The organism is Arenimonas aestuarii, assembly GCF_054781715.1.
Genome location: NZ_BAAGTW010000006.1, coordinates 394,725 through 451,461 on the forward strand (window position 1 = coordinate 394,725; position 56,737 = coordinate 451,461).

The 56,737-nt window shown below is 69.9% G+C and carries 44 protein-coding genes (2 of these 44 only partly in view); 22 read left to right on the top strand and 22 right to left on the bottom strand.

The features are described 5' to 3' along the window. The 3 genes in view from ACYVJH_RS11360 to ACYVJH_RS11370 are tightly spaced (at most 2 nt apart) and all read right to left on the bottom strand, a layout consistent with a single transcriptional unit that may run on beyond the window. On the bottom strand, positions 1 to 1,119 hold the 5' portion of the coding sequence (locus ACYVJH_RS11360; protein WP_460454755.1) for a TRAP transporter large permease. Its footprint begins 258 nt before the window's first position; the window shows 1,119 of its 1,377 coding nt (coding positions 1–1,119); its start codon is at positions 1,117 to 1,119; its stop codon lies beyond the left edge, outside the window. Between the two features lie 2 nt (positions 1,120 to 1,121). After that, complete coding sequence (locus ACYVJH_RS11365) at positions 1,122 to 1,637, bottom strand: TRAP transporter small permease subunit (protein ID WP_460454756.1); 516 nt, start codon at positions 1,635 to 1,637, stop codon at positions 1,122 to 1,124. Beyond that, positions 1,628 to 1,975, bottom strand: a complete 348-nt coding sequence (locus ACYVJH_RS11370) for a DUF2782 domain-containing protein (RefSeq protein WP_460454757.1) — start codon at positions 1,973 to 1,975, stop codon at positions 1,628 to 1,630. The genes ACYVJH_RS11365 and ACYVJH_RS11370 overlap by 10 nt, the downstream gene beginning before the upstream one ends. A gap of 108 nt (positions 1,976 to 2,083) precedes the next feature. Between ACYVJH_RS11370 and polA the strand changes: the two genes are divergently transcribed. Beyond that, entirely contained in the window at positions 2,084 to 4,834 is a 2,751-nt protein-coding gene (gene polA / locus ACYVJH_RS11375) for a DNA polymerase I (RefSeq protein ID WP_460454758.1), read from the top strand. A 245-nt stretch (positions 4,835 to 5,079) separates the two neighbouring features. Here the strand turns inward: polA and hemF are convergent, their stop codons facing one another. Beyond that, positions 5,080 to 6,024 carry an oxygen-dependent coproporphyrinogen oxidase gene (gene hemF, locus ACYVJH_RS11380; protein ID WP_460454759.1) on the bottom strand — a complete coding sequence of 315 codons (945 nt, stop codon included), beginning with the start codon at positions 6,022 to 6,024 and terminating at the stop codon, positions 5,080 to 5,082. Between the two features lie 68 nt (positions 6,025 to 6,092). Here hemF and ACYVJH_RS11385 point away from each other — a divergent pair, with 68 nt between their 5' ends. After that, positions 6,093 to 6,992: a chorismate transformation enzyme, FkbO/Hyg5 family gene (locus ACYVJH_RS11385; protein ID WP_460454760.1), complete on the top strand. Its 900-nt coding sequence runs from the start codon at positions 6,093 to 6,095 to the stop codon at positions 6,990 to 6,992. A 7-nt stretch (positions 6,993 to 6,999) separates the two neighbouring features. Here ACYVJH_RS11385 and ACYVJH_RS11390 read toward each other — a convergent pair whose 3' ends face one another. Continuing rightward, positions 7,000 to 9,345: a S9 family peptidase gene (locus ACYVJH_RS11390; protein WP_460454761.1), complete on the bottom strand. Its 2,346-nt coding sequence runs from the start codon at positions 9,343 to 9,345 to the stop codon at positions 7,000 to 7,002. Positions 9,346 to 9,465: 120 nt separating this feature from the next. Between ACYVJH_RS11390 and ACYVJH_RS11395 the strand changes: the two genes are divergently transcribed. Further along, entirely contained in the window at positions 9,466 to 9,720 is a 255-nt protein-coding gene (locus tag ACYVJH_RS11395) for a YcgL domain-containing protein (RefSeq protein WP_460454762.1), read from the top strand. Next, complete coding sequence (locus ACYVJH_RS11400; RefSeq protein ID WP_460454763.1) at positions 9,713 to 13,009, top strand: ankyrin repeat domain-containing protein; 3,297 nt, start codon at positions 9,713 to 9,715, stop codon at positions 13,007 to 13,009. The genes ACYVJH_RS11395 and ACYVJH_RS11400 overlap by 8 nt, the downstream gene beginning before the upstream one ends. Before the next feature lie 6 nt (positions 13,010 to 13,015). Here the strand turns inward: ACYVJH_RS11400 and ACYVJH_RS11405 are convergent, their stop codons facing one another. From ACYVJH_RS11405 to trxA, 3 genes are all read right to left on the bottom strand, one after another. Then, positions 13,016 to 14,833: a monovalent cation:proton antiporter-2 (CPA2) family protein gene (locus tag ACYVJH_RS11405; protein ID WP_460454764.1), complete on the bottom strand. Its 1,818-nt coding sequence runs from the start codon at positions 14,831 to 14,833 to the stop codon at positions 13,016 to 13,018. A gap of 141 nt (positions 14,834 to 14,974) precedes the next feature. Then, entirely contained in the window at positions 14,975 to 16,723 is a 1,749-nt protein-coding gene (rho, locus tag ACYVJH_RS11410) for a transcription termination factor Rho (RefSeq protein ID WP_460454765.1), read from the bottom strand. Between the two features lie 155 nt (positions 16,724 to 16,878). Further along, entirely contained in the window at positions 16,879 to 17,205 is a 327-nt protein-coding gene (trxA, locus tag ACYVJH_RS11415) for a thioredoxin TrxA (protein ID WP_034224613.1), read from the bottom strand. Positions 17,206 to 17,377: 172 nt separating this feature from the next. Here trxA and rhlB point away from each other — a divergent pair, with 172 nt between their 5' ends. The 6 genes from rhlB to rpoH all read left to right on the top strand — a co-directional run bounded on the left by rhlB (position 17,378) and on the right by rpoH (position 23,379). Then, on the top strand, positions 17,378 to 19,120 hold the full coding sequence (gene rhlB, locus ACYVJH_RS11420) for an ATP-dependent RNA helicase RhlB (RefSeq protein ID WP_460454766.1): 1,743 nt from the start codon (positions 17,378 to 17,380) through the stop codon (positions 19,118 to 19,120). Positions 19,121 to 19,135: 15 nt separating this feature from the next. Then, positions 19,136 to 19,822 carry a cell division ATP-binding protein FtsE gene (ftsE, locus tag ACYVJH_RS11425; RefSeq protein WP_460454767.1) on the top strand — a complete coding sequence of 229 codons (687 nt, stop codon included), beginning with the start codon at positions 19,136 to 19,138 and terminating at the stop codon, positions 19,820 to 19,822. A 59-nt stretch (positions 19,823 to 19,881) separates the two neighbouring features. Next, positions 19,882 to 20,802: a permease-like cell division protein FtsX gene (gene ftsX / locus ACYVJH_RS11430; RefSeq protein WP_460454872.1), complete on the top strand. Its 921-nt coding sequence runs from the start codon at positions 19,882 to 19,884 to the stop codon at positions 20,800 to 20,802. 1 nt (position 20,803) lies between these two features. Next, positions 20,804 to 21,646, top strand: coding sequence for a response regulator (locus ACYVJH_RS11435; RefSeq protein ID WP_460454768.1), 843 nt, complete (start codon positions 20,804 to 20,806; stop codon positions 21,644 to 21,646). A gap of 1 nt (position 21,647) precedes the next feature. Further along, on the top strand, positions 21,648 to 22,379 hold the full coding sequence (gene ung, locus ACYVJH_RS11440) for a uracil-DNA glycosylase (RefSeq protein ID WP_460454769.1): 732 nt from the start codon (positions 21,648 to 21,650) through the stop codon (positions 22,377 to 22,379). A gap of 124 nt (positions 22,380 to 22,503) precedes the next feature. Beyond that, complete coding sequence (rpoH, locus tag ACYVJH_RS11445; protein WP_460454770.1) at positions 22,504 to 23,379, top strand: RNA polymerase sigma factor RpoH; 876 nt, start codon at positions 22,504 to 22,506, stop codon at positions 23,377 to 23,379. A gap of 60 nt (positions 23,380 to 23,439) precedes the next feature. Here rpoH and ACYVJH_RS11450 read toward each other — a convergent pair whose 3' ends face one another. Beyond that, the gene (locus ACYVJH_RS11450) at positions 23,440 to 24,060 is read right to left on the bottom strand and encodes a response regulator transcription factor (protein ID WP_460454771.1); all 621 of its coding nucleotides are present in this window, start codon (positions 24,058 to 24,060) and stop codon (positions 23,440 to 23,442) included. Between the two features lie 84 nt (positions 24,061 to 24,144). Here ACYVJH_RS11450 and ACYVJH_RS11455 point away from each other — a divergent pair, with 84 nt between their 5' ends. Further along, positions 24,145 to 25,797 (top strand): histidine kinase, encoded by a 1,653-nt coding sequence (locus ACYVJH_RS11455; RefSeq protein WP_460454772.1) that lies wholly within the window; start codon positions 24,145 to 24,147, stop codon positions 25,795 to 25,797. 10 nt (positions 25,798 to 25,807) lie between these two features. On the opposite strand, the gene ACYVJH_RS11460 is transcribed toward ACYVJH_RS11455, so the two are convergent. Further along, positions 25,808 to 27,994, bottom strand: coding sequence for a primosomal protein N' (locus ACYVJH_RS11460; RefSeq protein ID WP_460454773.1), 2,187 nt, complete (start codon positions 27,992 to 27,994; stop codon positions 25,808 to 25,810). A 450-nt stretch (positions 27,995 to 28,444) separates the two neighbouring features. Here ACYVJH_RS11460 and ACYVJH_RS11465 point away from each other — a divergent pair, with 450 nt between their 5' ends. Continuing rightward, positions 28,445 to 29,926, top strand: coding sequence for a DUF3106 domain-containing protein (locus ACYVJH_RS11465; RefSeq protein ID WP_460454774.1), 1,482 nt, complete (start codon positions 28,445 to 28,447; stop codon positions 29,924 to 29,926). A gap of 18 nt (positions 29,927 to 29,944) precedes the next feature. Here ACYVJH_RS11465 and ACYVJH_RS11470 read toward each other — a convergent pair whose 3' ends face one another. Further along, a complete protein-coding gene (locus tag ACYVJH_RS11470; protein WP_460454775.1) occupies positions 29,945 to 31,204 on the bottom strand; it encodes a DUF3667 domain-containing protein in 1,260 nt (419 codons plus the stop codon). Between the two features lie 68 nt (positions 31,205 to 31,272). Between ACYVJH_RS11470 and ACYVJH_RS11475 the strand changes: the two genes are divergently transcribed. Both ACYVJH_RS11475 and sppA read left to right on the top strand, forming a co-directional pair. Then, the gene (locus tag ACYVJH_RS11475; RefSeq protein ID WP_460454776.1) at positions 31,273 to 32,631 is read left to right on the top strand and encodes an MATE family efflux transporter; all 1,359 of its coding nucleotides are present in this window, start codon (positions 31,273 to 31,275) and stop codon (positions 32,629 to 32,631) included. A gap of 61 nt (positions 32,632 to 32,692) precedes the next feature. Then, on the top strand, positions 32,693 to 34,558 hold the full coding sequence (gene sppA, locus ACYVJH_RS11480) for a signal peptide peptidase SppA (protein WP_460454777.1): 1,866 nt from the start codon (positions 32,693 to 32,695) through the stop codon (positions 34,556 to 34,558). A 58-nt stretch (positions 34,559 to 34,616) separates the two neighbouring features. On the opposite strand, the gene ACYVJH_RS11485 is transcribed toward sppA, so the two are convergent. After that, positions 34,617 to 34,916, bottom strand: a complete 300-nt coding sequence (locus ACYVJH_RS11485; protein WP_460454778.1) for a hypothetical protein — start codon at positions 34,914 to 34,916, stop codon at positions 34,617 to 34,619. Between ACYVJH_RS11485 and ACYVJH_RS11490 the strand changes: the two genes are divergently transcribed. Further along, positions 34,915 to 35,691 (top strand): SDR family oxidoreductase, encoded by a 777-nt coding sequence (locus ACYVJH_RS11490; protein ID WP_460454779.1) that lies wholly within the window; start codon positions 34,915 to 34,917, stop codon positions 35,689 to 35,691. The genes ACYVJH_RS11485 and ACYVJH_RS11490 overlap by 2 nt on opposite strands. Here the strand turns inward: ACYVJH_RS11490 and ACYVJH_RS11495 are convergent. Beyond that, on the bottom strand, positions 35,688 to 36,254 hold the full coding sequence (locus tag ACYVJH_RS11495) for a DUF4124 domain-containing protein (RefSeq protein WP_460454780.1): 567 nt from the start codon (positions 36,252 to 36,254) through the stop codon (positions 35,688 to 35,690). The two genes, ACYVJH_RS11490 and ACYVJH_RS11495, sit on opposite strands and share 4 nt — an antisense overlap. 48 nt (positions 36,255 to 36,302) lie before the next feature. On the opposite strand from ACYVJH_RS11495, the gene ACYVJH_RS11500 reads away from it, so the two are divergent. Then, positions 36,303 to 37,892, top strand: a complete 1,590-nt coding sequence (locus ACYVJH_RS11500) for an amidohydrolase family protein (RefSeq protein ID WP_460454781.1) — start codon at positions 36,303 to 36,305, stop codon at positions 37,890 to 37,892. A gap of 62 nt (positions 37,893 to 37,954) precedes the next feature. Here ACYVJH_RS11500 and ACYVJH_RS11505 read toward each other — a convergent pair whose 3' ends face one another. From ACYVJH_RS11505 to ACYVJH_RS11530, 6 genes are all read right to left on the bottom strand, one after another. Then, the gene (locus ACYVJH_RS11505) at positions 37,955 to 39,712 is read right to left on the bottom strand and encodes a trypsin-like serine peptidase (RefSeq protein WP_460454782.1); all 1,758 of its coding nucleotides are present in this window, start codon (positions 39,710 to 39,712) and stop codon (positions 37,955 to 37,957) included. 82 nt (positions 39,713 to 39,794) lie between these two features. Beyond that, the gene (locus ACYVJH_RS11510) at positions 39,795 to 42,314 is read right to left on the bottom strand and encodes a DNA topoisomerase I (protein ID WP_460454783.1); all 2,520 of its coding nucleotides are present in this window, start codon (positions 42,312 to 42,314) and stop codon (positions 39,795 to 39,797) included. A gap of 148 nt (positions 42,315 to 42,462) precedes the next feature. Then, positions 42,463 to 43,635 carry an RDD family protein gene (locus ACYVJH_RS11515; RefSeq protein ID WP_460454784.1) on the bottom strand — a complete coding sequence of 391 codons (1,173 nt, stop codon included), beginning with the start codon at positions 43,633 to 43,635 and terminating at the stop codon, positions 42,463 to 42,465. A gap of 93 nt (positions 43,636 to 43,728) precedes the next feature. Then, positions 43,729 to 44,202, bottom strand: coding sequence for a DUF494 family protein (locus ACYVJH_RS11520; protein ID WP_460454785.1), 474 nt, complete (start codon positions 44,200 to 44,202; stop codon positions 43,729 to 43,731). Positions 44,203 to 44,238: 36 nt separating this feature from the next. Continuing rightward, the gene (gene dprA, locus ACYVJH_RS11525; RefSeq protein ID WP_460454786.1) at positions 44,239 to 45,372 is read right to left on the bottom strand and encodes a DNA-processing protein DprA; all 1,134 of its coding nucleotides are present in this window, start codon (positions 45,370 to 45,372) and stop codon (positions 44,239 to 44,241) included. Between the two features lie 67 nt (positions 45,373 to 45,439). Next, on the bottom strand, positions 45,440 to 46,513 hold the full coding sequence (locus ACYVJH_RS11530) for a LysM peptidoglycan-binding domain-containing protein (RefSeq protein ID WP_460454787.1): 1,074 nt from the start codon (positions 46,511 to 46,513) through the stop codon (positions 45,440 to 45,442). Between the two features lie 170 nt (positions 46,514 to 46,683). Here ACYVJH_RS11530 and def point away from each other — a divergent pair, with 170 nt between their 5' ends. The 6 genes from def to ACYVJH_RS11560 are packed head-to-tail and all read left to right on the top strand — an operon-like array spanning position 46,684 to position 54,003. Further along, positions 46,684 to 47,193 (top strand): peptide deformylase, encoded by a 510-nt coding sequence (gene def / locus ACYVJH_RS11535; RefSeq protein WP_460454788.1) that lies wholly within the window; start codon positions 46,684 to 46,686, stop codon positions 47,191 to 47,193. A gap of 8 nt (positions 47,194 to 47,201) precedes the next feature. Then, complete coding sequence (fmt, locus tag ACYVJH_RS11540; RefSeq protein ID WP_460454873.1) at positions 47,202 to 48,122, top strand: methionyl-tRNA formyltransferase; 921 nt, start codon at positions 47,202 to 47,204, stop codon at positions 48,120 to 48,122. Further along, on the top strand, positions 48,119 to 49,429 hold the full coding sequence (gene rsmB, locus ACYVJH_RS11545; RefSeq protein WP_460454789.1) for a 16S rRNA (cytosine(967)-C(5))-methyltransferase RsmB: 1,311 nt from the start codon (positions 48,119 to 48,121) through the stop codon (positions 49,427 to 49,429). The genes fmt and rsmB overlap by 4 nt, the downstream gene beginning before the upstream one ends. Positions 49,430 to 49,471: 42 nt before the next feature. Then, entirely contained in the window at positions 49,472 to 51,163 is a 1,692-nt protein-coding gene (locus tag ACYVJH_RS11550; RefSeq protein ID WP_460454790.1) for an ArnT family glycosyltransferase, read from the top strand. 6 nt (positions 51,164 to 51,169) lie between these two features. Further along, a complete protein-coding gene (trkA, locus tag ACYVJH_RS11555) occupies positions 51,170 to 52,549 on the top strand; it encodes a Trk system potassium transporter TrkA (protein WP_460454791.1) in 1,380 nt (459 codons plus the stop codon). After that, the gene (locus ACYVJH_RS11560; RefSeq protein ID WP_460454792.1) at positions 52,546 to 54,003 is read left to right on the top strand and encodes a potassium transporter TrkG; all 1,458 of its coding nucleotides are present in this window, start codon (positions 52,546 to 52,548) and stop codon (positions 54,001 to 54,003) included. Before trkA ends, ACYVJH_RS11560 begins: the two co-directional genes overlap by 4 nt. Here ACYVJH_RS11560 and ACYVJH_RS11565 read toward each other — a convergent pair. The 3 genes in view from ACYVJH_RS11565 to ACYVJH_RS11575 are tightly spaced (at most 9 nt apart) and all read right to left on the bottom strand, a layout consistent with a single transcriptional unit that may run on beyond the window. Beyond that, complete coding sequence (locus ACYVJH_RS11565; protein ID WP_460454793.1) at positions 53,978 to 55,495, bottom strand: PH domain-containing protein; 1,518 nt, start codon at positions 55,493 to 55,495, stop codon at positions 53,978 to 53,980. The genes ACYVJH_RS11560 and ACYVJH_RS11565 overlap by 26 nt on opposite strands. Next, positions 55,479 to 55,997: a PH domain-containing protein gene (locus ACYVJH_RS11570; RefSeq protein WP_460454794.1), complete on the bottom strand. Its 519-nt coding sequence runs from the start codon at positions 55,995 to 55,997 to the stop codon at positions 55,479 to 55,481. Before ACYVJH_RS11570 ends, ACYVJH_RS11565 begins: the two co-directional genes overlap by 17 nt. A gap of 9 nt (positions 55,998 to 56,006) precedes the next feature. Next, positions 56,007 to 56,737 carry the 3' portion of an LpxL/LpxP family acyltransferase gene (locus ACYVJH_RS11575; protein ID WP_460454795.1) on the bottom strand. The gene runs 178 nt beyond the window's last position, so 731 of the gene's 909 nt are visible here — the last part of the coding sequence; its start codon lies beyond the right edge, outside the window; the stop codon is at positions 56,007 to 56,009.

Here is a 56,737-nt window from a genome sequence, read left to right on the forward strand (position 1 = left end):
GACGATGGGCACCACCACGAACACGATCTCGATGAAGTCGAGCACGAAGCCCAGCACGAACATCAGCAGCATCACCGCCACGATCGCGCCCCAGGTGCCACCGGGCAGGCCGGTCAGCGTGGCATGCACCAGCTCGTCGCCGCCATACCCGCGGAACACCAGCGAGAACAGCGCCGCACCCACCAGGATGGCGAACACCATCGCCGTCACCTTCACCGTTTCGCGGGCGACGTCGGCCAGGCGCGCGAAGCCCAGGCGGCCATAAAGCGCGGCGAACACCGTCGCGCCGACCGCGCCAACGGCCGCCGCTTCGGTGGGCGTCGCGAAGCCGCCCAGGATGGCGCCCAGCACCAGGCCGATCAGGGCCAGTGGCGGCACGATGGCCTTTACCAGCTGCCACCACGAGCGCGGCGCCAGACCGGTAAGCGCCGGTGCGCGTTCGGGCTGGCGCCAGGCCACCCACAGCGCGTAGGCCAGGTACAGGCCGACCAGCCCCAGGCCCGGCAGCAGCGCGCCCGCGAACAGGTCGCCCACCGACACCGTTTCCGGCGCGAACACGCCCTGCTGCAGCTGCGCCTGCTGGTAGGCATTGCCCAGCTGGTCGCCCAGCAGCACCAGCACGATCGAGGGCGGGATGATCTGGCCCAGCGTGCCCGACGCACAGATGGCGCCGCTGGCCAGGCGCGGGCAGTAGCCGTGCCGCAGCATCGTCGGCAGCGATATCAGGCCCATGGCCACGACGGTGGCACCGACGATGCCGGTGGAGGCCGCCAGCACAGCGCCGACCAGCAGCACCGCCACCACCAGGCCGCCGCGCTTGCGTCCGAACAGCGACGCAACCGCCTCGAGCAGCAATTCGGCGATGCGCGATCGCTCCAGCATCACGCCCATGAAAACGAACAGCGGCACTGCGACCAGGGTTTCGTTGGTCATCACGCCGAAGACGCGGTTCGGAAATGCCTGCAGGAAGCTCGGGTCGAACAGTCCCAGCACGATGCCGGCCCCCGCCGACAGCAGCGCCACGCCGCCCAGCACGAAGGCCACCGGGTAGCCGCTGGCCAGGCCCGCGAACAGGCCCAGCAACAGCAGGAGCAGCATCCACGCCTGGGCTTCGAACACGGTCAGGCGTCCTGGCGCGAGGTGGCGCGGCCCAGCGCGCGGGTGGTTTCAGCCAGTCCCTGCACCAGCAGCAGCCCCGCCGACACCGGCACCAGCGCCTTGAGCAGGTACCAGCCCGGCAGGCCGCCGGGATCGCGCGAACCTTCGCGCGCCGCCCAGCTGGCGGCGACGTAGTCCCAGCTCATCGCGACGATGAAGACGCACAGCGGCAACAGCAGCAGCACGCCGGCGCCGACCTCGACCCAGGCACGCGTGCGCGGCGACCAGCGCTGCGAGAACACATCCACGCGCACGTGCGAGCCATGCCGCAGTGCGTAGGCCAGGCCCAGCAGGAAGATCGCCGCGTGCAGCCAGAGCACGGCCTCCTGCGCCGCCACCGAGCCGATGCCCAGCCCATAACGCGCGACGACCAGGCCGAACACCAGCGCGACCAGCGCAAGCGCCATCAGCGCCGCCAGCCGGCCGGCGATTTCGCTCAGCGCATCGGCCCAGCCCTGGGCCGTGGCGGTCAATCCCACTCGTAGATCGTCCAGTACACCGGCGATACCGTCTTGACCCCGTCGTCGCGGTTGAGCTTGCCGTTGCCGTCGGTGTCGATCAGGTAATAGGGCACGCCGCGTTCGGGCGTCACCTTCACCATGTACAGCACGCCGTTCTGGCGGTATTCCTCGACCTTGTCGCCGTTTTCCTCGGTGCGGATGCTCACGGCCGGCAGCTGGTCGCCTTCGGCGGTGGCATGCACCTTCTCGGGAATCGGCGCCTCTTCGCGCGCGGCGGGCTCGCTCGCCGCGGATTCCGCGGGCTGTCCGCCATCCTGGGCGGCCAGGGCGAGAAGCAGGGGGATCAGGGCGTTCATGGCGGGCTCCTGCACGCGGGAGGAGCAGCATGGCAAATGCGCCGCGGGCGCTCAAGCGGGGGCGCCGGGACGCGTAGAATCAGCCGCCTGCCGAACCGGAACACCCCTATGTCCCGCCTCGTCCTCATCGACGGCTCGTCCTATCTCTACCGCGCCTTCCACGCCCTTCCGCCGCTGACCGCGCCCGACGGATCGCCCACCGGCGCCCTGTTCGGCATCGTCAACATGCTGCGCGCCACGCTGAAGGAGAACCCGGACTTCGCCGCCTTCGTCGTGGACGCATCCGGCCCGACCTTCCGCGATGAAATGTACGACCAGTACAAGGCAAACCGGGCGCCGATGCCGGACGAACTGCGTGCCCAGGTCGAACCGATGATGCAGATCGTGCAGGCGCTGGGTTTTCCGATCCTGCGCGTGTCCGGCGTCGAGGCCGACGACGTCATCGGCACCCTGGCCCTGCAGGCGCACGCCGAGGGCATCCCGGTCACCATTTCCACCGGCGACAAGGATTTCGCCCAGCTGGTGCGCCCGGGCATCACGCTCACCAACACCATGACCGGCAGCATCACCGACGATGCCCGGGTGATGGAAAAGTTCGGCGTGCGCCCCGACCAGATCATCGACCTGCTGGCCCTGATGGGCGACAGCGTCGACAACGTGCCCGGCATCGACAAGTGCGGGCCCAAGACCGCCGCCAAGTGGCTGGCCCAGTACGACAGCCTGGACGGCGTGATGGCCAACGCCGCCGACATCAAGGGCAAGATCGGCGACAACCTGCGCGCCGCGCTCGACCGCCTGCCGCTGAACCGCGACCTGGTGACGATCAAGACCGACGTGCCGCTCGACCAGGGCCCGCGCGAGCTCACGCTGCGCGGCCGCGACGTGGACGCCCTGCGCGAGCTCTACACCCGCTACGGCTTCACCGCCGCCCTGCGTGAACTCGAGGGTGGCAAGCCCGACCCGGCCACGCGCCCGGCCCAGGCCAGCCTGGCGGCCGCTGCGCAGGCCAGTGCCGAAGCCGAGTCCGCACCGGACCCGGCGCTGGCCGCCAAGGGCGAGTACGCGTGCATCACCGATGCGGCCGCGCTCGCGACCTGGGTCGAGCAGCTGCGCGCTGCGCCGCTGGTGTCCTTCGACACGGAGACCGACTCGCTCGACCCCATGCGCGCCAACCTGGTCGGCCTGAGTTTCGCGGTCGAGCCCGGCAAGGCCTGTTACATCCCGGTCGGCCACGATTACCCGGGCGCCCCGCTGCAGTTGCCGCGCGAGCAGGTGCTCGACGCACTGCGCCCCGTGCTCGAAGACCCGGACAAGCCCAAGCTGGGCCAGCACGGCAAGTACGACCTGCACGTGCTGCGCCGCCACGGGCTGGTCGTGCGCGGTTATGCCCAGGACACGATGCTCGAGAGCTTCGTCTGCAACGCCGGCGGCCTTCGCCACGACATGGACACGCTGGCGCGCAAGTACCTGGGCTACGAAACCATCAAGTACGAACAGGTGGCCGGGAAGGGCGCCAAGCAGATCCTGTTCTCCGCGGTCGCGCTCGACGACGCCACCCAGTACGCCGCCGAGGACGCCGACGTCACCCTGCGCCTGCACGGCGTGCTGTCCGGGAAACTGGCCGCCGAGCCGAGCCTGCAGGCCGTCTACCGCGACATCGAGATGCCGCTGGTGCCGGTGCTCACGCGCATGGAGGCCACCGGCGTGCTGGTGGATGCCGCGGAGCTTCGTCGTCAGAGCGCGGACTTGTCCCAGCGCATGCTCGCCGCGCAGCAGCGGGCGCATGAAATCGCCGGCCGCGCATTCAACCTCGATTCGCCCAAGCAGCTCGGTGCCCTGCTGTTCGACGAGCTCAAGCTGCCGGTGGTGGTGAAGACCCCCGGTGGCGCGCCGTCCACCAACGAAGAAGCGCTGGAAGCCATCGCCGACCAGCACGAACTCCCGAAGCTGGTGCTCGAGTACCGCGGCCTGGCCAAGCTGCGCAACACCTATACCGACAAGCTGCCGGAAATGATCAACCCGGACACTGGCCGCGTGCACACCAGCTACCACCAGGCCGGCGCCGCCACCGGTCGCCTGAGCTCGAACGACCCGAACCTGCAGAACATCCCGATCCGCACCCCCGACGGCCGCCGCATCCGCACCGCGTTCATCGCGCCCGGGGGCCGCAAGATCGTCGCCTGCGACTACTCGCAGATCGAACTGCGCATCATGGCCCACCTGTCCGGCGATGACGGCCTGCTGCGCGCTTTCGAAAGTGGCCAGGACGTGCACAAGGCCACCGCCGCGGAAGTTTTCGGCGTTTCCGTCGACGCGGTGAGCGGCGACCAGCGCCGCGCCGCCAAGGCGATCAACTTCGGCCTGATGTACGGCATGAGCGCCTGGGGCCTGGCGCGCCAGCTCGGCATTGGTCGCGGCGAGGCGCAGGACTACATCGCGCTCTACTTCAGCCGCTACCCGGGCGTGCGCGACTACATGGAACGTGTTCGCCAGCAGGCGCGCGAGCAGGGTTACGTCGAAACGGTGTTCGGTCGCCGCCTGCAGCTCAATGAAATCCACTCACGCAACCAAGCCCAGCGCGCCGGCGCCGAGCGCGCCGCGATCAATGCGCCGATGCAGGGCACGGCGGCGGACATCATCAAGCGCGCCATGGTCACGGTGGACCAATGGCTGGACGGCCACCGCGACCAGGCGGCGATGCTGATGCAGGTACACGATGAACTGGTGTTCGAGGTGGAGGCCGGTTTCGTGGACACCCTGGTGGCCGAGGTGCGCCAGCGCATGGCTGCCGCGGCGGACCTGAAGGTGGCGCTGGTGGTGGACGTGGGGGTGGGCGAAAACTGGGACGAAGCGCACTGATCAGCTGCCTCTAATACGCTTGGATATCAATCACTTGCAGTCAGGTGAACGCGTCCTGAATCGAATGCCGATTTAACGCTCCTGTTCACGAACTTCTCATGCGCCGGGGGGTCTACTAGGCGCGTCGGATGCAAGGTCCGGCGCAGGATCACTCCCTCCCCTGAGTGGATCCAATCGGAGCAGGGTTCTCCCCAACCTGCGCTCCAAACCCCGACCCCGCGGGCTTCCCCTGGCCCGCGGGGTTTTTATTTGCCGGCCGGCGGCTCGCCAAGCCAGTCGCGCGGCCGCAGGTAGTCGGCCAGGCGGGCTTCGGGGCTGCCCGGCTCCGGGGAGTAGGCGTACTCGAAGCGGACCCGGGGCGGCAGGCTCATCAGGATCGACTCGGTTCGGCCGCCGCTTTGCAGCCCGAACAGCGTGCCCCGGTCCCAGACCAGGTTGAATTCCACGTAGCGCCCGCGCCGGTAAAGCTGGAACTCCCGCTCACGCTCCCCGTAGGGCGTGTCCTTGCGGCGCGCCACGATGGGCAGGTAGGCATCCAGGAAACCCGCGCCCACCGCCCTGGTGTAGCCGAAACAGGCCTCGAAGCCGTCCGCGTGCAGGTCGTCGTAGAACAGCCCACCCACGCCACGCGTTTCATTGCGGTGCTTGAGGAAAAAATACCGGTCGCACCAGTCCTTGTGCTCCGCGTAGCGCTGCTCCCCGAAGGGCGCACACAGTTCGCTGGCCACCCGGTGCCAATGCCGCACGTCCTCGTCCACCGGATAGAACGGGGTCAGGTCGAAACCCCCGCCGAACCACCAGATCGGGTCCCGGCCTTCCGGTCGGGCCTCGAAGAAGCGCACGTTCGCGTGCGAGGTCGGTACGTGCGGGTTGCGCGGGTGGATAACCAGCGACACCCCCGCGGCCCGCCAGGGTGCGCCCGCCAGCTCGGGCCGGTGCGCGCTGGCCGAGCCCGGCAGCGAGGGCCCGGACACGTCGGAGAAGTTCACCCCGGCCTGCTCGAACACCGCGCCTTCCTTCAAGACCCGGGTACGACCACCCCCGGCCATCGAGGGGCCCTTGCTGGGATCGGCGCGCTCGCGCGTCCATTCGTCCTGCTCGAAGCGGCCGCCGTCCACCGATTCCAGGCCCGCGCAGATGCGGTCCTGCAGGTCGCGGAGGAAGGCGTGCACGGCGTTGAAATCGGTCATGGCGGCGTCGGTTCCGGGGACGCGACCATGATAGCCGCCCGCGTCGGCCGCTATAATCGCCGCCAGCAATGAACTCCCCCACGCCCCCGCGCCTGCGCGTCACGGCTGATACCGGCCCCGACGCCCTGGTCGCCTTCATCTTCGGAACCGCCGCCGCCGTGCCCAGCGCGGTCGACTGCGGCCTGCTCGCCGGCCCCCCGGTCGAAGCCTGGTGCGGCAACGGCCACTACGCCGTGCGCGTGATCGAACAGCCCGAGGCCGGCGGCGACATCGAAACCGCCACGGCCCAGGCCTATGCCCGCCTGCTGGCCGAGGTGCGGCCGTCCACGCATCCCTACCTGATCCGCATCTGGAACTACTTCGCCGCCATCAACGAAGGCGAGGGCGACCAGGAACGCTACCGGCGCTTCTGCGTCGGTCGTGCCGGGGCCGTGGACGGCATGTTCAACCAGCCACCGCCGGCGGCCACGGCCATCGGCAGCGACGGCGTGCCGGGCCGGCTGCAGGTGGTGGCGCTGTGCTCGAAGTCGCCGGGCATCGCGCTGGAGAACCCGCGGCAGACGCCGGCCTGGCGGTACCCGCGTGAACACGGGCCGGTGTCGCCCGGCTTTTCGCGCGGCGCAGTGCTCGACGCCGACACCGTCAAGCCGCGCCTGCTGGCCTCGGGCACGGCCAGCATCGTCGGCCACGTGTCGCGGCACGTGGGCGATTTCGCCGCCCAGCTGCGCGAAAGCCTCGACAACCTGGCCACGTTGCTCGACCAGGGCCACCAGGCCACCGGTCGCGAATTCCCGCCGGCGCACTGCGAGGCCCTGCGCGTCTATCTGCGCCACCCGGGCGACCTGGCTGCGGCCCAGGCCATCCTGGCCACGGCGGGCCTGCCGGGCGAGCGCATCAGCTACCTGCGCGGCGACGTCTGCCGCCGCGAACTAGACGTCGAACTCGAAGGCGTGTTCGTCGCGGCCTGAGGCCGCCTTACTTCAGGTTTTCGTCGAACAGCTCGTAGATGCGGCGGTACTGGTCGTACCAGCTCTCCGGGTGCTGGTAGCCGTGGCGTTCCAGCGGGTAGCTGGCCATTTCCCAGTCATGCTTCTTGAGTTCGATCAGGCGCTGCGCCAGTCGCACCGAGTCCTGGTAGAAAACGTTGTCGTCGATCATGCCGTGGCTGATCAGCAGGTGGCCACGCAGGTTTTCCGCGTATTCGATCGGCGAACTGCGCTTGTAGGCCTCCGGGTCGAGCGTCGGCGTATTGAGGATGTTGGACGTGTATTCGTGGTTGTAGCTGGTCCAGTCGGTCACCGGCCGCAGCGCGGCGCCGGCCTTGAAGACGTCGGGGGCGCGGAACAGGCCCATGAAGGCCATGAAGCCGCCGTAGCTGCCGCCGTAGAGGCCGACGTTTTCCGCATCACCCTGGTGTTCGGCGACCATGTACTTCACGCCGTCCAGGTAATCCTCGAGCTCCGGGTGGCCCATTCGGCGGTAGATCGCCGTGCGCCAGTCGCGGCCGTAACCTTCCGAGGCGCGGTAGTCCATGTCCAGCACGATGAAGCCGTTTTCCACCAGCAGCTGGTGGAACATCTGCTCGCGGAAATACACCGGCCAGCGTGCATGCACGTTCTGCAGGTAACCGGCACCGTGCACGAACATCACCACCGGGTACTTGCGGCCTTCTTCCAGTGCCTCGGGGCGGTAGAGCTTGGCCCAGATGCTGCCGGCGCCGTGGCTCGAGGGCACCTGCACGATTTTTGGCGCCAGCCACTCGCGCGCCGCGAACTCGGGGCTGCGGGTGTCGGTGAGCTTGCGCGCCTCGCCGCCGGCCACCGGCTGCACCGCCAGCTGCGGCGGCACGTGCGAGCGCGACCAGCGAACCAGCAGCTGCGTTCCGTCCGGCGACAGCGTGAAATCCTCGACGCCGTCGAGCGCGGTCACTTCGCGCACTTCGCCGCCGTTGCTGGGCACCGCGCAGACCTCGTAGTCGCCCGGCCATTCGCGGTTGCAGACGAAATAGGCGGTGGCGCCGTCGGGCGACCACTGCGGCGCCGACGTCTCCCAGCGGCCGCTGGTCAGGCGGTTGGCGCGCTGGCCCGGCACCACGGTGTAGAGGTGGGAAAAGCCGGACTCCTCGCTCAGGTACCACAGGGTGCGGCCGCCCGGCAGCCAGCCAAAATCGTTGAAGCCCCAGTTGATCCAGGCCGGATCGGTAAGCCGGTGCGCCGGCTGCAGCTTGCCGGCGGCCAGGTCGACGGTGGCGATCCAGCGGTCCTTGTTGTCCACCGCGCGCGCCATCAGCGCAACGTTGCCGCCGTTGTCACTCCAGAGCAGGCCGTCGATGCGCACCGGGCGGTCGCCCTCGAGCGGGTCCTCGCCAGCGGCCTTGCGCAGTTCCGCCAGCGGGTCGCGGCTGATGCCGGGCAGGTTCGAGAGCGGCAGCTGGCGGTGGCTGCCATCGGCCAGGTCCACCAGCACCAGCTGCTGGCCCTGCGGCGGATTGCGGCCCACGCGCACGCGCACGTCCTCGTCTTCGACGTAACCTGACTCGGTCACATACTTGGGCATTTCCCCGCCACGACCCTTTTCGTAACCCTTGGCTTCGGTGACCACCAGCAGCCAGCGGCCATCGGGTGACATCGCGCTGCCGGCGATTTCGATCCTGTCGCCCAGGTACACCGGCGCCGCCGCCCGGCTGGCGTCGGCCTGGCGAAGGACCTCGGCGTTTTCACGCTGGGCCTCGCGGAAGGCCTTTTCGCGCGCCAGCTGGGCGCTCAGGCGCAGCTGGTGGTCGCGCATGGCGTCCTTTTCCGGCTCGGCCGCGGGGTCCTTTTCCGCGCGCGGCAGCGCCGCCGGCTGCACCAGGCGGGTGTCGGAAACCCAGCGGAACCAGTCATTGCCCACGCGCCAGACCACGCTGCGGCCGTCGGCACCGAAGCGCGGGTCGGCCTCGGCGTCCGTGCTGCGGGTCAGCTGCACCAGCGGACCACCCAGCACGCGCAGGAAGACGTCGCCGTTGCGGATGAAAACCGCCTGCCGGTGGGTCGGGTCGAACACCGGTCGTGCGGCGTCGAGCTCTGCCAGGGCGCTGCCTTCGACTTTCGCCGGCTCGCCGCCAGCCACCGGCACCGTCCAGGTGTCGCGCACCGGGCTGCCCTCGCGCTTGAGCGTGTAGAGCGCACGCTGGCCGTCCAGTGACCACCAGGCCGACTCTACCGGCGGCCCGATCCAGTCGGGATGGGACATCGCCTGGTCGAGCGTTAGCGGCGCCTGGGCCAGCGCCGGCAGGGCGCAGGCGGAAACCAGGGCGAGGGCGGCAAGACGAAGTCGCATGGGGGCTCCGGGAGTCGAAACTGGCCGGCAAGCCTAACAAAGCCGGCGCAGCCGGCGCGTGTGCGGCTTTTCCCACCCGGCGTTTGCGGCGACAATCGCCCAACCCAGCGCGGCGATGCCATGCAAGCCTACGTTTACAAATCCCTGCGCAAGCCCGACACCTATCTCTACCTGCGCAAACAGGACGACTTTTCCGCCCTGCCCCCGGCGGTGCGCGAGCCCCTGGGCGAGCTGGTGTTCGTGCTTGAGTTCGCGCTGACGGCAAACCGCCGCCTGGCCCGCGCCGACCCGGCGGTGGTGCTCGCCAACCTGCAGGCCCATGGCTTCCACCTGCAGTTCCCGCCCACCGTGCTGGACCCGATGGTCGATGGCTGACGCGCGCCGAGCCTGGCAGGGCTGGGCCTGGCTGGCGCTGGGCGCCGGCCTGTCCGCGGCCCTGCTGCTGGGCCAGGCCTGGACCGCAGCGCCCGCGCTGATGGCGCAAGCTGCGTTCGCGCTGGGCCTGGCGCGCCTGCGCGGCCTGCGCGCCGACCTGCCGGCGCCGGTGCAGCGACGCGACGCCGGCGCCCTGGCTTCGCTCTGGGCCCTGGGCCTGGCCGGGCTGTGGCTGGCGGTGGCCTGGCCGCTGCAGGCCCTGCTGGAGACCGGAACCCTGGCCGCCGCGCTGGGCCTGGGCACCTTGGCCGGCCTGGCGCTATTGGGCCTGTGGCGGGCCTGGCCGGCGTTCGGCCTGGCCGGACGCGGTGGCGCGGCCCTGCCGGTGCTGGCGGCCCAGGTCGGTAACGGCGGACCCGCCGATGCCGGGCGCGGCTTCGTGGTGGCCCTGGCGGTGTTCGTGGTGCTGGCGGCGATCCTGGGATTGGCCTGGCCAGGTCTGCTGCCAGCCGCCGCCAGGCCGGCCACTATCGCGGGGTTCGTGGTGCTTTCGCTGCTGGCGCACGGGCTGGTGCAGTCCTTCGGCAAGCCCCCCGAAGAGGCCGGCAATCGCCTTCCGGCCAACCTGCCTATCGTCGGCGACGACGACGATGCGCCCCCAGCGCCGACCGAAGACGCCCAGGATCCGGACGCGCGCCTGCTCGCCGCTACCCGCGCCGGCCGCATCGAGGCCGCCCTGGCCGCCCTGGCCGACGGCGCCGACCCGGAAACCCTGCCCGACCCCGAAGACCGCGACCAGCGCAGCCTGCCGATGCTGGCCGCCCTGCTGGGCGACCTGCGCCTGCTGCGCGACCTGATCGCCCGCGGCGTTGACCTCAATGCCGAACACGCCGGCCTGACCCCGCTGCTGGCGGCCACCCGCGACAGCTGGCACGGGCGGCCCGAAGCAGTGATGACCCTGCTGGCCAATGGCGCCGATCCGCGCCATGCCGACGCCGACGGCAATACCGCTCTGCACCACGCCGCGCGCAGCACCGACCCGGCGGTGGCGGCGTTGCTGCTCGACGCCGGCGCCATGCTCGAGGCGCTCAATGCCGATGGCTTCAGTGCGCTGGGCGTGGCCTGCGCCAGCGGCAACTGGCGGCTGGCCAAGTTCCTGATCGAACGCGGCGCCAGGCCCGAACCCCAGGATGGCCAGCCGGCCCTGCTGGCGGCCGCGGGCGGCGATGACGATCCCGCCGGCGTGCAGCTGTTGCTGCGCCACAAGGCGAGGGTGGATTCGCGCGGCCAGGGCCAGCGCAGCGCGCTGCACGTGGCCTGCGCGGCAGGCAATGCCGACGTGGCCGGGAGCCTGCTCGATGCCGGCGCCGACCGCAACGCCCGCGACGCCGACGGCATGACGCCCCTGCTTGAGGCCGCCCGCCATGGCCAGGCCGCGGTGCTGGCAAGGCTGGCGCAGGCGCGCCCGGATGTGTCGGCGGTGGATGGCCGCGGCCGCAACGCCCTGGTGCTGGCCGCTGAGTCCGAAGCCGGCCCGGAATTCCTGCGCCACCTCATCGCCATGGGCGTGGACCCCGAGCAGCGCGACCAGGACGGTCGCCGGGCGCTTGAGCACGCCCTGGGTGCTGGCCGCTGGCCGCTGGTGGCGGTGCTCGACCCGACCTACCCGCTGCCGGCCAGCGTCGCCGAAGGCCTGGCCGAAGGCAGCTTCGAAAGAAGCCCGCGCGAACTGCTGCGCGAAGCCCTGGTCGCCGGGCGGCTGGAGTCCGCCGAAGCCATGTTGCGTCTTGGCGCCGGTCCCGATGCGACTGGCCTGGCCTCGCTGCTGCTCGAGTTCGCCGGTGATGGCGACCTGGCGATGTTCGACTGGCTGCTGCGCCACGGCGCCAGCGCCGATACCCGCGTCGACGACCAGGACAGCGCGTTCATGCACCTGCTCGATCGGGGTGGCCAGGCCTGCGCGGCGCTGCAGCGCCTTCTCGACCGCGGCCAGCCCGTGGGCGGGCGCGGCGGCCTTGCACGCTGGCTGCAGGCCTGCCTGGCCGGCGAATTCGTCAGCCGCGGCCACGAGAACGTCGCCCTGGCCCTGCTCGAACGCGGCGCCGATGCCTTCGGAGGCGCGCCGGCCGACCCGCCGCTGGGCCTGGCGATCCGCCTGGGCTGGCTGCGCCTGGCGCAGGTCCTGCTGGTTGTCGGCGCCGACCCGAACGATCGTGATGGCCACGGCCACACGCCACTTCACGCTGCCGCCGCGCTCGGCCGCGAAGCGGCCCTGCAGCTGCTGGTCCGCCACGGCGCCTCGCCGGCGCTGTGTGCACCCGACGGGCAAACCCCGCTGGGCCTGGCCCTGGCGGCGGAGCGGCGCGAACTTTCGCACTGGCTGGAATGGCGGCAGTGGCAGTTGCCAGGGCGCACGCTGCAGCCGGCCGACCTGCCCGCGGCCGCGATGGCCGGGGACGCCGAGGCCGTGGGCCGCCTGCTGGAGCTGGACCTGCCGGTGGACGCCATCGACGCCCAGGGTTGCACGGCGCTGCTGCGCGCGGCCGGAGGCGGCCACGAGGCGGTAGTCGAGCAACTGCTCAACCACGGTGCCGACACCCGCATCGCTGCGCGCACCGGCGCCACGCCGCTGTCGGCGGCGATCAGCATGCGCCACGTCGGCGTGGTCGACCGCCTGTTGCGCGCCGGTGCCGAGCCCGACCTGCCGCTGCCGGGCGAAGTGACCCCACTGATGCTGGCCGCCGCACTGGGCCAACCAGAGCTGATCTCGCGGTTGCTGGCGCACGGCGCCGACCCCGAGGCCCGCGACGCCCAGGGCCTGTCGCCGTTGCACTGCGCGGCCCTGCACGCGTTTTCCTCGCGCGACCGCCAGCGTGTGCTGGCCTTGGTGGACGTGCTGCTGCTGGCCGACGTCGAGCCCGATGCGCCCAGTGCCGCCGGCCAGACACCGCTGCTGCTCCTGCTTGGCGCCCGCGCCGAACCGGGCACCGCCTGCGACGAAGAAGTGCTGCTGGCCGGGCTCGAGCGCCTGCTGGCCGAAGGCGTCGCGCTGGACGCCGCCGACCAGCGCGGCCTCACGCCCCTGCACCTGGCCGCGATGCATGGCCTGGCGCGCGTGGTGCAGCGCCTGCTGCGCGAAGGTGCCGACCGCCAGGCTCGCGACATCCTCGGCCGCACGCCGCACGACCTGGCGGTGCTGCGGGGTTTCGTCGACGTCGCCGCCGAATTCGAACCCGGCCGCGCCGGCGGCCCGCCATCGCTGGCGCGCTTCCTGCGCGAGCGCGACTAGGCCGCGCTAACGCCCGGCATCGCCGTCGTCTTCGGCGGCTTCGTCCGGGCTGAGGTCGGCCTCGAACAGCGTTTCCAGGTCCACCAGGGCTTCCTGCGAGGACGCCACCAGCGCCGCCTCGTCGTCGTAGACCAGGTGCTGGCGGCGAAGCAGCTGCTCGTCGTGCTGGCGGAAACGTTCGGTATTGCGCTCGGCTTCTTCCTCCGGCACGCCCAGGGCCTGCATCACCTTGCGGCCGATCACCAGGCTGGAGTGGAAGGTTTCGCGGGTGACATCGGCGTCCAGGTCCATCAGCCGGAAGGCATGCTGGCGGTTGCGCGCGCGCGCGAACACCTTCAGGTGCGGGTACATGCGCTTGACCAGGCGGGCGGTGCGCACGTTCGCGTCGGGGTCGTCGGTGGTCAGCACGAACACCTCGGCGCGATCGGCGTGCGCCGCGCGCAGCAGGTCGGGGCGGGCCGGGTCGCCGTAGTAGATCTTGGTGCCGAAGCGGCGCGATACGTCGACCTGGTCGGCGCTGTTTTCGAGGGCGGTGAAGGCGATCTTCTGGGCGCGCATCATGCGCCCGACGATCTGCCCGACCCGCCCGAACCCGGCGATGATCACGCGCGGGTGCTCGTGGTCGATGTCATCGGGCTCGCGCTTCTTTTCTTCCGACGGGTGCTCGCGCAGCCAGCGCGAGACCACCAGCAGGATCAGCGGCGTCGCCGCCATCGACAGGCCGATGACCACGAACAGCTGGTCACGCAGCTGCGCGTCCATCAGCCCGGCCTTGAGGGCTTCGGAAAACACCACGAAGCCGAACTCGCCGCCCATGGCCAGCACCGCGCCCAATTGCACGGCCTGGCGCCAGTCCAGGCCACCGGTGAACCGCCCCACCGCCAGCAGCACGGCCATCTTGAGCGCCAGCAGGCCCAGCACGCCCGCCGCGATCATCGCCGGCTGGTCGGCGATGACGTCCAGGTCGATGCTCATGCCGATGGCGATGAAGAACAGGCCCAGGAACAGGCCCTTGAAGGGTTCGATATGCGATTCGAGTTCGTGCCGGAACTCGGACTCGGCCAGCAGCACGCCGGCCAGGAAGGCACCCAGGCCCATCGACAGCCCGGCCTGGTCCATGATCCAGGCGTTGCCCACCACCACCAGCAGCGCGCTGGCGGTGAACACCTCCACCGAACGCGCCCTGGCCACCACCCGCAGCAGGTGCCGAAGCAGGAAACGCCCGCCGATCACCACCGCCAGGATCGCGCCGACCGCGATCACCACGCTGTCGAGCGGCGGCGCCGAACGCTCGAGTGCCTTGGCCGCGCCCAGCAGCGGGATCGCCGCCAGCAGCGGGATGGCGATGAGGTCCTGGAACAGCAGGATCGCGAACGCCACCCGGCCGTGTTCGGTGGTGAGCTCCTTGCGTTCGGCCAGCAGCTGCAGGCCCACGGCGGTGGACGAGAGCGCCAGGCCCATGCCGATCACCAGCGGCGCCTTCCAGCCGTCCACGCCCATCGCGGCGATCGCGGCGATGGCCGCGGCCGATACGAACACCTGCAGGCCGCCGGTACCGAACACCTTGCGCCGCATCACCCACAGCCGTGCCGGGCTCAGCTCCAGGCCGATCACGAACAGCAGCATCACCACGCCGAGCTCGGAGGCCGCCAGCACGTCGTCGGGGTCGGGCACCAGCGACAGGCCATCCGGGCCGATGGCCACGCCCGCGGCCAGGTAACCCAGGATCGCGCCCAGGCCCAGTCGCCGGAAAAGCGGCACCGCGATCACGGCGGCGATCAGGAAAACGAGCAGGAGACCGAGGTAACCGCTGGAGGCGTGCATGGCAAGATTATGCTCCGGTCGGGCGGCCATTGAAGCCTCGTTCCCGGGATGGTGTGCTGCAGGTCCTGGTTCGCCGGTTTCCCGGCGCCACGAAAAAGCCGGCCCGAAGGCCGGCTTTTTCATTGCGCGGTGGCCGGGGCCTCAGCGCTTCATCGAGGAGAAGAACTCGTCGTTGGACTTGGTGTTCTTCATCTTCTCGAGCAGGAACTCCATCGCGGCCAGTTCGTCCATCGGGTGCAGCAGCTTCCGGAGGATCCAGATTTTCTGCAGCATGTCCGGCTCGATCAGCAGCTCCTCGCGGCGGGTGCCGGAGCGGTTGATGTTGATGGCCGGGTAGACGCGCTTTTCGGCGATGCGGCGGTCCAGGTGCACTTCGGAGTTGCCCGTGCCCTTGAACTCTTCGTAGATCACCTCGTCCATCTTCGAGCCGGTTTCCACCAGCGTGGTCGCGATGATCGTCAGCGAGCCGCCTTCCTCGACGTTGCGGGCCGCGCCGAAGAAGCGCTTCGGGCGGTGCAGGGCATTGGCGTCGACGCCACCGGTGAGCACCTTGCCCGAGCTGGGCACCACGGTGTTGTAGGCGCGGGCCAGGCGGGTGATCGAGTCGAGCATGATGACGACGTCGCGCTTGTGCTCGACCAGGCGCTTGGCGCGCTCGATCACCATCTCGGCGACCTGCACGTGGCGCGCGGCCGGCTCGTCGAAGGTCGAGGAAATGACCTCGCCGCGCACGGTGCGCTGCATTTCGGTGACTTCCTCGGGCCGCTCGTCGATCAGCAGCACGATCAGATGCACGTCCGGGTGGTTGTGGATGATGGCCTGGGCCACGTTCTGCATCAGCACGGTCTTGCCGGCCTTGGGCGGCGACACGATCAGGGCGCGCTGGCCCTTGCCGATCGGCGACATCAGGTCCATCACGCGGCCGGTGATGTCCTCGGACGAGCCATTGCCGCGCTCGAGCTTGAAGCGCACGCGCGGGAACAGCGGGGTGAGGTTCTCGAACAGCACCTTGCCCTTGGACGCCTCCGGCGGTTCGCCGTTGATGGTGTCCACGATGTTGAGGGCGACATAACGCTCGCCTTCCTTCGGGCTGCGGATGCGGCCGGAAATTTCGTCGCCGGTGCGCAGGTTGAAGCGGCGGATCTGGCTGGGCGAGATGTAGACGTCGTCCGGGCCGGCCAGGTAGCTGGCGTCGTCCGAGCGCAGGAAACCGTAACCGTCGGGCAGGATTTCCAGCACGCCGTCGCCGGCCACGCCCTGCGGGTGGCGGGTGAGCACCTTGAGCAGGGCGAAGGTGACGTCCTGCTTGCGCATGCGCGCCACGCCTTCGTGCAGGCCCAGCTTGTCGGCGATCTCGAGCAGCTTGAAGGCCGGCATGCGCTTGAGGTCGTTGAGGCTGTAGACCGGGAAGTCGGGCGGCAGCTGGGGCAGCGGGCGCTCGTTCTGGCCGCCGTTGCCGCCATTGGCATTGCCTTCGTCGTCGCCGGGCATGCCACCGCCACCGCCGCCGCCTTCGCGGCCCTTGAAGCGGTCGCGCTTGTCGCGGAATCGGTCGCGCCGGTTGCGTCGGCCTTCGCGGCCGCGGTCGCCGCCGCCCTGGGGGCCACCGTCGCCGCCGCCCTGCTGGCCGCCGTCGTCGTTGCCGCCCTGGCCGCCACTGGACTGGCCGCCTCCGGACTGGCCACCGCCGCCGCCCTGGCCGCCACCGCCGCCGGCATCGCCGGAAGCAGCAGGTTCAGCCTTGGCGCGCTCGGGGGCCGGTGCCGAGACAGGCACGGGCGCCGCTGCCGGGGAATCGGCGGACGGAGCGTCGTTGTTGGGATTTGCGGCGCGCGATTTGCGCGGACGCTTCTCGGCGCTGGCGCCGGAGTCGGTTTCGTTTTCGGACACAGGATTCACCTCGCGAACGCGAGCGTGGGGAGGAAGGGGGTATGGCAAGACATCGGCGCCCAGGGCGCCCGAATGACCTTCAAACTAACACCGCGGGGGGCGGCGCGACAAGCGCCCGGCCCCCGCGGGGCCCCGGGGGACCGGGGCGGGACGCGTCAAAGCGCCTTGTCGACGAACTGCGCGAGCTGGGCCTTGCCCACCGCGCCGACCTGGGTGGCGTGCACCTTGCCGTCCTTGAACAGCATCAGGGTCGGGATGCCGCGCACGGCGTACTGGCGCGGCACCTGCGGGTTGTGGTCGATGTTGAGTTTCACCACCTTGACCTTGCCGGCGTACGTGTCGGCCAACTCGTCCACCATCGGGCCGATCATCTTGCAGGGACCGCACCACTCGGCCCAGAAATCCACCAGCACCGGGGTATCGGACTGGAGCACCTGGGCCTCGAAGTCGGTGTCACCCACATGAAGCACCTGGTCGCTCATGCGTCAAACTCCTGATTTACTTGAAGGTGGCGGCCCGGTCGGGCCTGCCGTTGGGGTAAACTGGGGCGCTTCGAACGGTAAATCAACCGCCATCGGCGGCCCCGGGTTCAGGGCAGTTTGCGACCCCCCGGCCAGGCCGCGCAAGCGCAGAGACGCGCAACCAGAGACCTACATGTCCGACAAACCACTGACCGATATCGCTTTTTCCAGTTTCGAGCTGCATCCTGACCTCCAGGCCGGCCTCGAATCCGCAGGCTTCACCCGCTGCACCCCCATCCAGGCCCTGACCCTGCCGATCGCCCTGCCGGGCGGTGACGTCGCCGGCCAGGCCCAGACCGGCACCGGCAAGACCCTGGCCTTCCTGGTCGCGCTGATGAACCGGCTGCTGACCCGCCCGGCCCTGGCTGACCGCAAGCCCGAAGACCCGCGCGCCCTCATCCTCGCCCCCACCCGCGAACTGGCCATCCAGATCCACAAGGACGCCGTGAAGTTCGGCTCCGACCTGGGCCTGCGCTTCGCCCTGGTCTACGGCGGTGTCGACTACGACAAGCAGCGCGAGCTGCTGCAGCAGGGCGTGGACGTCATCATCGCCACCCCGGGCCGCCTGATCGACTACGTCAAGCAGCACAAAGTCGTGTCCCTGCACGCCTGCGAGGTCTGCGTGCTCGACGAAGCCGACCGCATGTTCGACCTGGGCTTCATCAAGGACATCCGCTTCCTGCTGCGGCGCATGCCGATCCGCACTGAACGCCAGACCCTGCTGTTCAGCGCCACGCTCAGCCACCGCGTGCTGGAGCTGGCCTACGAACACATGAACGAACCCGAGAAGCTGGTCGTCGAAACCGAGACGATCACCGCCGCCCGGGTGCGGCAGCGTGTGTACCTGCCGTCGGACGAAGAAAAGATCCCGCTGCTGATCGGCCTGCTCACCCGCAGCGAAGGCCAGCGCACCATGGTGTTCGTGAACACCAAGGTCTGGGTCGAGCGCGTGGCCAAGGCGCTCGAACGCGCCGGCTTCCGCGTCGGCGTGCTGTCGGGCGACGTGCCGCAGAAAAAGCGCGAAACCCTGCTGGGCCGCTTCCAGAAGGGCCAGCTGGACCTGCTGGTGGCCACCGACGTCGCCGCCCGCGGCCTGCACATCGACGGCGTGTCGCATGTCTACAACTACGACCTGCCGTTCGACGCCGAGGACTACGTGCACCGCATCGGCCGCACCGCGCGCCTGGGTGCCGAAGGCGACGCGATCAGCTTCGCCTGCGAGCGTTACGCCATGTCGCTGCCCGACATCGAGGCCTACATCGAACAGAAGCTGCCGGTCGAGCAGGTCACCGCCGAACTGCTCATTCCCATGCCGCGCACGCCGCGTCCGGTCGAAGGCGACGAGGCCGGCGAAACCGAAAGCGTCAGCGCCATCTACCGCGAAGTCCGCGAGGCCAAGGCCGCCGAGGACGAACGCCGTGGCGGCAGTCGTTCCGGCAGCCGGACGGGTGGCCGCGAAGGCAGCCGTTCGGGTGGTGGCGGCCGTGGTGCCGGCGCCGGTCCGCGCCGCGAGCGCCGTCCGGTCGAGGCCGAGGGTTCCGAAGGCGCGCCCGTGGCCAGCCCGACCGCGCCGGCCGAAGCCGGCGTCGAGCGTCCGGCCCGTCGTCCGGCGCCGTCGTCGCCGATGCAGGAAGATCCGAACGCGCCGGCCCGCAAGCGCCGTCGCCGTCGCCGGGGTCGCCCGGTCGGCGAAGCCGGCGCCGAGGCCGGTGCCGCCGCGCCGCGTGGCGACGCCCCGCGCAAGGAGCCGGCCCGCAAGAAGCCCGACGCCAAGCCGGCCACCAAGCCCGGCGGTGAGGCCAAGCCGTCCCTGCTCGGTCGCATCAAGGCGGGCCTGAGCAGCCTGGTCAAGCGCAATCCGCCCGGCAAACACTGACCGCCCCGCGCCCGCATGGCCCTGCTGCGTTTCGACAACGTCACCAAGACCTACGCCGGCAGCGCGCCGGCGCTGAGCGACGTCAGCTTCGCGGTGGAGGAAGGCGAAATGCTTTTCGTCACCGGCCACTCGGGCGCCGGCAAGTCGACCCTGCTGCGCCTGGTGCACCTGTCCGAGCGCCCAAGCCGGGGCACGGTGCTGGTGAACGAACGCAACCTGGCCAAGGTGCGCGGCCGCAAGGTGCCGCTGCACCGGCGCCAGGTCGGCGTGGTGTTCCAGGACCACCGCCTGCTGACCGACCGCAGCGTTTTCGACAACGTCGCCCTGCCTTTGCTGATCGCCGGCACGCCGCGTTCGGAAGTCGGCAAGCGCGTGCGCACCGTGCTCGACAAGGTCGGCCTGGGCGACCGCGAACGCGCATTGCCGCTGCAGCTTTCCACCGGTGAGCAGCAGCGCGTGGGCATCGCCCGCGCCCTGGTCGCCCAGCCTCAGCTGCTGGTCGCCGACGAACCCACCGGCAACCTCGACCCGCAGCTGGCGGCCGAAATCATGCAGCTCTTCGCCGCGCTGCCGGCGTCCGGCACCACCGTGATCATCGCCAGCCACGACCTGGCCCTGGTCAAGCGCATGCGCCAGCGTGTGCTGGTGCTCGACCACGGCAAGCTGGTGGACGACATCTCGCCCGAGGACCTGGCGGCGTGAACGCCAAGGTCGAGAATCGCCCGCGTCCCGCCGCCGCCGAGCGGGTCAAGTCCGGGGGGCTGGGCGCGCGCCTGCGCGCCTGGCGCGAACAGCACCTGTATTCCCTGTTCTCCAGCCTCGGCCGCCTGCTGCAGCGACCGGTGGCCACCAGCCTGACCGTGGGCGTGATGGCCGTGGCCATCGCTTTGCCTTTGGGCCTGGCGCTGGCGCTGGGCAACCTGGAGCGTTTTTCCGGCACGGTGAGCGAATCGCGCGACATCGGTGTGTTCCTGAACGTCGACATCGACGGCGAACGGGTCGAAGCACTGTCGGAAGAACTGCGCGCCCGTCCCGACGTCACCGCGGTGGCCGTGCGCACGCCCGACGACGGCCTGGCTGAATTCCGCGAAATGAGCGACCTCGCCGGCGCCCTCGAGGTGCTTGAAGGCAACCCGCTGCCCTACGTGCTGGTGGTGTCGCCGGCCGGCGACGACGACGGCAGCGCCCTGGCCGACGCCCTGCGTGCCCTGCCCGAGGCCGAAGTGGTGCAGCACGACGCCCTCTGGCGCCAGCGCCTCACCGCCTGGCTGGCCTTCGGCGAGCGCGTGGTGCAGGTGGTGGCCGTGCTGCTGGGCCTGGGCGTGCTGCTGGTGGTGGGCAATACGGTGCGGCTGGACATCGGCGCGCGCAGCGAGGAAATCGCCGTGCTCCAGCACCTGGGCGCCACCGATGGCTTCGTTCGCCGGCCGTTTCTGTACCTGGGCGCCTGGTATGGCCTGGCCGCGGGCACGCTGGCGCTGGTGCTGCTGGCGGCTGCCGGCGTCCTGCTGCAGGGCCGCCTGACCGCGCTGGTGGCCAGTTACGGCAGCCAGTTCGCCCTTTCCGGGCCGGGTTGGCGGGGCACTGCGGCCCTGCTCCTGGGCGCCGCGGCGATGGGGTGGCTGGGCGCGTGGCTCGCAACCGGGCATCATCTACGTCGGACCCGTCCTACGGACGTGTGACATGAGCAACCCGAGTTTCAAAAGCTTCGACACCTCCAGCCCGCGCATCATGGTCGTGGACGGCTCCAAGGTCGTGCGCAAGATGATCGAAGGCGTCCTGCGCCAGCAGCTGCCCGACATGGAGTTCGTCGGCTGCGAAACCGGCGAGGAGGCCAAGGCCGCCCTGCAGGCCGGCGCGGTGAACCTGGTCACCATGGCCCTGCGCCTGCCCGACATGGATGGCCTGGACCTGGCGCGTTACCTGCGCGAGCACACGCCCCAGGCCTACATCCCGATCATCGTGGTCTCCGGCGATGTGCAGGAGCGCCTGGAGAGCCGCTCGATCAGCGACGACGTCACCGACTATTTCGACAAGTCGCTGGGCTTCAACGCCCTGGCGGCCTTCATCAAGGGTTACGTGGCCCCCGAATCCGAGGCCGGCGGCGAAGTGCTCTACGTCGAGGACAGCCGCGTGGTCGCCATGGCCACCCGGCGCATGCTGGAAAAGCACGGGCTCACCGTCACCCACGCCACCGGCGTCGAGGACGCCATCGCCCACCTGGAAACGGCCCGCGCGCAGGGCAAGGTGCCGGGCCCGGACGTGGTGCTGACCGACGTCTACCTGAAGGGCGAACTGACCGGCAAGGACCTGCTCAAGTCCATCCGCGAGGAGTTCGGCTACGTGAAGGGCCTGCTGCCGGTGCTGGTGATGACCGGCGACGCCAACCCGTCCAACCAGAGCGACCTGCTCCGCGCCGGCGCCAACGACCTGGTGCAAAAGCCCATCGAAGAACGCCTTCTGGTCACCAAGCTGCTGTTCCAGCTGCGGGTTGGCCGGCTGCTGCGGGCAAAGCTCGGCAAATAGGGTGGCCGGGGACCGCGTCCGCCTGGAACCGGGCTGGAAGGCCCGGGTCGGCGACTACCTGCAGCGCCCCGACATGCAGGAATTGTCGGCGTTCCTGCGTAAGGAAAAAGCAGCCGGCAAGCACATCTTCCCGCCGGGCCCGCGCATTTTTTCCGCGCTCGACGCCACGCCTTTCGACCAGGTGAAGGTGGTCATCCTCGGCCAGGACCCCTACCACGGGGCCGGCCAGGCCCACGGCCTGTGTTTCTCGGTACTGCCGGGCGTGCCGGTGCCGCCGTCGCTGGTCAACATCTACAAGGAAATCCAGGCCGACCAGGGCCATGCGCCGCCCGGCCACGGCTGCCTGCTGCCCTGGGCCCGCCAGGGCGTGCTGCTGCTCAATGCCGTGCTCACCGTCGAGGAAGGCCGGGCCGGCTCGCACCAGGGCAAGGGCTGGGAGGGCTTCACCGACGCCATCGTCCAGGCGCTGGACCGGGAAAAGGAAGGCCTGGTGTTCATGCTCTGGGGCGCCTACGCCCAGGCCAAGGGCAAGCTGCTGCAGGGCCGGCACTGCGTGCTGCGGGCCCCGCACCCCTCGCCGCTGTCGGCGCACCGGGGTTTCCTGGGCTGCGGCCACTTCAGCAAGGCCAACCGCTGGCTGCAGGTAGCCGGCAAGGCCCCGGTGGATTGGTCGCTGCCGTCGCGGGCGGCGGTGGAGGCCCTGCTGGCGCAGGCCGACCCGGCCAGCCCTTGAACCCGGCCCGGGCGACCCCAGATCAGCGGAACGGCCAGGGGAGAGGTCGTTCCATTCATGGAACGGACAGGGAACTTTGTGCCTCTTTAGCACTCTTATTGCCCGAGTGCTAAACTCCGGACCCATGAACGAGGATCGCATGACCACCACGGCCCTTATCGCAAACAACCTGCCGATCCCCAGCGCGCTGGGTTCGCTCGACGCCTACATCGCCGCGGTCAACCGCGTGCCGGTGCTGTCGGTTGAAGACGAGCAGGCCCTGGCCCGCAGCTATCGCGACGACGAAGACCTCGACGCCGCCAAGGCGCTGGTGATGTCGCACCTGCGTTTCGTGGTGCACGTGGCCCGGGGCTACCAGGGTTACGGCCTGGGCATGGGCGACCTGATCCAGGAAGGCAACATCGGCCTGATGAAGGCGGTCAAGCGTTTCGACCCCGACCAGGGCGTACGCCTGGTGTCGTTCGCCGTGCACTGGGTGCGCGCCGAGATGCACGAATTCATCCTGCGCAACTGGCGCATCGTCAAGGTCGCCACCACCAAGGCGCAGCGCAAGCTGTTCTTCAACCTGCGCAAGTCCAAGAAGCGCCTGGGCTGGATGAACGACGCCGAGGTCACCGCGGTCGCCAAGGACCTCAACGTCTCCAAGCGCGAGGTCCTGGAAATGGAATCGCGCCTGTCCGGTCGCGACATCGGCTTCGATGCGCCCGACAACGGCGACGAAGACGGCCCGCCGTCGCCGGTGGCCTACCTGCGCGACAGCGGCGAAGACCCGGCAATGGCCTACGAGCGCGAATCGCACGAAGACGACCAGCTCGAACTGCTGCGCGAAGGCCTTTCCGGCCTGGACCAGCGTTCGCGCGACATCCTCAAGCGCCGCTTCCTGGGTGAGCCCAAGGCCACGCTGCAGGAACTGGCCGACGAATACGGCGTTTCCGCCGAACGCATCCGCCAGGTCGAGGCCAATGCGCTCAAGAAGATGCGGGCGCTGTTCGCGGCCTGAGCACGCCGCCGCATGTAACACCACCAACGGCCCCGCGAGGGGCCGTTGTCGTTTCCGGACTCAGTCCGGGTCCACCAGCAGCCCGCGCTCGCGGGCGATGCGCGCCAGTTCGCCGGGATGCCGGGCGCCGAGCTTTTCCATCAGGTTGGCGCGGTGGCGGTAGAGCGTCTTGTCGCTGATGCCGAGCGCTGCCGCAACCACCTTGGGTGGAAGCCCGGACAGCAGCCCGCGCAGCGTTTCGCGCTCGCGCTGGGTCAGTGCGGATACTTCGCCGTCGGCCCTGGGCGGTGCCAGGTCGGTGCTGAGCACACGTTCGCCGTTCATCACGCGGCGCAGCCCCTCGATCAGTTCTTCGGCGGCGACGGCCTTGCTGAAGTAGCCGGCGGCACCGCGTTCGAGCGCGCGCACCACCAGCCCCGGGTCATCGTGCATGCTCAATACCACGCAGCGCGTGCGCGGGTGCGACTCGTGCAATTGCAGCAGCAGCACCAGCCCGCTGGTCTGAAAACCCAGGCTGAGGTCGACCAGGGCCAGGTCAGGGTCGTGTTCGCGGACCGCGGCCAACGCATCGCCCGGCGTGCCGGCCTCGGCCACCACCTCGAAGCCTTCGGCCTCCTCGAGCAGGCGACGGAAGCCCTCGCGCACCATGGCGTGGTCATCGATGAGCAGGATGCGTGGCATTCGGACAGTCTGGCAAAGCCGTCAGGCACAACGGCGAGAAAATTTCCCAGCGGCGCCGATTTCGCACCGCTAAGCTAGCGGCGAATGCGAAAACGGATCCCGACGCTGGACATGGTCAACAAGGTGCAGGCCTGGGCCTGGACGCGCCCGCGCTACCTGTTGGCCGGGGTCCTGGGCGGCCTGTTGTTCGCGGCGGTGCTGCAGGGGATCGCGGCGCTGGATTTCTACCACTGGGAGCTCGGCACCGGTCTGCTGTTCATCACACTTTGGTGTTTCCCGCGGCGTTGGTGGCCCTGGGCGCTGGCCGCGGCGATGGTCTCGCATCCGCATACCGGCCCGCTGACCGCCGTGGCCGAACCCCTGCTGGTCATGTCGGGCGTCATCCTGCTGCGGGCCTGGGACATCCGGCCAGGCGCCGAAGTCAGCCTGTCGCGCATCGGTCTGATCCATGTCGCGGCGCTGGTCGCCGCCGCCGGCATGGCGGTGGTCGAGGTGGTGGTGGCCGTGGCCAGTCCGGAATCCTGGCGCCCGGACCTGCGCGAACTGGCGGGCGCGGCACCGTTCGGCGAGGCCAGTCGCGCGTCGCTGCTGGGCAACCTGCTGCTGCGCCACATGCTTGGCGACTTCATCGGCATCCTGCTGGTGGCGCCGCTGGCGTACTGGCCCTGCACGCCGTCGGCGCCGCACGCGCCGCCGTCGCTGGCGGTGCTGGTGCGCTCGGCCGCCATCCTGGGACCGGTGGCCGGGCTGTACCTGTGGCTGGGCCTGGCATTCCCCGACTCCGAGTTCGCCGAACTCTATCGCTTGCTGCTGGTCGCCGCCGTGGTGGTATTCACGCTCTGGCAGGGCTGGCGCGGGGCAGTGGCGGCCATTGTCCTGATCAGCGCCGCGGTGGCGCTCGAGGAAGCCCTGGGCAACCCACGCATTAGCCTGATCGTCAGCCAGGCCTATGTGGCCGTGGTTGGCGCGCTGACCCTGCTGTTCGGTGCCTCGGTGGACGATTTCAGGCGCCAGGCCGCCGACCTGGTGCGGGCGCGCCGGCAAGAGCACCGCTTGCTCGACGAACTGCAGGTCGCCGCGCTGCGCAACCTGCAGCTCGAGGAAAGCGAGCGCCAGCGCCTGGCCAGGGAGCTGCACGACGAGTTCGGCCAGAACCTGGCTGCACTGCAAACCCACCTCAAGCTGGCCACCCCGCACCTGGCCAGCGCCGGCCGGCCCGGCATGGCCGACCTGCTGCTCGAGATCACCCGCACCATGCAGCGCAACATCGGCCGGGTGCTCGCCGACCTGCGGCCAGCGGGCCTGGAGCAGCTGGGACTGTTCGGTGCGGTCGATCGCGGCAGCGTGCGGCGCCTCGCCCAGGACGCGGGGCTGCGGATGGACGTACGCCTGGAGGGTGATGCCCGCCTGCTCGGGCAGCTAGATATCACCCACGCCACGGCCGTCTATCGCATGGCCCAGGAAGCGGTGACCAACATCGTGCGCCACGCCGATGCCCGGCGCTGCCAGCTGACGCTGCGCATCAGCCGGCGCCGCCGCGCGCTCTGGGTGTTCCTGGACATCCGCGACGACGGCCTCGGCCGGCTCGATCGCCTGCTGCCCGGCAACGGCATCACCGGCATGCGCGATCGCGTGCTCGCGCTCAACGGGGCGCTCTACCTGCACCAGCTTTCGCCTGGCCTGCGCCTGCACCTGATGGTTCGACAGGAAGACGGCGCCCCGGGGACCGGCAGATAAACAGCCTTCGTCAATAAAGGTCGGTTGGGTCCACGTCGAGCGACCAGCGCACGCGCCGGGCCGACTTCAGCGCCCGGAGTGCCGGCAGCCAGTCGCGCAGCGCGGCATGCAGGGCATTTCGCTGGCTGGCGTCCACCAGCAGCTGGCCGCGCGCCTTGCCGGCGCGGCGGGCCATCGGTGCCGGCATCGGCCCGTTGGCATGCACGCCCTCGCGCCCTTCGAATGCCGCGTGGGCCTCGTGCAGGAAACCCTGCACCTCGGCCTCGGTGCTGGCCTCGGCGCGCAGCAGGGCGAGGTGGGCGTAGGGCGGGAAGGCGGCGGCTTCGCGTTCGGCAAGCTGCAGCGCGGCGACCGCCGGGTAGCCTCCGTTGAGAAGCGTTCCGAGCAGCGGATGGTCGGGGTGGTGGGTTTGCAGCACCACTTCCCCGGGCAGCCGGGCACGACCGGCGCGACCGGCCACCTGGATAAGCAGCTGGGCGAGTTTTTCTCCCGCGCGGAAATCGGCGCTGAACAGGCCCTCGTCCACGCCCACCACCGCCACCAGCGTGAGCCGCGGCAGGTCGTGGCCCTTGGCCAGGATCTGGGTGCCGACCAGGATGCCGGGCCCGTCGCCAAGCCGGGCCAGGTGGTGTTCCAGGGCATCTCGGCGACGCGTGGTTTCCCGGTCCACGCGCACCAGGCAAGCCTCGGGGAAGCGGGCGGCCAGGGCCTGTTCCAGGCGCTCGGTACCGGCCCCCTGCGGCTGCAGCGCCAGGCTGGCACAGTCGGGGCAGGCGTTGGGCGGCGTTGCCCGTGCGCCGCAGTGGTGGCAGACGAGCCGGCGGCCGCCGGCGTGTACGGTCATGGCGGCATCGCAGCGGGCGCAGTGCGCACTCCAGCCGCAGTCGTGGCAGATGAGAACCGGCGCGTAGCCGCGCCGGTTCTTGAACACCAGGGCTTGTTCGCCGCGTGCCAGGCAGGCGCCCACGGCCTCGAGCAGGGCTTCGGACAGGCCGTCGCGCAGCGGGCGCTTGCGCACGTCGAGCACGCGCACCGCCGGTGGCCGCGCGCCGCCGGCGCGTTCGCCAAGGCGCAGGTGCCGGTAGCGGCCCGAGAGGGCGTTGTGCAGCGATTCCAGCGACGGCGTGGCGCTGCCCAGCAGCACCGGAACGCCCAGCTTGCTGCCGCGCACCAGGGCCAGGTCACGGGCGTGGTAGCGCACGCCGTCCTGTTGTTTGTAGGACCCGTCGTGCTCTTCGTCCACGACCAGCAGGCCGGCGTCGGGCAGCGGGCAGAACACGGCCGAACGGGTACCGACCAACACCCGCGCCCGGCCGCTGGCCATGTCGGCCCAGGCGCGCGCGCGTTCGCCGTCGCCCAGGCCGGAGTGGAACGCCAGCACCGGCACGCCAAGGCGCTCCCGGAATCGCGACAGTGCCTGCGGTGTCAGGCCGATCTCGGGCACCAGCACCAGTGCCTGGCGCCCAGCGGCCAGGCAGTCGGCGATGGCCTGCAGGTAAACCTCGGTCTTGCCGCTGCCGGTCACGCCCTCGAGCAGCACCGGCCGAAACCCCTCGCCGGCGCGCAAGGCCTCCATGGCGGCCACCTGGCCGGGCGTGGGTTCGGGCGCGGCGACCGGACGCGGCGCCTGGATGCCCTCGAGCACGATCCGTTCGGCCAGGCCCCGCTCGGCCAGCGCGCGCGCAGCGGCACGCCAGCCGGGAGAACGCTGGTCGAGCTCGTCTTCGTCGCGCGGGCCGGCGCACAAGTCGAGCAGCAGCCGTCGCGGGCGGCCATCGCGACCGGGACGGGCCGCCGCCTCTTGCCCGGCCGGCGTGGCGCTCCAGCCGTGGCGGCGGGTGTCCGGCAAGGGCTGGCCGGCCCGCAGGGCGGCCGGCAGGGCAGTGGCGATCACCTCGCCCAGCGGCGCGTGGTAGTAGGCGGCCACCCAGCGCAGGCTGTCGAACAGTTCGCCCCGGAGCAGCGGCTCGGCATCGAGACGCTCGTGGGCGGCCTTGAGGGCGTCCGGGTCGCCGCTGCCCGGCCCCGTGCCCACCACCAGGCCGACCTGCTCGCCGCCGCCGCGCCCGAACGGCACCCGCACCCGGCAGCCCAGCCAGTCGGGCCCGGCCACCTGGCCGTCCGGCGGCAGGTAGTCGAATTCCCGCGGCAGCGGCACCGGCAGGGCGACGCGCAGGATGTCAGGGGGAAAAGGCATCCGCGAAGTCTAGCTTGCGACCGTGCTCCGACTGTGGGTTGTGGAACAAAGGAGACTTGCGACGCAATGCTGCCAAATGCATCACAAAGGACAGGTAAGCCACTGTTCAGAAAAACGAAACGCCTTTATCCACATTTCTTGTGGATAAGTCTGTGGAAGGGAGCGCGGCCACCAGTGCGCACCCCCATGGCCACGGCCCCCACCTTGGGTTGGCGATTTTTTAACCACGCTGACATATTCAATGTAAATCAATAGGTTATATATGCCACGAATCGGTAACCTGGCGTCGCAGGGGTGTGAAGGCGTGGATTCACGGACACCGGTTGCCGCTGTGCACAACGTTCCACGCCGGAAGCCGCGCCGGGCTTGGCTGAGCGCGAATTTCCCACATGTCAACCGGCGTTTCGGGGCACTCGCTGGCTAGAATAGGGGGTGAATTCTGACCCCCCGATGCCTGCTTCCCTGACTCCCTCCCCGGCCCTGGCGGCCTTCCTGCGCGGCATAGAGCGTCGCGCCTTCGTCTTTGCCCAGGTCCAGTCGGGCAGCGACGAGCAGGCCATGGTTTCCGTGGGGCGCGCCATGCGCGCCTTTCGGTCGGTGTCGGCGGTGACGCCACTCTCGGGCTGGCCGGCGGGCTTCTGGTCGCTGCTGCTGGCGCAGGCCGAACTTTCCGGCGGCCAGGCCCCGGAGCCCGAACTCTCCCATCTGGGCGCCGGGCCGCGGGCCGCGCTGCTGTTGCGCCTGGTGGGTGGCCTGGACTTCATCCACGCCGCCCAGGTGCTGGGCGTGGCCGAGCCGACGTACCGCTTCGCCCTGCAGCGCGCGCTCCAGCAGTTGGGCGAGGCGGGTGTCAGCTACGCCGCGCTGGCGCATTTGCGCGAACGCCTGCACCGCCAGGTGAAGACGCTGCCGGCACACCATGTCGAAGCGCTGTCCGGGCTGCGCAGCCGGGTCCTTCGCGACGAGGACGAGCCGGCACCCGTCACGCCGCCGCGGTCGCCCTGGCCGCGGCGCCTGGCCTGGGCGGCGCTGGTCGCGCTGGCGGCCGCCTTCGCGGCCACATTCTGGAAGCCGGCGGCCCCGCTGCTGCCTGGCAGCGTCCAGGACCTGCCCGCGGAAGCGCCGGCGCAGCCCGACGTGCCGGCCTCCGGTGATGCCGACCAGGTGATCCATCCCGACTATGCCGCGCTGGCCCGGCCGGAAGATGCCGGCCTGGCCGCCGACTTGGCGTTCCTGAGCTGGCTGGCGGCCCGCGACGGCACGCCGCCGGAGGTCGAGCCTGATGCCGCGCTCGACGCGGTACCGCCGCCCGGGCCCGCCGAGCGCGACCAGCCCGCCTTCCCGTCCTTGCCTGCCAACCAGCGCAGCCTGCTGGCGCCCCTGGCCACGACCTGGCCCCGGCTTGATCCGGCCACCCGGCGCCAGCTGATCGGCCAGGCCAGGCACTGGCTGGCCCTGGACGCCCTTTCGCGCGAGCAGTTGCGCCAGCGCCAGGCCGAATGGGACAACCTGCCGGCCGCCGACCGCGCCACGCGCCGCGGTCACCTCGCCGCGTGGGCCAGCCTCTCGGCGCAGGAACAGGCCTGGGTGCGCGCCACCGCGAGCGCGTTCGCAGGAAGCAGCGCCGCCGAACAGACCGCCGCCCGGGAAGCCTTCGAAGCCCTGCCGGCGCAGGCGCGCGACCCGTGGTGGCTGGGTCCGGCCCTGGGTGACTGGTTCTCGCCGGTGCAGCCGCTGTTCGCCTATGTGCCCCAGGACCAGCGGCCGCCGCTGCTGGCGATGCTGCGGGCGCTGTCCCCGCAGGCGCGTGCCGACCTCGCCCTGCTGGCAGGCCGGCTGCCCGCCGCCGAACGCGAACGCCTGCGCCGCGCACTGCTCGACGCACCTGCGGAGGATCGCGAGGCCCTGGTGCGCGAACGCCTGGGCCGGTAGTGCCGGGCCGTCGCCTGCCTACATGTTCACCAGGCTGGCCAGCAGCGCGAAGGTGGCGCCGACGCTGATCAGCACCAGGTAGCAGCTGCCCAGCACGCAGTACTTGATGACCGTCAGGATCCAGCCCTGTCCGTAGACCCGCTTCTGCATAAGCAGCAGGTAGATCGGCATCCAGCACAGCAGGGCGATCTCCAGCCAGCCGAGGGGGCGCGATAGCCAGGCCCAGGCCGCGGTCCACTCCGACAGCGCGTCCAGGATAACCACCATCAACAGGCTGCCGCACAGGAAGCTGTGGCTGTGCAGGGCGACGATGAGGTGTTCCATGTACATGCGCTTCTTGAACAGGTAGATGACCTTGAGCAGCACCGCGAACAGCGGCAGCAGCACGAACAGCGTCGTCGGCACCATCGACAGGAACGCGTTCTTGAGCAGGTTCGGATCCTTCTTGATGCGCTCGACGTTGTCGCCGGCGCGCCCGATCTGGGTGTTGACCCAGCGATTGCCGGTTTCCCCCAGCCAGTCGATGACCAGCGGGTTTTCGGTCGGGTGCCAGGGTTTGTCGTTGAAGGAGAAGGCTTCGTCCATGTTGATGGTCGGGCCCAGGGGGACCTGCTCGCCGGCGGCCAGGGCACCCTCGATCTGGCGGATGCGATTGGCGGCTTCGCCCTTCACGGCTTCCTCGGCAACGTCCATGCTGATGTCCAGGCCGAAATCGACGCCGGCCACGCCGGTTTTTTCGGCGCGCGCCTGCTGGATCTCCGCCAAGGCCAGGTCGCGCAGGCGCTCGACCTCGGCAACGGTCATGGCCTGCCGCATGCTGGCCAGCTGGCGGTCGTCGCCGGGTTCCGTCGTTGTGCCGTCCGCCGTGTCCGCGCCCGCCTCGCCGGCCTCGTCGTCGGCAACGGCTTCGACGGCGGTCCGCCCGTCCTCGTCGAAGGCGGCGTCGAAGCGCAGCTGCGCCGCGAAGAAGGCGAACAGGCTCAGGAACACGAAGAGCCGAACGGGGCTGACGTAGCGCACCCGCCGGCCGGCGAAATACTCCAGGCTCAGGTAACCCGGTTTGAACAGCAGCGGCCCGAGCGTGCGCAAGATGCGCGAATCGAGCTCGAAAACCGAATCCATGAAATCGCCGATGATCGAACTGAAGTGGCGCACGAGGCCCTTGGTCGGCTGTCCGCAGGCGTAACAGTGCTCGCCGAGCAGCTCCGCGCCACAGTTGGCACAGCGGCGCGGGGTTTCGGCGACGGTGGACGGGGTCGGGTTGGTTTCGGCGCTCATCACTGGCTCCGGCAGGGCTGCGGCTAATATAGCGGGCCGCCGTCCCGGCCGGACCCCACAGTGAACCCATGAGTGCTTCCGAAAGCCGCCTTGCCCGATTGCTCCGGGAAATGCGGGTCAGCTTCGTGCTTGCCCTGCCGCTGGTGCTGAGCCAGCTGTCGTCGATGGCCATGAACATCGTCGACACGGTGCTGGCAGGCCGCCACGGGCCGGTGACATTGGCGGCCGTGGGCGTGGGCAGCGCGGTCTGGTCGGTGGTGATCCTGGTCAGCATCGGCGTGCTGATGGCGGTGCCGCCGACGGTGTCCCAGCTCAACGGCGCCGGCCGGCGTGCCGACATCGGGCCGGTGTTCCGGCAGGCGCTGTGGCTGGCGCTGGCGCTGGGCCTGGCGCTCATTTTCGTGGTGCGTGCCGGCGCGGTGGCGCTCGAGCCACTGGGCATCACCGCCGAAACCCGGCCCGAGGCCGTGGCCTTCCTGCACGCGATCAGCTGGGGCGCACCGGGGCTGGCGCTGTTCTTCTGCCTGCGCAACCTCAGCGAAGGCGTGGCCTGGACCTTGCCGTCGATGGTGTTCGGGCTGGTCGGCCTGGCACTGCTGGTGCCACTGGGCTGGGGACTGATGTTCGGTGCCGGCCTGGGCGCCGCCGGCCTGGGTTACGCGGTGGCGATCGTGCTCTGGTGCCAGGCGGCCTCCATGGCGGTGTACCTGTGGCGGGCGCCGCGGTTCGCCGACCTGGGCCTTTTCACGCGCTTCGACCCGCCCCGCTGGCCGCCGATCCGCGCGCTGCTGAAACTGGGCCTGCCGATGGGCGTTTCGGTGTTCATGGAGGGCAGCCTGTTCGTGGCGACTGCGCTGCTGGTGGGTACGCTGGGCACGACCCAGATGGCGGCGCACCAGATCGCCATCCTGATGGCCAGCCTGTGTTTCATGGTGCCGCTGGGCGTGGCCATGGCCACCACGGTGCGCGTGGGCCACGCGGTCGGGGCCGGCGACCTGCCGGGCGTGCGCTGGTCGGCGGCCGCCGGTTTCAGCCTGGCGATGATCGCCCAGACCCTGTCGGCCCTGCTGCTGGTGGCAGGCGCCACCTGGCTGGCGGCGCTGTTCACGTCCGACCCGGCGGTGATTGCGCTGGCCAGCCTGCTGATGGCCTATGCCGCGGTCTTCCAGTATCCCGATGGGCTGCAGGCGCTGTCCGCCGGTTCCCTGCGTGGTCTGAAGGACACCCGGGTGCCGATGTTCATCACCGTGCTGGCCTATTGGGGCTTCGGCCTGCCGCTGGGCGCCTGGCTGGGCATTTCCCAGGGCCAGGGCGCCCCCGGGCTCTGGACCGGCCTGATCCTCGGCCTGGGCGTCGCCGCGACCCTGCTCGGCTGGCGCTTCTGGCGCATGGCCGGCCGACCCCTGCCGGCGGTACACGTGACCTGAGGCTTATGCGCCTTCACGGCAGGCTGGTTATGCTGGCGCCTGGATTCACTGGAGCCACCCCATGTCTGATTCGAAGCCGGGCCCGATCCGGCGCTTTTTTGTCGGGATCTGGAACACGCTTAACTTCACCCGCCGGTTGGTGTTCAACCTGCTGTTCCTGGTCGTGCTGGTGTTCTTCATCGTGGTGCTGTTCTCGGGCCCCGGCATCAAGCCGGTGACCAAGCAGAGCGCGTTGGTGATGAACCTCTCGGGCGCCCTGGTCGAACAATACGGCGCCCACCCGGTGGACCGCATGCTCAACCGGGCCATGGGCCAGGGCCGCGCGGAAGTGCAGCTTCGCGACGTGCTGCGCGCCATCGAGCTGGCCAAGGACGACGACCGCATCGACCGCATCGTGCTGCTCACCGACGGCTTCAGCGCCAGCGGTTTCGCCGCCATGCGCGATGTCGCCCTCGCCCTTCGCGACTTCCGTGCCTCGGGCAAGCAGGTCGTTGCCTACGGCACCGGCATGGACCAGATGGGCTATTACCTGGCCGCGCATGCCGACGAGGTCTACATGGACCCGCAGGGCGGCATCCTGCTCGAGGGCCTGGGCCGCTACCGCATGTACTACCGCGAAGGCTTGCAGGACAAGCTGGGCGTGGACGTGCACCTGTTCAAGGTCGGCGAATACAAGTCGGCCGCCGAGCCCTACGTGCTCGACGCGGCGTCGCCCGAGGCCAAGGAAGCGGACCTGTACTGGATGAACGATCTCTGGGACCGCTACATCGCCGACATCGCCGCGGCGCGTGGCCTGGAGCCGTCGGCCATCGACGCGATGATCGCCGAGCTGCCCCAGCGCATTCAGGACGTGGGCGGCGACCTGGGCAAGCTGGCCGTCGACGAGAAGCTCGTCGATGGCCTGCGCACCCGCCATGAAATGCGGGAAATGCTGGTCGCGCGTGGCGCCCTGGACGAGGACGAAAACACCTTCCAGCAGGTCGACATGCGCAGCTACCTGCGCCAGCAGTCGCTGCAGCATCTCTCGCTCGACACCGGTCCGCAGGTCGCGGTCGTGGTGGCCCAGGGCACGATCACCGACGGCGAGCAGGCACCGGGCACCGTCGGCGGCGAGTCGACCTCGGAGCTGCTGCGCCAGGCCCGCGAGGACGAAAACGTGAAGGCCGTGCTGCTGCGCGTGGATTCCCCGGGCGGCGGCGTGTTCCCGTCCGAACAGATCCGCCGCGAAGTCGAGCTGATCCAGGCCGAAGGCAAGCCGGTGGTCGTTTCGATGGGCAACGTGGCCGCCTCGGGCGGTTACTGGATCTCGATGAACGCCGACAAGATCTATGCCGACGAGTCCACCATCACCGGCTCGATCGGCATCTTCGGCCTGTGGATGACCACACCGCGCGTGCTCGACAAGCTGGGCGTCAGCACCGATGGCGTCGGTACGACCGAACTGGCCGGCGCTTTCGATCCCACCCGTCCGATGGACCCGAGTATCGGCGTCATCATCCAGTCGGTGATCGACAAGGGATATGCCGACTTCATCGGCAAGGTCGCCGAGGCCCGCGAAAGCACGCCGGCCCAGATCGACGTGCATGCCCGTGGCCGCGTCTGGTCCGGCGCCCAGGCCAAGGAACGGGGCCTGGTGGATGAACTCGGCGGCCTGGAAGCCGCGCTGGCCGAGGCTGCAAGCCTGGCCAAGCTCGAGGAAGGCGAGTACACCGTGCGTTACGTCGAGAAGCCGCTGACGCCGTTCGAGAAGTTCCTGGTGGACGTGGGCGGCCAGGCGCGTTTCCAGGGCGCCATGCGCCTGCTGGCGCCGGCGGCGCTGGGCCTGGATAGCGAAACCGCGGCACGCATCGGCAATGAACTTGGCTGGCTGGAAAGCCAGTCGCGCTCGCCCTACCGGGCGGTCGCCCATTGCCTGTGCGCCCTCTGACGGCGATCCGGCCAATGGTTTGAACCCAGACGCCCGGGCTCGCCCGGGCGTCTTCTTTTCAGTCGCCGGTGGCTTCCAGCGCCTGGTCGCGCTCGGCGGTGTCTTCCTGCAGCGTCACTTCCACCGACTGCGCCTTGTCCAGCGGGGCCTGCATGGCGTCGCGCAGTTCGGTGTGCTCCTGGGTGCCGGCAGTCTGGGGCTCGGGCGGGTCCGGCGTAGGCGTCGGCGCCGGGTCGGAACAGGCGCACAGGGCGAGGCCGGCGGCCAGGGCGAACATCGGATTGCTCAGGGTGCGCATGGTTTCCTCCTCGGGGTCGCTGGCCGCTATCCTAAGCCCCGGCGACGAGGAGATGGCCATGGGCACGAACCGCTGGCGTTTGGACGGGCAGGTGGCGCTGGTCACCGGGGCGAGCGCCGGCATCGGCCGGGCGATCGCCGCCGAGCTGGTGGAGCTGGGTGCCGACGTCCTGATCGTGGCGCGCGACCAGGACGCACTGGACGTGGCCGTGGACGAGCTCGAGGACCAGTTCCCCGATGCCGAGGTGCGTGCCTTCGCCGCCGACGTCTCGGACACCGAACAGCGCCGCGAGGTTTTCGACTGGGTCGAGGACCTGGGCGATGGCCTGCAGATCCTGGTCAACAACGCCGGCACCAATGCCAGCAAGCCGACGATGGACTACGCCGACGACGAGTGGCGGGACATCTTCGAGACCAACCTGTTCTCCGCCTTCGAGCTCAGCCGCTTCGCGTTCCCGCTGCTCAGCCAGCACGCAACGTCGTCGATCGTGAACGTCGGTTCGGTTTCCGGCCTGATGCACGTGCGTACCGGCTCGCCCTACGGCATGTCCAAGGCGGCGCTGCACCAGCTGACGAAGAACCTGGCCTGCGAGTGGGCCGAAGACGGCGTGCGCGTGAACGCGGTGGCGCCCTGGTACATCCGCACCCGCCGCACTTCGGTCAAGCTTGCCGACCCGGACTACCTGGACGAAGTGCTGGACCGCACGCCCATGGGCCGCGTCGGCGAACCCGAGGAGGTGGCCGCGGCGGCGGCTTTCCTGTGCCTTCCGGCCGCCAGCTACATCACCGGCGAATGCATCGCCGTTGATGGTGGCTTCCTTCGCTACGGCTTCTAGCGGCAGCTCTCGCGCACGATCTGCGTCAGCCGCTCCACTTCGGACTTGCGGTAGGCGGCGGTGTCGCTGAAGGCATGCAGTGCGTCCGACTTGGCCTGGCCCAGCATCTTCTTGAACTGATCGCATGCCGAGGCATCGTCCAGGCGTACGCAGGAATCCTCCACCCAGCGGCACACGGCCCCATAGGCGCCGGCGTCGTAGCCCAGCACGGCGAGCGGGACGCAGCGCGGGTTGGGGTCGTAGTTCTCGCTGAAGCGAATGTCGCCGTCGTAGCTCGTGCACTGGTAGAGCGGGGGCGGCGCGAAAAAGACGGGCGTCGGCTCGCGCGGGGTTTCCGCCGGTGCGGGTGCGGGTGCGGGCGCGGGCGGGGCCGGGCGCGGCGGCGGATCCTTTGGCTGCGCCATGCTGCGCTGCTGCTGCACCTGGCCCGGAGGGCAGGGTTCGTCCTGCAGCATCACCCGGCCCTGGTCGTCGGTGCAGCGGTAGACGGTAATGTCCTGCCCGCCGGCCGGGCCGACGATGGCCAGCAAAATGGCTAAGCTTGGCCAGCCGGGTCTGTGCATGTGCGCATTCTCCGCCGCTCGCGCCCCTCCTTCCAGTCCAGGCCCGCCATGACCCCTCCGATGCGCTGTTTTGTCCTGCTTGCCGCCCTCCTGTCCGCAGCGCTGGCCCAGGCGGCCATCCCGGCGGCGCCCGAACGCGACGAAGGCGAGGGTCCGTGGCCGCAGCTGATCCTGCGCGGCGTCACGGTCATCACCGGTACCGGCTCGCCGGCCTACGGTCCGGTGGACATCGTCATCGAAGGCGACCGCATCACCCGCGTCCAGATCGTCGGCAGCGCCAACGCGCCGATCGACGCCAGCAACCGGCCCGTCCTGAAGCAGGGCGGCCGTGAGCTCGATCTGGACGGCCACTACGTGATGCCGGGCATCGTCGACATGCACGGTCACATCGGCGGCGAGGAACAGGGCGTGACCGCCGAATATGTCTACAAGCTCTGGTTGGCGCACGGCATCACCAGCGTGCGTGACCCGGGCTGCGGCAACGGCATCCAGTGGTGCGCCTCGGAGGCGAAACGCAGCGCCGCCAATGCCATTGCCGCGCCGCGGATCTTCCCGTACGCCTTTTTCGGCCAGGGCGTCGACGGCCCGATCACCACTCCCGAACAGGCGCGCCAGTGGGTGCGCAGCATGAAGGCCAAGGGCGCGCTGGGCATGAAGTGTTTCGGCTACCGCCCCGACATCCTGGAGGCGGCCTTCGACGAATTGCGCAAGCAGGGCATGGGCAGCGCCTGCCACCACGCCCAGCTCGACGTCGCCCGCGTGAACGTGCTGACCACCGCGCGCTGGGGCCTGGGCACGATGGAACACTGGTACGGCCTGCCCGAGGCGCTGTTCGACGGGCAGACCGTGCAGCAGTACCCGGCCGACTACAACTACATGGACGAACAGCACCGTTTCGGCGAGGCCGGCCGGCTGTGGGCGCAGGCGTCGGAGAAGGGCAGTGAGCGCTACGAGGCGGTGATCAAGGAACTGCTGGCGCTGGACTTCACGCTCGACCCCACCTTCACCATCTACCAGGCCACCCGCGACCTGATGCGCGCGCGCACCGCCGAGTGGCACGCCGACTACACGCATCCGGCGCTGTGGGATTTCTTCACGCCCAGCCGCGAAAACCACGGCAGCTTCTTCTTCGACTGGGGCAGCGAGCAGGAAACCGACTGGAAGCACAACTACCAGCGCTGGATGGCTTTCGTGAACGACTACAAGAACCGCGGCGGCCGGGTCACCGTCGGCAGCGATTCGGGCTACATCTACAAGACCTACGGCTTTGGCACCATCGAGGAGCTCGAACTGCTGCGCGAAGCGGGCTTCCACCCCCTGGAGGTGATGCGCGCCGCCACGCTGTCGGGTGCCGAGGCCCTGGGTGCGCAGGACCGCATCGGCTCGGTCGAGGTGGGCAAGCTGGCCGACCTGGTGGTGTTGTCGGAAAATCCGCTTGCCAACCTCAAGGTGCTTTACGGCACCGGCCACATACGACTGGGCGAAAGCGGCGAGCCGACCCGCGTGGGCGGCGTGCGTTACACCATCAAGGACGGCATCGTGTACGACGCGGCTGCGCTGCTGCGCGACGTGCGGACCATCGTCGCCGAAGAGAAGGCCAGGCGCGGCGTCCAGGTGCTGCCCCAGCCGGGTCGCTGACTACGATCCTGGCGGCAATAAAGCGGCCCCGGCAGTGCGCCGGGGCCGCTTTCGACATGCACTCAGAGCATCTGCAGCGAGGCGCTGCGCGTGACGCCGTTGATGGTGAACTGCACCGTCGCCGTGGTGGCCGAGGTGTAGGTGATGGTCGCATTGCCGGCGGCCGAGAAGTTGCGGTTGGCCGGGTTGAAGGTGGTGCCCCAGGGGGCCGCATTGGATGCGTACACCGGGCCCGAGCGCACGTCGGTGCCGGTCCAGGTGCCGTCCATCTCGAACCACTGCGCCCTGCCGGTGTTGTCGTAGATGAAGAACATCACGAACTGGTTGTACGTGGGCGCGGCGTACTGGTAGATCGTGAGGCCCCAGCCCGACTCGGTGGGCACGTACCAGGCGCCGGTGTAATCGCGGCCCGCGGACGGGCCGAAGGTCTGCTGGGTGTCGGGCGCCAGCCACTGCTTGACGTCGTCGTAGACCACGTCCAGGCGCGAATAGACGTCCCAGTTGCCGGTGTTTGAAAGGTTGCCCGAATTGGCGCAGCTGGCCTGGCCGCCGTAGAGCCCGCCGCGCAGGAAGTAGCCGCCGGCGCCACCGGTGAACAGACCCGAGCCACTGCTGCCGCCTTCGGTCGTCCCGCTCAGCCAGCCTACCTCGGTCAGGAAGGCGTCCTGCGACCTCTGCCGTCCCAGGGAAGACTTCTTGGCGTCGCCGCTGGGATGGTGGATGGCGAGCACGTCCGCGTTGGCGGCCACCGGGTTGGCGTCCCAGCCGACGAAGTAGGCGAAAGCCGGCGGCGCGTTGTTCAGGCGGAGAAGGGCGGCATCCGTGCCGGTATCGGAGTTGTCGCCGGCATAGTCGCTGAAGAGCAGCTGCGCGCCACCGCCGACCTGGGTGGTGGCGGTCGAGACGCCACTGCCGCAGCTGGTGGCCTCGTAGTTCCAGACAGTCGAGACCGTGTTGGCGACCGTCTGCGATCCGATGCAGTGGTCGGCCGTGAAGTAGTAGGGGATCTGGGTGCTGTTGTCGGTGTCGTTGAGCAGGGTGCCGGTGCAGATGTAGCTGCCACCGTCCTGGAACAACAGCCAGGACACCGAATCCTTGGCATCCACGAAGGCCTGGCCCAGCGTGCCCACGCGGCAGGCCGTGTCCACGTTGCAGCTGTTGGACTCACCGATCTTTGGCGTCAGCGCGAAATTGCTGCGAAGGCTGGTGACCAGGTGGGAGACGTGCGCCACCTGGACCTTGAGCGACGTGGTGTCGACACCCGTCGGCGCGAACAGTTCGATGGTCTGGGTGTCGCCATCGGTGGCTGGCGTCCAGTGCAGGCCGCGATCGTCGACCAGGCGACGGGCTTCGGCGCCGGAGGTCAGGCCTTCGATCTTCGTGGGCGTGCCCGAACCGGCGAATCGCAGCTCGAGGCGATCGCTCACGCCGCGCAGCTTCAGGCCGACCCGCAGCGCCAGGGCATCGGGCGAATACACTTCGATGCGCGCGACCGAGCCGCCGTCGATGCCCTTCCAGCGCAGGGCCGGCAGCGGCGCCACGGCGTCGCTGATTGAACGTTCGATGCCCACCTGCAGGCGCTTGCCGGCAAGCCGCTCGTTGTTGCGCTCGAGTTCGAGGATGCGCTCGGGGGGCATCGGGCTCAGTTCGAGCCGGGCGGGGGAAGCGCCGGCGGCGGGGTCGCGCCAGGCCAGCGGCGCCTGGGCGTCCTTGCTGGGCAGTGCGCGCTCGCCCGCGACCACGCGCGCGGATTGCGCGCTGGCGGCGGTGCTGCACAGGACCAGCGCGAGCGCCAGGGCGAACAAACGGCGGGTGGTCATTGCGGTGCTCCGTGAACCAGGACGACGTACCGTGCAGTCTAAACCCTGCCGGCACGGTTGCAATCTGGCCACGGACCGCGGTTCAGGCTTCCTTCGCGACGGCCTTCTTCACGGCCTTCTTGGCGGCTTTTTTCGCCGGGGCCTTCTTGGCGGCCTTTTTGGTCGTTTTCCTGGCTGCTTTCTTGGTCGCTTTCTTGGCCGCCTTCTTGGCCGTTTTCTTCGCCGGGGTCGCAGTCGTCTCCGACGACTTCTTCGCCGCCTTCTTCGCCGGCGCCTTCTTGGCAGCGACCTTCTTCCCGAAGCGGCCACCCTTGCGCACGGGCTTGCCCTCGGCCAGGAGGGCCTCGCACTCGGCCTGGGTCAGGCTGGCCGGATCGCGATCCTTGGGGATCTTGCCGTTCTTCTCGCCGTCGGTGATGTAGGGACCGTAGCGCCCGTTCAGCACCTGGATATCGGTGCCTTCGAAGGTCTTGATCGTGCGGTTGGCGATCATTTCTTCCTTGGCCCGGATCAGTTCGACCGCACGTTCGAAGCTGATCTTGTACGGGTCGTCTTCCTTGCCCAGCGAGGCATAGGTGTCACCGCGCTTGGCGAAGGGACCGAAGCGGCCGATGGCCACGGTCACCGGCTTGTCGTCCATCTCGCCCAGGGTGCGCGGCAGGTCGAACAGCGGCAGCGCCTCCTCCAGGGTGATGGTGTGCATGCTGGTGCCCGGGCGCAGCGAGGCGAACTTGGGCTTTTCCTCGTCGTCCATGTGGCCGATCTGGGCGTAGGGCCCGTAGCGGCCCAGGCGCACCGACACCGGCTTGCCCGACTTGGGGTCGGTACCCAGCTGGCGCGCGCCGGTGGCCTCGGAGCGGTCCACGGACTCGCTCTTTTCCTCGACCATGGTCTTGAACGGCTTCCAGAACCGCTCCATCAGCGGCACCCAGGCGCTTTCGCCGGCGGCCACCGAATCGAGTTCGTCCTCGAGCTTGGCGGTGAAGTCGTAGTCCACGTACTGGGTGAAGTGGCTGGTCAGGAAGTTGGCCACCGCGCGGCCGACGTCGCTGGGCCGGAAGCGCCGGTTGTCCAGGTACACGTACTCGCGGCCCTGCAGCACCTGGATGATGCTGGCGTAGGTGGACGGACGGCCGATGCCGTATTCCTCGAGTGCCTTCACCAGCGAGGCCTCCGAGAAGCGCGGCGGCGGCTCGGTGAAGTGCTGGTCGGTATGGATGCTGCCCAGCGGCACGATCTGGCCGGTTTTCATCGGCGGCAGCTTGCGGCCTTCGTCATCGTCCTCGGCGGCCTTCTGGTCCTTGCCTTCTTCGTACACGGCCAGGAAACCCGGGTCGATGACGGTGGTGCCGCTGGCGCGGAAGCCGTGTTCGCTGCCGGCCGCCAGTTCCACCGAGACGGTGTTGAGGGTGGCGGGCACCATCTGGCAGGCGACGGTCCGCTTCCAGATCAGTTCGTACAGGCGGCGGCCGTCGTCGTCGAGGTACTTGGCCACCGACGCCGGCGTGCGCAGGGCCGAGGTCGGGCGGATGGCCTCGTGCGCTTCCTGGGCGTTCTTGGACTTGGACTTGTATTCGTTGGGCTTGTCCGGCACCGCCTGGGTGCCGAAGTCGCGGGCGATGACGTCGCGGATCTCCGACACCGCGTCCACCGAAAGGCTCACGGAATCGGTACGCATGTAGCTGATGAGGCCGACGGTGCCTTCTTCGCCGATCGCCATGCCTTCATACAGCTTCTGCGCCACGCGCATGGTGCGCGAGGTGGTGAAGCCAAGCTTGCGCGCGGCCTCCTGCTGCAGCGTGGAGGTAATGAAGGGCGGTGCCGGGCGGCGCTTGCGCTCCTTGCTGATGACGTCGGTGACGCGCAGGGCGTCGCCGGCAGCCTTGACCAGGCGCTCGCGGGCCGCCTGGGCGTCCTCGGTGTTGGTGAGCGTGAACTGCTCGAACTTCTTGCCGTCGAGCTTCACCAGCCGGGCGGTGAAACCCTGCTGCGGGTGGTTCATCTCCGCCTCGACGCTCCAGTACTCACGCGGCACGAAGGCTTCGATCTCTTCCTCGCGCTCGACGATCATGCGCAGCGCCGGCGACTGCACGCGCCCGGCCGAGAGGCCGCGCTGCACCTTGCGCCACAGTACCGGCGAGAGGTTGAAGCCAACCAGGTAGTCCAGCGCGCGCCTTGCCTGCTGGGCATCCACCAGGTCGCCGGCGACCTGGCGCGGGTTGTCCACGGCGGCGCGGATGGCGCGCGGCGTGATCTCGGTGAACACCACCCGGTGCAGGGCGCGGTCCTTGAGCAGGCCACGTTCCTTGAGGATCTCGGAGATGTGCCAGCTGATCGCCTCGCCCTCGCGATCCGGGTCAGTGGCCAGGTAGATGGCGTCGGCGGCCTTGGCGGCCTTGGCGATGGCCTCGACGTGCTTCTGGTTCTTCTCGATCAGCTCGTAGCGCATCGCGAACCCGTTGTCCGGGTCCACGGCGCCTTCCTTGGGTACCAGGTCGCGGACGTGGCCGTACGAGGCCAGGACGTGGAAGTCCTTGCCCAGGTACTTGTTGATCGTCTTGGCCTTGGCGGGCGATTCGACGATGAGGAGGTTCTTGGCCATGCCGGTGCTTGCTCCAGGGCGGACCCGCTTTCGGGCCGCCCAGATGGCGAGGCCCGCGGGGAACGCGGGCCGGGGGGTCTTTTTTCATTAAGGCACCACTCCGGCCGGGCCTGTCAAGCAAGGGCCCGGGCCGGGGGTGCCGCGCCGTTCACTTGCAGGCGCTTGGCAGAAGCCGGTCCGGGACGCCTTCGGCGCTGCAGGTTCCGGCCCCCTCGGGGTCCTGGCCCACGTACAAAACCCCGCTGGCGGCCCCGCCAAGCCCGTCCACGTCGCGCAGGGTCACGGCGATCTCGCAGGTCCCGTCGGGGTTCTCGATGACCAGGACCTCCTGGATGTCGGCGCTGGTCGGGGCCGCCAGGCCCAGTTCGTCCCCGTCGCGGGGGCAGCGGTCGGTCTGGGCCCGGAAGTCGGCCATCCGCCGGGCGGCCGTGGCGCCCTCGGCCTGGGCGGCCATCACCCGCGACCGCACCTCGTAGTCCTTGTAGGCGGGCACCGAAATCGCGGCCAGGATGCCCACGACCGCCAGCACGCACATGATCACCACGCCGGCCACCAAGGCGACCAGACAGCCATTGAGCTCGCGGACCTGGCGGCCGGGCTGGTCGGTATAGGCCCACTTGTCGACCACGAAGGTGTCGGCCATCAGGTCGTGCAGGGCCTGTTTGCGCTGGGTCCAGCCGGCCATGAAGAAGCCGATGTAGAGGATCAGGTAGGACACGATGGAGCCGGCCCAGCGCGCCGCCGCGCGACCGAAACCAAGCCGCCGGCCCTGGCTGTCGACGACCTTGATGCCCAGCGCCAGCTTGCCGACCGTGGCCTGCATCTTCGACGACTCCATGCCGGCGTAATAGGCCAGGCTGAGGATCGGATAGATCAGGTTGACGATGATCGCGCCGACCAGGAAGGTTTCCTCCCCTTCGTCCTGGCCCCGGCCGCTGGCGATCACGGCCAGGACCACGAAGCCCAGCAGCAGCAGCGCGTAGAACACGCTGCCGACCAGCATCGAGTCGATCATGTAGGCGCCCAGGCGGCGAATGAATCCGGCGTCCACGACGTCGTCGGGGCCGCTGCTGCGCTGGTTGGCTGCGGGCGCGATGCCGCCGGCCGGGAGCCCGGGGGCAAGGTCCTCGGCCGGCACGACGGGCGGCGCCGCGGGCAGTTCGGCCAGGTGGCCTTCCAGCGGCACCCACTGGGGCAGGCCGTCGCGCCAGACCAGGGTCTCGCGGGTGATCCGGCCCTGGCGGAAGGCCGTGGCCAGGTCCTCGCCCGACACCGGTCCCTGCCGGTTGTGGCCGGCGTCCACGTAGTACCACACGTTCATCGTTCCCTGGCTCCCCGGCGCGGCGCGCCCTGTGCAGACATGAAAACGCCCGGCCATGCCGGGCGCCTTCACAGGGTAATCGGGAACCGGGGTTCAGTGAACGGGTTCGGGCTCATCTTCGAACATCTGGCTCTCCATCCAGGCGTATGCCGCCTCGGAGCCGGGCTGGTTGAACAGCACCATCAGCACCACCCACTTGATGTCGTCGACGTCCACTTCGTCCTGGTCCAGCGCCATCACCCGATCGACCACCAGCTCGCGCTGGTCGGCGTCGATGACGCCGCTGTGCTCGAGGAACATCAGGAAGCCGCGGCAGTCCGAGTCCAGCCGGTCGAGCTCGGGTTCGGAATACACACGAACAGGAACCTGCAGGCGCGGCGTGGTGGCGGCCGGGCGCTGGCGCGCCAGCTCGTCGAGCCAGTCGAAGGCCTTGTTGATCTCGGAAGGGCTGAAACCGGCCTGGATCAGGCCGTTCTGGAGCGAGTCGCGGTCCCGGACGGCGTCGGGGTCGTCGTAGAAATAGTGTTCGAACAGGTACAGCAGGACATCCAGTATGGTCTCTTTCATTACCCTCAGCCTGCGCCAGCCGGCGCGATGGGAAGGTCAGGGGTGCCGGGCAAAGCGGCCATTGTCGGCGACCACCCGCCCATCCAACTCCATGACCAGCAGCATGGAGGACAGTTCGGCCACCGTCAATCCTGTGCGCCGGACCAGTTCATCCAAAGGGGTGGGGTCGTGGCCCAGGGCGGACCACAAGCGCTTGTGGTCGGGGTCGTCGCCCGGCTGTCCGCCGGCTGAGCGGCCGGGAGGGCGTTCCGGCGCTTCGGGAGCCCCGCCTTGCGAGGGCGCGAGCGCGTGGTTCAGGTCGGCGGCGAGGCAGGCGGCCAGCGGCTCCAGGGCCTCGACGACATGATCCGGACATTCCACCAGCGTGGCCCCGTCACGGATGAGGCGGTGGCAGCCGCGGGCCACCGGATTGTCAACGGAGCCGGGCAACGCGAATACCTCGCGGCCGGCCTCGGCAGCAAGCCGGGCACTGATGAGCGCGCCCGACCGCATGGCGGCCTCAAGCACGATCGTGCCCAACGACAGGCCCGCGACGATGCGGTTTCGGCTCGGGAAATGGCTGGCGATAGCCGGCGTGCCCGGCGGATGTTCGCCCAGGACCAGGCCATCGGCTGCGATGCGCGCCATCAGGCCGGCGTTGCCCGGCGGGTAAGCCTGGTCCAGGCCGGTGCCGACCACGGCCAGGGTGCGGCCACCCACGGCCAGGGCCCCGGCGTGGGCCGCGGCGTCGATACCCTCGGCCAGGCCGCTGGTGACCGCCCAACCGGCGCGCGCCAGGGCGGCGGCGAAGTCGTGGGCGCGCTGGCGCCCGGCCGGACTGGGCCGGCGGCTGCCGACCAGCGCCACCTGCGGGTGCCAGAGCAGGCCCGGGTCACCGTGCAGGAACAGCAGTGCCGGTGGCCAGGGCGTGCGGCGAAGCAGGGGCGGGTAGTCGGGCGAGGTCCAGGGCAGCAGGTGGCGCCCCGGCTTGTGCAGCCAGGCCCGGTCGGCGTCGAGCAGGCGCGGGCAGGGGCGGAGCAGGGCCGCGCGGCAGGCCGGCGGCAGGCCGGCGCCGTGGCGGGCGGCGGCCAGGGCGGCAGCGGGTTCGGGATGGGTGGCCAGCAGGTGCCGGAACAGGGCGTCGGGCAGTCTGGCGCGGGCCAGCACCAGCAGGGCGTCTTGGTTTTCCATGGCCCGAACAGCATCGCGGCGCCCGAAGGCGCCGCGATGTCGGTGAAACCCTGAAGCCGCCGTCAGCTTATTCGGTGGCGTCCGGATGCTTGAGCGTGTCGCCGTGGCTGACCGGGCGGATACCGTTCATCACCAGCGCATAGGCGACCTTGTCGAAGGTGCGGAAGACCATCAGGTTGCCGACGAACTCGTCCGGCAGCTGCACCTTGTCGGCCTTGGCCGCCATGCCGCTGCGATGGGCGACGGTGTCGGGAACCACGGTGCCCGGGCTCCAGATCGACATCACGTGGCCGTTGCGGATGCCGTCGCGGGCGCCCGCCGAGATCGCGACCACCAGGTTCGGGCCGGCCAGCAGGCCGTCGGCAACCGCCATGATGCGGGCGTTGGACGGCACCACGTCCGGTGCGCGCGGCACGAACTGCAGGTCGTAAGGCTGTGCCTCGGAGGGCAGCACGCGGTCGCCGACGCGGATTTCGCGGCCTTCCTCGCGCAGCACCACGGTGGCCACTTCACCCTGCACCCGGGTCACTTCACCCGTGGCGTGGATGGCCAGCTCGTAGCCCAGCTTCTCGCCCGTGGCTTCGCCGAAACCAGCCGGCACGGTCCAGTGCGAGTGGTGGCGGTCGCCGCGGAAGTCGAGCGGGGTGGCACCCGGGGGATTGCGCTTGTTGCCGCCCCCGAAGAGGTTCACCGGACGGGCCAGGTCGACCACCATGCCCGGTGCCGCACCCTGCAGGCCGCGCACGTAGATCAGCTGGCCGGAGACGCCGTAGAGACGGTCGTCCTCGGTGCCGATGACGTAAGGCAGGGCCTTGGGGTCTTCGACCACGGTGAAGTGCTTGAGCAGCGCCTCGACTTCCGACAGTGGGATGGTATCCACCGCCTCGCCGACCTGCGGGCCTTCTGCGCGGACGCGCGGCTCGCCGTCGATGTAGACCAGGCTGAGGACCTGGCCCGGGAAGATGAGGTGCGGATTCTGCACCTGCGGGTTGGCCTGCCAGATTTCCGGCCAGAGCCAGGGCTTCTGAAGGAAGCGCCCCGCGATGTCCCAGAGGGTGTCACCCCTCTTCACCACGTACGTGGTTGGGTGGTCTTCACGAAGTTCGGCCGCGAAAGCGACCGCCGCGAAGGTGAGCAACATGGCAGTTGTAACTGCAAGAAGCCGTTTAAGCATGGCGGCTATCCACCTGATTTCCCCGGACAGGTTGGGCGACTATAGCCCAAATCCGGTCCCGGATTGCAAGCCCGCCGGAGGTATACTGTTGTGCCGGCCCCTTGAGGTCCGGGCCCTTGTACCCAATCTTTCCGTCCATGGCCAAGCTCCCTATCCTGGAATTCCCCGATCCCCGCCTGCGAACGGTTGCCAAGCCGGTCGAAACCGTCGATGACGCCCTGCGGGTCCTGGTGGACGATATGTTCGAGACCATGTACGCGGCCCCGGGCATCGGGCTGGCCGCGACCCAGGTCGACGTTCACCAGCGCCTCCTCGTCCTTGACGTAAGCGAGGACCAGAGCCGGCCAATGGTGTTCATCAATCCCGAGATCCTGTCCGCGGAAGGCCACCAGGTCTACCAGGAAGGCTGCCTGTCCGTGCCCGGCATCTATGCCGACGTCAAACGCGCCAATTCGGTGCGGGTGAAGGCCCTGGACCGCGACGGCAAGCCCTTCGAAATCGAGGCCGATGGCCTGCTGGCGGTGTGCATCCAGCACGAAATGGACCACCTGGCCGGCAAGGTCTTCGTGGACTATCTCTCGCCGCTCAAGCGCGAACAGGTTCGCAAGAAGCTCGCCAAGCAGCAGCGCGAAGCCAGCACCGCCTAGCCATGTCCCTGCGCATCGTCTTCGCGGGCACGCCGGCGTTCGCCGTGCCCTGCCTGCGCGCGGCCGCCGCGCACGGCGATGTGGTGGGCGTTTACACCCAGCCCGACCGCCCGGCCGGGCGCGGCCGCCAGTACGTGCCCTCGCCGGTGAAGGTGGAAGCGCTGTCGCGCCAGCTGCCGGCATTCCAGCCGGAAAACTTCAAGTCCGAGGCCGCGCGCGAACAGCTGCGTGCGCTCAGGCCCGACCTGATGGTGGTGGTGGCCTACGGCCTGATCCTGCCGCAGTCGGTGCTCGAGATCCCTGCCCAGGGCTGTTGGAACGTGCACGCCTCGCTGCTGCCGCGCTGGCGCGGCGCCGCGCCGATCCAGCGCGCCATCGAGGCCGGCGACACGGCGTCCGGCGTGTGCCTGATGAAGATGGAAAAGGGCCTGGACACCGGCCCGGTGCTGCTCTCGCTGGCCACGCCGATTTCCGATGACGATACCGGCGGTTCGCTGCACGACCGCCTGTCCGAACTGGGCGCCGAAGTGCTGTCCGATGGCCTGAAACTGCTGCGTGCGGGCATGCGCCCGGTGCCCCAGCCGCAGCCGGCAGACGGCGTCACCTACGCCCACAAGCTCGACAAGGCCGAGGCCCGGCTGGACTGGACGCGCCCGGCCGCCGAACTGGCCAACAAGGTGCGCGCCTTCAATCCCTGGCCCGTCGCCGAGGCCCAACTCGCCGGTGAGCGCCTGCGCATCCATGCGGCCCGGGCCCTGCCGGGCGGCGGCGACCAGGCCCCAGGCACCGTGGTGGCGGCCGGCCGCGACGGCATCGATGTCGCCTGCGGCGATGGCCTGCTGCGCCTGATGGTGGTGCAGCGCGACGGCGGCCGCGCCCTGCCCGCTGCCGACTACCTCAACGCCCGCCCCGGGCTGGCCGGTCGATGAGCGCGCCCGGCTCGGCGCTGCGTGCCACCGCCGCCCGCGTGCTGGGCACGGTGCTGGGCGAGGGCCGTTCACTGAAAGCCGTGCTGGCGCGCGCCCTGCCGGAAGTGCCTGACTCACGTGACCGCGCCTTGCTCGAGGCGATCTGCTTCGACGCCCTGCGCCACCGCCGACGCTACGACTACGCCCTGTCGCAGTGGCTGGCCCGGCCCCTGGCCCAGCGCGACCAGGCCGTGCACTGGCTGCTGCTGGCCGGCCTGGCCCAGGTCAAGGGCCTGGGCCTGGCGCCGCACGCCGCCGTAAGCGCCACCGCCGAAGCCGCCCGCGACCTGGGCCGCACCGGCCTGGTGGGGCTGGTGAACGCCCTGCTGCGTCGGGCCAGCCGCGAACCGCTGCCGGAAAGTGACGACCCGGCCATCCGCTGCAGCCATCCGGACTGGCTGGTCCAGCGCCTGCGCCGGGACTGGCCCGAGCAGGCCGACGCCATCCTGGCCGCGAACAATCAGCCTGCGCCGCTGTGGCTGCGGGCCAATCCCCGCCAGGGCAGCGCCAGCGCGCTGGCCGCCGCCCTGCAGGAAGCCGGCATGCCCGCCGACTGCCCAGACAGCGTGCCCGGCGCGGTGCGCCTGGAAACCCCGGTACCGGTAGACCGCCTGCCCGGCTGGGACCACGGCGCCATGGGCGTGCAGGACGGCGCCGCCCAACTAGCCGTGCTCGCCCTGGAGCCGCACCCGGGCGAACGTTTCCTCGACGCCTGCGCCGCCCCCGGCGGCAAGGCGGCGCAGCTGGCCGAACACCTGGGCGAGGGCGAACTGCTGGCCCTGGACGTGGACGCGCGCCGGCTGGACAAGGTGCGCGACCTGCTGCGCCGGCTGCGGCTTGAAGCCCCCAACGTGCAGGTCCGGGTCGCCGACGCCGCGCAGTCCGAAGACTGGTGGGACGGCCGCCCCTTCGACGCCATCCTGCTCGACGCCCCGTGTTCGGCCACCGGCATCATTCGCCGCCAGCCCGACATCAAGTGGCACCGGCGCGAGACCGACATCCCCGCGCTTGCCGCCACCCAGAGCCAGCTGCTTGATGCCCTGTGGCCGTTGCTGCGCCCGGGCGGCCGGCTGGTGTACGCCACCTGCTCGGTGCTGCGCGAGGAAAACGAGGTCCAGGTCGCCGGCTTCCTTGCCCGGCACGCGGATGCCCGCGCCGCGGTGCTTCCCGACCGTTTCGGCCACGCCTGCGACGCCGGTCGCCAGCGCCTGCCGGGCGAAGACGGCATGGATGGTTTTTTCTATGCCCGGCTGGAAAAGGCGGGTTAGGTCAAATCCGCGTCATCGCCTGGGCCCTATAGTTCGAGCCAGATGACTTCCGTCGATCGTCGCCACGCCCTGGTTTTTTTCGCGCTTGCGTTTTTCGTGCTGGCGGCCGGTTTCGGCCTGCGCGACCCCTGGCCTGCCGACGAACCGCGCTTCGTGCTGGTCGCCAAGCAGATGGTCGAATCGGGCGACTTCCTGTTCCCGCATCGCGGCCAGGAGCTCTACCCCGACAAACCCCCGATCTATTTCTGGCTGCTGTCGGCGGCCTTCGGCCTGGTCGGCAGCTGGCGCTGGAGTTTCCTGCTGCCATCCCTGCTCTCGGCCATGGGCACCCTGGCGCTGACCTGGGACCTGGGCCGGCGCCTTTGGTCGCCGCGCGCCGGCCTGTGGGCCGCCATCGCGGTGGCGGTGGCGCTGCAGTTCCTCTACCAGGGCAAACGCGCGCAGATCGACCCGACCCTGGTGTTCCTGACCACGCTGTCCTTCTACGGCCTTTGCCGCCATCTGTTGCTCGGGCCGCACTGGCGATGGTGGTTGGCCGGCTGTTTCGCGGCCGGCCTGGGCGTGGTGACCAAGGGCGTCGGGTTCCTGCCGCTGCTGGCGCTGCTGCCCTTCGCCGTGTTCGCAAGGCGGGGCTGGCAAGGTATCGCGCCCCTGGGCCAGGGCAATGGCTGGCGCTGGGCCGGCGGTGCGCTGGCCTTCCTCGCCGCCATCGGCCTCTGGCTGGGCCCGGTGTTGGCCGTCGCCTTGTCGAGCGGTGATCCGGAACACGCCGACTACCTGCGCAACATCCTGTTCAAGCAGACGGCGCAGCGTTACGCCAACGCCTGGCACCACACCGAACCCTTCTGGTACTTCGGCCAGGTCGTGCTGTTCTTCTGGCTGCCGTTTTCCCTGGCCCTGCCCTGGCTGCTCAAGCCCTGGGCCCGGGCCTGGCGCGAACGCGACGCGCGCGTCTGGCTACCGCTGGCGTGGTCGATCCTGGTGCTGCTTTTTTTCAGCGCCAGCGCCGGGAAGCGTGACATGTACCTGCTGCCGGCCCTGCCGGCGCTGGCGCTGGCGGCGGCGCCGTTCCTCGACGACATCACCGGCCGCCGCGGCTTCCGCATCGCGGTGATGGCCTTCACCGGCGCGCTCGCCGCCATGCTGCTGGCCGTGGGCGCGCTGGGGCTGTGGAGCGACGTGGGACTGTTCGCGCGGCAGGTCACCGAGCGCGGGCTGGGCGACGAGGTGCGCTGGGTCTGGGCCATGCTGGCCACGGTCGGCGGCGTGTCCCTCCTGGCCGTCGCGGTGGCGCGACTGCGCCGCGCCCTGGCCGCCTGCGCGCTGTTCCTGGTGCTGCTTTGGTCGGGTTATGGCTTCGTGCTGCACCCGGTCCTGGACGACGAAAGTTCGTCCCGCGAGCTCATGCAGCGCGCCCGGGTGCTGGCCGGGCCGGGCGTTGCCCTGGGCCTGGTGGACTGGAAGGAACAGAACCTGCTGCAGGCCGTCGGGCCGGTGGTGGAGTTCGGGTTCCGCGTGCCCGCCGGGGAACAACTGCAGCACGCGCAGGCCTGGCTGGCATCCGACCCGGCCGCGCGCCTGCTGCTGGTCCAGCATTCCGATGCCCTGGCCTGCGTGGACTTCGACCCCGCGTCCGGCGCCCGTCCGGTCGGCATGGCCAACCGCCGCGAGTGGTGGCTGCTGGGGCCGCAGGCACTTTCAGGCTGTTCCCCCGGTGCCACGCGAGTAGACTAGCGCCGCATGAAGATCCTCATCCTGGGTGCAGGGCAGGTCGGCACGTCGGTGGCATCGGCGCTGGCGTCCGAAAACAACGACATCACCGTCGTCGACACCGACCACCAGCGCCTGCGCGACCTGGCGGAAAAACTCGACATCCGCACCGTGGTCGGCCATGCCTCGCTGCCCGACGTGCTGGCCCAGGCGGGCGCCGAGGAAGCCGAGCTGCTGGTGGCCGTGACGTCCAGCGACGAAGTGAACCTGATCGCCTGCCAGGTGGCCCAGCACCAGTTCCGCACGCCCACCCGGGTGGCACGCCTGCGCGAGGCCCAGTACCTGGACGTGGCCGCCCTGGCCGACCCGGAACACTCCGCGGTAAGCGCTGCGATCAGCCCCGAACAGCTGGTCTGCCGGCACGTCGCGCGACTCATCGAATACCCCGGCGCGCTGCAGGTCCTGGACTTTGCCGAAGGCCGGGTGCAGCTGGTGGCGGTGCGCGCGGTGCCCGGCGGCGCCCTCGTCGGCCATGAAATCCGCGAACTTCGCGAACACCTGCCCACCGGCGTCGACGCCCGCGTGGCCGCCATCTTCCGCAAGGGCCGGCCGGTGCAGCCCGAGGGCAATACGGTCATCGAGGTGGACGACGAGGTCTTCTTCCTGGCTGAGCGCAAGCACATCCTGACGGTGATGGCCGAGCTGCGCCGCGTCGACATGCGCCCGGCCCGGCGCCTGCTCATCGCCGGCGGCGGCAACATCGGCCGCAACCTCGCCCGCAGCCTGGAAGGCCGCTACTCGGTGAAGGTGCTGGAGCGTTCCCGCGAACGCGCCCGCGGCATCGCCGAGGACCTGCTCAACTCCATCGTGCTGGTCGGCGACTGCGCGGACGAAGACCTGCTGCGCGAGGAAAACATCGACCAGACCGACGTCTACTGCGCGATGACCAACGACGACGAGGCCAACATCCTCTCGGCGATGCTGGCCAAGCGCATGGGCTGCCCGCGGGTGATTTCGCTCATCAACCGCCCCAGCTACGCCGAGCTCGTGGAAGGCGGCAGCATCGACATCGCCGTCAGCCCGCAGCTGGTGACCCTGGGTGCGCTGCTGGCGCACATCCGCGAAGGCGCGCCGGCGCGGGTGTACTCCCTGCGCCGCGGCGCCGCCGAGGCGATCGAGGCCGTGGTCCGCGGCGACGCCCGCACCTCGCGCGTGATCGGCCGTGCGCTCGACGAACTCGAACTGCCGCCGGGCACCACCATCGGCGGCATCGTGCGTGGCGAGAAGCTGCTGATCGCCCACCACGACGTCGTGATCGAACAGGGCGACCACGTCATCCTGTTCGTGATGGACAAGCGCGAGATGGCCCGGGTGAGTGCCCTGTTCCAGACCGGGGCGACCTGGCTGTGAGCCAACGCTTCCGCGCCATCCAGCGCATCATGGGCGTGATCATCGTGCTCTCGTCGATGACCAAGTTGCTGCCCGGTTTCCTGGCCCTGGCCTGGGACGAAGAGGGTACGGCGCCGGTGTTCTTCGGCAGTTTCCTGGCCAGCGGCCTGCTGGGTGTTTTCCTGTGGCTGCCGGTGCGCCACGTGAAGTACGACCTGCGGCTGCGCGACGGCTTCCTGATCGTCACGTTCACCTGGTTCTTCGCCAGCCTGGTGTCGGCGCTGCCCTTCGTGCACGGGCCACCGCACCTCGACTACGCCGAGGCCTTCTTCGAAGCCACGTCCGGCCTGACCACCACCGGCGCGACGGTCATCGCCAACCTCGATTCGCTGCCCCGCAGCGTGCTGTTCTACCGGCAGCTGCTGCAGTTCCTCGGCGGCATGGGGATCGTGATCCTGGCGGTGGCGATCCTGCCGATGCTCAAGATCGGCGGTACCCAGCTGTTCCGCGCCGAGAGCACCGGGCCGACCAAGGACACCAAGCTGACCCCGCGCATCGCGCAAACGGCCAAGGCGCTTTGGGGCGTCTATTTCGGGCTTACCGTGCTGTGCGCGGGCGCCTACTGGGCCGCCGGCATGAGCCTGTTCGACGCGATCTGCCATTCACTGTCCACGGTGTCGACCGCCGGTTTCTCGACCCATGACGCGGCGCTGGACTACTGGAACAGTCCGCTCATCGACTGGATCGCGATCATCTTCATGGCCCTGGGCGGCATCAACTTCGGCCTGCATTTCGTCGCCTGGCGGCGCGCATCGATGAGCGTGTACGGCGGCGACTCCGAGCTGCGTTCCTACCTGCGCATCCTGGCGGTGGCGGCGGTGGTGGTCACCGTGGTGGCCTGGGCCGGAGGTACCTTCGACAGCTTCGGCGAATCTTTCCGCCGCGCGACCTTCCAGGTGGTGTCGGCGATGACCACCACCGGCTTCGCGACCTCGTCGTTCCACGAATGGTCGCACCCAGCGCCGTTGCTGATCGTGGGCCTGGCCTTTATCGGCGGCTGTTCGGGCTCGACCGTCGGCGGCCTGAAAGTCGCCCGCGTGGTGATGGTGGTGCGCCAGGGCTTCCGCGAGATCAAGCAGCTGGTGCACCCCAAGGCCCAGTTCCTGGTGAAGATGGGCGGCCGCCGCGTGTCCGAGTCGGTGGTGCTGTCGGTCAGCGGCTTCATCGCGATCTGGATGCTGTGCTTCGTGGTGCTGATGGTCGGCTTCAACCTGGGCGGCCTGGACCTGGAGTCGTCCTTCGGCGGCGCCGTCGCCACGCTCACCAATCTCGGCCCCGGCCTGGGCAGCGTGGCCGTGACCTGGGCCCATGCCGGCGACCCGGCCATCTGGCTGGGCAGCCTGGGCATGATCCTGGGCCGCCTGGAGGTGTTCTCGCTGCTGGTGCTGCTTACGCCGGCGTTCTGGCGGGAGTAGGCGCGGCCTCCATCGCCGCGGCCAGCTGGTCGCGCAGTGCCATGGCTTCGTCGGCGGGCAGGTAGCGGATGCGCAGCGGCTCGTCGAAGGGGCTGGCGCCCACCGTGTCCATCATCAGCGTGGCCATGCCGTGGTAGCGGTCGATCGGCGACTGCACCAGCACCAGCGACTGGATCTTGCGCACCTCGGCGAAGCGCCAGCGCTTGTCCAGCCAGCCCTCGCGCACGGCGATGACGCCGGCTTCCTCGCTCCAGCCGGCGTGCCGGGCCCAGACGATGGCGCGCACCAGGAACAGCGGCACCAGCAACAGGGCCAGCAGCCCGACGGGACCGTTGATGTAGGTCGCCACGCCCACCAGCGCCAGGCTCAGCAGCGCCGGAAAGGTGAACTGTCGCCGCCAGGCGCGGTGGTGCAGCCGGCGCCAGGCCTGCATCGGCCAGTGCCCCACCGGCAGCAGGTGCTGGATGAGCGCGTCGATCTTCTCCGGCGTGGCAACCGGCGCCAGGTCGCGCACGGAACGCTGGTCGTTGGCGGCTTGGATGGACGCGCTGTCCACGCGCAGGCTCTGGCGGCCGAACCAGCGGTGCAGCAGGCCCTCGCGCAGGCTCCAGGCCTGGATGCGCGAGCGCGGCATGTTCGCGCGCAGGCGGGTCAGCAGGCCACGCTGGGCGCTCAGCCGCCGGCCCTGTTCGGTCAGGGTGAAGCCGTGGAACTGCAGCAGCGCCAGCACCACCGACAGCGCGCGCAGCGCGACCACGAAAAACACCAGCAGCGCGATCGCCCCGATCACCCAGCCCACCCAGTCGAGTTGCTGGCTGCGGCCCCAGTCCACCGCGTCGGCGGCCCAGGGTTCGACCAGCACGTCCAGCAGGTCGGCCTGGGCCAGCAGGCCGAAGGCGGCGGCAACGGCGATCAGGCCTCGGTTGGAGATCAGGCCCAGCCGCACCACTTCGCCGGTGGACAGCCACAGCAGCACGCGGCTTTCCGGCAGGGCCGGCGTTTCGCCGTCGCCCTCGCCGGCGGCGGCCTGAGACCCGGCGCCCTGCGCACGCACCAGCTCTTCCAGCGCCTGCGCGTCCACGAGTGAAAGCACGCGCATCTCGGCCTCCGGCTTCATGCCGCCGGCGGATTCGAGCCGCACCTCCGCCACGCCGAACAGCCGGTGCAGCAGCGACTGGTGCACGGCGACGTTGTGCACGCGCTGGTAGGGAATGTGCCGGTGGCTCTTTTGCAGCACGCCGCTACGGATGACGATGCCGTCGTCCTCGACGCGGAAGCGGTAGTAGAAATATTGCAGCAGCGACACCAGCACCAGCACGCCGCCACCGGCCAGGCCCCACAGCTCCCAGGAATTGCCCCGGCCGGTGAACAGCAGCACCAGCAGCGGAAATGCGAAGGACTTGAGCTGCTGGATCAGCACGAACAGCCAGGACCACGGGTGCAGGCGGCGTTCGCCGCCGCCGCGGCTGAGCGACTCAGAGGCTGTCGTCATTGCGGTCCGTTTCCGGCAGCAGGGCGTCGCGCAGGGCCACGGCGTCGTCGTCGAGGAAGCCGGACTGGCGCAGCGCATTCATGCGGGTGCCGGCCGTGTGCACGACCAGGGTGGCCAGGCCGAAGTGGCGTTCGACCGGTCCGCGTTCCAGGTCCAGGTGCTGCACGCGGCTGCGCGGCACCAGGATTTCCTTGTGCCAGACCACGCCGCGCCGCACCCGCAGGCCGCCGGGGCTCAGGCGCCAGTGGGTGCGCCGCCAGCGGATCCGGGCGATCAGCGCGAACAGCAGCGCGGGCAGCAGGGCGACGACCAGGCCAATGCCGGCTTTTCCGGCCAGGCCCAGGTCCAGGCCGACCGCCAGCGGTACGCCCGCCGCGATGCCGATGACCAGGCCCCAGAGCACGCCCACGCCAGCACCGACCTTGCGGGCGGCGGGGGCAAGCGGCTGCCAGTCCTCGCCGAAGGGCTGGAATGGCGGAGCGGCGGGGTTGGTTGGATTCATCCGGGTTCCTTAGCGCGGGCGCTGGTAGGGATTGGCTTCGCCCGAACCGGGCGGCCTGAGTGTGTAGCGTTTGTAGGTCCACTGATACTGCCGCAGGTCACGCCGGGCCACGGCTTCGACGGCAGCGTTCATGGCGGTCGTGGCGGCCACGATGTCCTTGCTGGCGATGTCGGCCGGTGCCGGCTCGAAGCGCACGGTGAAGCGGCCGTCTTCGTGGCGTTCGGCGTAACCCACCAGCACGGGCGCGCCGGTGCGCGCGGCCAGCTTGGGGATCAGGCTCAGGGTGAGCGCGTGCACGCCGAAAAAGGGCGCGAACTCGCCGCCGCCCAGCTTGGGCTGGTGGTCGGGCGTGATGCCCACGGCTTCGCCGGCCTGCAGTGCGCGCAGCAGCGGTCGCATCGCGGTGGCTTCGGCGGGTACCAGGCGCACGTTGTCGCCGCCGCGGGCCAGGCGCAGGAAGCCGTCGCCGGTGGGGCTTTCCGGCACCCGGTACACCAGGCTGAAAGGCCCGCGTGCGGCCATGAATTCCACCAGCAGCTCCCAGCTGCCGTAGTGCGGGGCGGCAATGAGCACCCCACGGCCGGCGCGTTCGGCGGCCTCGAGGTGCGCCAGGCCCTCGCATCCGGCCACCAGGCGCAGCGTGGCCTCGCGGCGGGCCGTCCATAGCCGCAGTGTTTCGAGCGCGGCGCGGCCGGTTTCGCGCATTACCGCGCGCACCAGGGCCTCGCGTTCGCCCGGGG

What these genes read in the sequence shown, in the direction of transcription:
- trxA (WP_034224613.1), bottom strand. Translation starts at nt 17,205, where the DNA reads ATGAGCGACCAGGTGCTTCATGTGGGTGACACCGACTTCGAGGCCCAG.
- dprA (WP_460454786.1), bottom strand. Translation starts at nt 45,372, where the DNA reads ATGGAAAACCAAGACGCCCTGCTGGTGCTGGCCCGCGCCAGACTGCCC.
- ACYVJH_RS11475 (WP_460454776.1), top strand. Translation starts at nt 31,273, where the DNA reads ATGAGTGCTTCCGAAAGCCGCCTTGCCCGATTGCTCCGGGAAATGCGG.
- ACYVJH_RS11530 (WP_460454787.1), bottom strand. Translation starts at nt 46,513, where the DNA reads ATGTTGCTCACCTTCGCGGCGGTCGCTTTCGCGGCCGAACTTCGTGAA.
- rhlB (WP_460454766.1), top strand. Translation starts at nt 17,378, where the DNA reads ATGTCCGACAAACCACTGACCGATATCGCTTTTTCCAGTTTCGAGCTG.
- ACYVJH_RS11485 (WP_460454778.1), bottom strand. Translation starts at nt 34,916, where the DNA reads ATGGCCATCTCCTCGTCGCCGGGGCTTAGGATAGCGGCCAGCGACCCC.
- def (WP_460454788.1), top strand. Translation starts at nt 46,684, where the DNA reads ATGGCCAAGCTCCCTATCCTGGAATTCCCCGATCCCCGCCTGCGAACG.
- ACYVJH_RS11370 (WP_460454757.1), bottom strand. Translation starts at nt 1,975, where the DNA reads ATGAACGCCCTGATCCCCCTGCTTCTCGCCCTGGCCGCCCAGGATGGC.
- ACYVJH_RS11460 (WP_460454773.1), bottom strand. Translation starts at nt 27,994, where the DNA reads ATGCCTTTTCCCCCTGACATCCTGCGCGTCGCCCTGCCGGTGCCGCTG.
- ACYVJH_RS11470 (WP_460454775.1), bottom strand. Translation starts at nt 31,204, where the DNA reads ATGAGCGCCGAAACCAACCCGACCCCGTCCACCGTCGCCGAAACCCCG.
- ACYVJH_RS11395 (WP_460454762.1), top strand. Translation starts at nt 9,466, where the DNA reads ATGCAAGCCTACGTTTACAAATCCCTGCGCAAGCCCGACACCTATCTC.
- ACYVJH_RS11515 (WP_460454784.1), bottom strand. Translation starts at nt 43,635, where the DNA reads ATGAACGTGTGGTACTACGTGGACGCCGGCCACAACCGGCAGGGACCG.
- ACYVJH_RS11385 (WP_460454760.1), top strand. Translation starts at nt 6,093, where the DNA reads ATGAACTCCCCCACGCCCCCGCGCCTGCGCGTCACGGCTGATACCGGC.
- ACYVJH_RS11400 (WP_460454763.1), top strand. Translation starts at nt 9,713, where the DNA reads ATGGCTGACGCGCGCCGAGCCTGGCAGGGCTGGGCCTGGCTGGCGCTG.
- ftsE (WP_460454767.1), top strand. Translation starts at nt 19,136, where the DNA reads ATGGCCCTGCTGCGTTTCGACAACGTCACCAAGACCTACGCCGGCAGC.
- ACYVJH_RS11570 (WP_460454794.1), bottom strand. Translation starts at nt 55,997, where the DNA reads ATGAATCCAACCAACCCCGCCGCTCCGCCATTCCAGCCCTTCGGCGAG.
- ACYVJH_RS11390 (WP_460454761.1), bottom strand. Translation starts at nt 9,345, where the DNA reads ATGCGACTTCGTCTTGCCGCCCTCGCCCTGGTTTCCGCCTGCGCCCTG.
- ACYVJH_RS11495 (WP_460454780.1), bottom strand. Translation starts at nt 36,254, where the DNA reads ATGCACAGACCCGGCTGGCCAAGCTTAGCCATTTTGCTGGCCATCGTC.
- rpoH (WP_460454770.1), top strand. Translation starts at nt 22,504, where the DNA reads ATGAACGAGGATCGCATGACCACCACGGCCCTTATCGCAAACAACCTG.
- hemF (WP_460454759.1), bottom strand. Translation starts at nt 6,024, where the DNA reads ATGACCGATTTCAACGCCGTGCACGCCTTCCTCCGCGACCTGCAGGAC.
- rsmB (WP_460454789.1), top strand. Translation starts at nt 48,119, where the DNA reads ATGAGCGCGCCCGGCTCGGCGCTGCGTGCCACCGCCGCCCGCGTGCTG.
- ACYVJH_RS11565 (WP_460454793.1), bottom strand. Translation starts at nt 55,495, where the DNA reads ATGACGACAGCCTCTGAGTCGCTCAGCCGCGGCGGCGGCGAACGCCGC.
- ACYVJH_RS11465 (WP_460454774.1), top strand. Translation starts at nt 28,445, where the DNA reads ATGCCTGCTTCCCTGACTCCCTCCCCGGCCCTGGCGGCCTTCCTGCGC.
- polA (WP_460454758.1), top strand. Translation starts at nt 2,084, where the DNA reads ATGTCCCGCCTCGTCCTCATCGACGGCTCGTCCTATCTCTACCGCGCC.
- sppA (WP_460454777.1), top strand. Translation starts at nt 32,693, where the DNA reads ATGTCTGATTCGAAGCCGGGCCCGATCCGGCGCTTTTTTGTCGGGATC.
- ACYVJH_RS11435 (WP_460454768.1), top strand. Translation starts at nt 20,804, where the DNA reads ATGAGCAACCCGAGTTTCAAAAGCTTCGACACCTCCAGCCCGCGCATC.
- ACYVJH_RS11550 (WP_460454790.1), top strand. Translation starts at nt 49,472, where the DNA reads ATGACTTCCGTCGATCGTCGCCACGCCCTGGTTTTTTTCGCGCTTGCG.
- ACYVJH_RS11490 (WP_460454779.1), top strand. Translation starts at nt 34,915, where the DNA reads ATGGGCACGAACCGCTGGCGTTTGGACGGGCAGGTGGCGCTGGTCACC.
- ACYVJH_RS11500 (WP_460454781.1), top strand. Translation starts at nt 36,303, where the DNA reads ATGACCCCTCCGATGCGCTGTTTTGTCCTGCTTGCCGCCCTCCTGTCC.
- ACYVJH_RS11505 (WP_460454782.1), bottom strand. Translation starts at nt 39,712, where the DNA reads ATGACCACCCGCCGTTTGTTCGCCCTGGCGCTCGCGCTGGTCCTGTGC.
- ACYVJH_RS11450 (WP_460454771.1), bottom strand. Translation starts at nt 24,060, where the DNA reads ATGCCACGCATCCTGCTCATCGATGACCACGCCATGGTGCGCGAGGGC.
- trkA (WP_460454791.1), top strand. Translation starts at nt 51,170, where the DNA reads ATGAAGATCCTCATCCTGGGTGCAGGGCAGGTCGGCACGTCGGTGGCA.
- ACYVJH_RS11510 (WP_460454783.1), bottom strand. Translation starts at nt 42,314, where the DNA reads ATGGCCAAGAACCTCCTCATCGTCGAATCGCCCGCCAAGGCCAAGACG.
- ACYVJH_RS11455 (WP_460454772.1), top strand. Translation starts at nt 24,145, where the DNA reads ATGCGAAAACGGATCCCGACGCTGGACATGGTCAACAAGGTGCAGGCC.
- ACYVJH_RS11405 (WP_460454764.1), bottom strand. Translation starts at nt 14,833, where the DNA reads ATGCACGCCTCCAGCGGTTACCTCGGTCTCCTGCTCGTTTTCCTGATC.
- ACYVJH_RS11520 (WP_460454785.1), bottom strand. Translation starts at nt 44,202, where the DNA reads ATGAAAGAGACCATACTGGATGTCCTGCTGTACCTGTTCGAACACTAT.